The sequence below is a fragment of the Pseudoalteromonas sp. SG45-2 genome, assembly GCF_014164115.1.
GTDB lineage: Bacteria > Pseudomonadota > Gammaproteobacteria > Enterobacterales > Alteromonadaceae > Pseudoalteromonas > Pseudoalteromonas distincta.
The window spans coordinates 9,989-67,659 of the sequence record NZ_JACJEO010000008.1; the positions used below are offsets into that span (position 1 = coordinate 9,989).

General features: G+C 39.3%; 54 protein-coding genes and 1 tRNA gene (1 of these 55 cut by a window edge). 40 read left to right on the plus strand and 15 right to left on the minus strand.

Annotated elements, in window-relative coordinates:
- Positions 1–699 precede the first annotated feature (699 nt).
- Both H5116_RS07250 and H5116_RS07255 read left to right on the plus strand, forming a co-directional pair.
- Positions 700–1,314, plus strand: a complete 615-nt coding sequence (locus H5116_RS07250) for a trimeric intracellular cation channel family protein (protein ID WP_007587018.1) — start codon at positions 700–702, stop codon at positions 1,312–1,314.
- Positions 1,315–1,348: 34 nt separating this feature from the next.
- Complete coding sequence (locus tag H5116_RS07255; protein ID WP_182715841.1) at positions 1,349–2,860, plus strand: YifB family Mg chelatase-like AAA ATPase; 1,512 nt, start codon at positions 1,349–1,351, stop codon at positions 2,858–2,860.
- Here H5116_RS07255 and H5116_RS07260 read toward each other — a convergent pair.
- Positions 2,857–3,561 carry a response regulator transcription factor gene (locus tag H5116_RS07260; protein ID WP_002957913.1) on the minus strand — a complete coding sequence of 235 codons (705 nt, stop codon included), beginning with the start codon at positions 3,559–3,561 and terminating at the stop codon, positions 2,857–2,859. The two genes, H5116_RS07255 and H5116_RS07260, sit on opposite strands and share 4 nt — an antisense overlap.
- Before the next feature lie 216 nt (positions 3,562–3,777).
- On the minus strand, positions 3,778–6,273 hold the full coding sequence (locus tag H5116_RS07265) for a S9 family peptidase (protein ID WP_182715842.1): 2,496 nt from the start codon (positions 6,271–6,273) through the stop codon (positions 3,778–3,780).
- A gap of 84 nt (positions 6,274–6,357) precedes the next feature.
- On the opposite strand from H5116_RS07265, the gene H5116_RS07270 reads away from it, so the two are divergent.
- Positions 6,358–7,434, plus strand: a complete 1,077-nt coding sequence (locus tag H5116_RS07270; protein WP_182715843.1) for a hemolysin family protein — start codon at positions 6,358–6,360, stop codon at positions 7,432–7,434.
- A 32-nt stretch (positions 7,435–7,466) separates the two neighbouring features.
- Here the strand turns inward: H5116_RS07270 and H5116_RS07275 are convergent, their stop codons facing one another.
- On the minus strand, positions 7,467–8,678 hold the full coding sequence (locus tag H5116_RS07275; RefSeq protein ID WP_182715844.1) for an EAL domain-containing protein: 1,212 nt from the start codon (positions 8,676–8,678) through the stop codon (positions 7,467–7,469).
- Positions 8,679–8,844: 166 nt separating this feature from the next.
- Here H5116_RS07275 and H5116_RS07280 point away from each other — a divergent pair, with 166 nt between their 5' ends.
- The 5 genes from H5116_RS07280 to H5116_RS07300 all read left to right on the plus strand — a co-directional run bounded on the left by H5116_RS07280 (position 8,845) and on the right by H5116_RS07300 (position 14,551).
- Positions 8,845–9,861, plus strand: a complete 1,017-nt coding sequence (locus H5116_RS07280; RefSeq protein WP_182715845.1) for a metalloprotease — start codon at positions 8,845–8,847, stop codon at positions 9,859–9,861.
- Between the two features lie 131 nt (positions 9,862–9,992).
- Positions 9,993–11,234, plus strand: coding sequence for an HlyD family efflux transporter periplasmic adaptor subunit (locus H5116_RS07285; RefSeq protein ID WP_182715846.1), 1,242 nt, complete (start codon positions 9,993–9,995; stop codon positions 11,232–11,234).
- A 210-nt stretch (positions 11,235–11,444) separates the two neighbouring features.
- Positions 11,445–11,627 (plus strand): hypothetical protein, encoded by a 183-nt coding sequence (locus H5116_RS07290; protein ID WP_182715847.1) that lies wholly within the window; start codon positions 11,445–11,447, stop codon positions 11,625–11,627.
- Positions 11,628–11,692: 65 nt separating this feature from the next.
- Complete coding sequence (lepB, locus tag H5116_RS07295; RefSeq protein WP_182715848.1) at positions 11,693–12,400, plus strand: signal peptidase I; 708 nt, start codon at positions 11,693–11,695, stop codon at positions 12,398–12,400.
- 9 nt (positions 12,401–12,409) lie between these two features.
- Positions 12,410–14,551, plus strand: a complete 2,142-nt coding sequence (locus H5116_RS07300; protein ID WP_182715849.1) for a peptidase domain-containing ABC transporter — start codon at positions 12,410–12,412, stop codon at positions 14,549–14,551.
- Between the two features lie 46 nt (positions 14,552–14,597).
- Here the strand turns inward: H5116_RS07300 and H5116_RS07305 are convergent, their stop codons facing one another.
- A complete protein-coding gene (locus H5116_RS07305) occupies positions 14,598–15,908 on the minus strand; it encodes a short-chain fatty acid transporter (protein ID WP_182715850.1) in 1,311 nt (436 codons plus the stop codon).
- 169 nt (positions 15,909–16,077) lie between these two features.
- On the opposite strand from H5116_RS07305, the gene H5116_RS07310 reads away from it, so the two are divergent.
- On the plus strand, positions 16,078–17,145 hold the full coding sequence (locus tag H5116_RS07310; RefSeq protein WP_002957906.1) for a potassium channel family protein: 1,068 nt from the start codon (positions 16,078–16,080) through the stop codon (positions 17,143–17,145).
- A complete protein-coding gene (locus tag H5116_RS07315; RefSeq protein ID WP_149603303.1) occupies positions 17,145–17,342 on the plus strand; it encodes a PLDc N-terminal domain-containing protein in 198 nt (65 codons plus the stop codon). The genes H5116_RS07310 and H5116_RS07315 overlap by 1 nt, the downstream gene beginning before the upstream one ends.
- Positions 17,343–17,378: 36 nt before the next feature.
- Here the strand turns inward: H5116_RS07315 and H5116_RS07320 are convergent, their stop codons facing one another.
- Positions 17,379–18,413: a cytosolic protein gene (locus tag H5116_RS07320; protein WP_182715851.1), complete on the minus strand. Its 1,035-nt coding sequence runs from the start codon at positions 18,411–18,413 to the stop codon at positions 17,379–17,381.
- A 69-nt stretch (positions 18,414–18,482) separates the two neighbouring features.
- Positions 18,483–18,941, minus strand: a complete 459-nt coding sequence (locus H5116_RS07325) for an EVE domain-containing protein (RefSeq protein WP_182715852.1) — start codon at positions 18,939–18,941, stop codon at positions 18,483–18,485.
- A gap of 77 nt (positions 18,942–19,018) precedes the next feature.
- On the opposite strand from H5116_RS07325, the gene tesB reads away from it, so the two are divergent.
- Complete coding sequence (gene tesB, locus H5116_RS07330) at positions 19,019–19,876, plus strand: acyl-CoA thioesterase II (RefSeq protein ID WP_182715853.1); 858 nt, start codon at positions 19,019–19,021, stop codon at positions 19,874–19,876.
- 20 nt (positions 19,877–19,896) lie between these two features.
- Here the strand turns inward: tesB and plsB are convergent, their stop codons facing one another.
- Positions 19,897–22,335, minus strand: coding sequence for a glycerol-3-phosphate 1-O-acyltransferase PlsB (gene plsB, locus H5116_RS07335; protein ID WP_182715854.1), 2,439 nt, complete (start codon positions 22,333–22,335; stop codon positions 19,897–19,899).
- Positions 22,336–22,752: 417 nt separating this feature from the next.
- Between plsB and rpsJ the strand changes: the two genes are divergently transcribed.
- From rpsJ to H5116_RS07440, 21 genes are all read left to right on the plus strand, one after another.
- Entirely contained in the window at positions 22,753–23,064 is a 312-nt protein-coding gene (gene rpsJ / locus H5116_RS07340; protein WP_002957900.1) for a 30S ribosomal protein S10, read from the plus strand.
- A 27-nt stretch (positions 23,065–23,091) separates the two neighbouring features.
- Entirely contained in the window at positions 23,092–23,727 is a 636-nt protein-coding gene (rplC, locus tag H5116_RS07345; RefSeq protein ID WP_002957898.1) for a 50S ribosomal protein L3, read from the plus strand.
- 17 nt (positions 23,728–23,744) lie between these two features.
- Positions 23,745–24,350 (plus strand): 50S ribosomal protein L4, encoded by a 606-nt coding sequence (gene rplD / locus H5116_RS07350; protein WP_002957897.1) that lies wholly within the window; start codon positions 23,745–23,747, stop codon positions 24,348–24,350.
- Positions 24,347–24,649 (plus strand): 50S ribosomal protein L23, encoded by a 303-nt coding sequence (rplW, locus tag H5116_RS07355; protein ID WP_002957896.1) that lies wholly within the window; start codon positions 24,347–24,349, stop codon positions 24,647–24,649. Before rplD ends, rplW begins: the two co-directional genes overlap by 4 nt.
- 15 nt (positions 24,650–24,664) lie before the next feature.
- A complete protein-coding gene (gene rplB / locus H5116_RS07360; protein ID WP_002957895.1) occupies positions 24,665–25,489 on the plus strand; it encodes a 50S ribosomal protein L2 in 825 nt (274 codons plus the stop codon).
- 15 nt (positions 25,490–25,504) lie between these two features.
- The gene (gene rpsS, locus H5116_RS07365; protein ID WP_004588689.1) at positions 25,505–25,783 is read left to right on the plus strand and encodes a 30S ribosomal protein S19; all 279 of its coding nucleotides are present in this window, start codon (positions 25,505–25,507) and stop codon (positions 25,781–25,783) included.
- A 13-nt stretch (positions 25,784–25,796) separates the two neighbouring features.
- On the plus strand, positions 25,797–26,129 hold the full coding sequence (rplV, locus tag H5116_RS07370; protein ID WP_002957892.1) for a 50S ribosomal protein L22: 333 nt from the start codon (positions 25,797–25,799) through the stop codon (positions 26,127–26,129).
- Between the two features lie 11 nt (positions 26,130–26,140).
- Entirely contained in the window at positions 26,141–26,842 is a 702-nt protein-coding gene (gene rpsC / locus H5116_RS07375) for a 30S ribosomal protein S3 (RefSeq protein ID WP_002957891.1), read from the plus strand.
- A gap of 12 nt (positions 26,843–26,854) precedes the next feature.
- Positions 26,855–27,268, plus strand: coding sequence for a 50S ribosomal protein L16 (gene rplP, locus H5116_RS07380; RefSeq protein WP_002957890.1), 414 nt, complete (start codon positions 26,855–26,857; stop codon positions 27,266–27,268).
- Positions 27,268–27,459, plus strand: coding sequence for a 50S ribosomal protein L29 (gene rpmC / locus H5116_RS07385; RefSeq protein ID WP_002957889.1), 192 nt, complete (start codon positions 27,268–27,270; stop codon positions 27,457–27,459). Before rplP ends, rpmC begins: the two co-directional genes overlap by 1 nt.
- Positions 27,459–27,716 (plus strand): 30S ribosomal protein S17, encoded by a 258-nt coding sequence (rpsQ, locus tag H5116_RS07390; protein WP_002957888.1) that lies wholly within the window; start codon positions 27,459–27,461, stop codon positions 27,714–27,716. Before rpmC ends, rpsQ begins: the two co-directional genes overlap by 1 nt.
- Positions 27,717–28,338: 622 nt before the next feature.
- The gene (tsaE, locus tag H5116_RS07395; protein WP_182712012.1) at positions 28,339–28,806 is read left to right on the plus strand and encodes a tRNA (adenosine(37)-N6)-threonylcarbamoyltransferase complex ATPase subunit type 1 TsaE; all 468 of its coding nucleotides are present in this window, start codon (positions 28,339–28,341) and stop codon (positions 28,804–28,806) included.
- A gap of 27 nt (positions 28,807–28,833) precedes the next feature.
- Entirely contained in the window at positions 28,834–30,177 is a 1,344-nt protein-coding gene (locus H5116_RS07400) for an N-acetylmuramoyl-L-alanine amidase (RefSeq protein ID WP_182715855.1), read from the plus strand.
- A 36-nt stretch (positions 30,178–30,213) separates the two neighbouring features.
- Complete coding sequence (gene mutL / locus H5116_RS07405; RefSeq protein ID WP_182715856.1) at positions 30,214–32,061, plus strand: DNA mismatch repair endonuclease MutL; 1,848 nt, start codon at positions 30,214–30,216, stop codon at positions 32,059–32,061.
- A 10-nt stretch (positions 32,062–32,071) separates the two neighbouring features.
- Positions 32,072–32,989 (plus strand): tRNA (adenosine(37)-N6)-dimethylallyltransferase MiaA, encoded by a 918-nt coding sequence (gene miaA / locus H5116_RS07410; protein WP_182715857.1) that lies wholly within the window; start codon positions 32,072–32,074, stop codon positions 32,987–32,989.
- 78 nt (positions 32,990–33,067) lie between these two features.
- Positions 33,068–33,331 carry an RNA chaperone Hfq gene (gene hfq / locus H5116_RS07415; protein WP_024597268.1) on the plus strand — a complete coding sequence of 88 codons (264 nt, stop codon included), beginning with the start codon at positions 33,068–33,070 and terminating at the stop codon, positions 33,329–33,331.
- Positions 33,332–33,346: 15 nt separating this feature from the next.
- Positions 33,347–34,636: a ribosome rescue GTPase HflX gene (hflX, locus tag H5116_RS07420; protein ID WP_024597267.1), complete on the plus strand. Its 1,290-nt coding sequence runs from the start codon at positions 33,347–33,349 to the stop codon at positions 34,634–34,636.
- A gap of 100 nt (positions 34,637–34,736) precedes the next feature.
- Positions 34,737–35,906, plus strand: a complete 1,170-nt coding sequence (gene hflK, locus H5116_RS07425) for an FtsH protease activity modulator HflK (RefSeq protein ID WP_182715858.1) — start codon at positions 34,737–34,739, stop codon at positions 35,904–35,906.
- Positions 35,907–35,911: 5 nt separating this feature from the next.
- Entirely contained in the window at positions 35,912–36,790 is an 879-nt protein-coding gene (gene hflC, locus H5116_RS07430; protein WP_002957880.1) for a protease modulator HflC, read from the plus strand.
- Positions 36,791–37,004: 214 nt separating this feature from the next.
- Positions 37,005–38,318: an adenylosuccinate synthase gene (locus tag H5116_RS07435; RefSeq protein WP_024597266.1), complete on the plus strand. Its 1,314-nt coding sequence runs from the start codon at positions 37,005–37,007 to the stop codon at positions 38,316–38,318.
- 111 nt (positions 38,319–38,429) lie between these two features.
- Positions 38,430–39,068 (plus strand): tetratricopeptide repeat protein, encoded by a 639-nt coding sequence (locus tag H5116_RS07440; protein WP_039489024.1) that lies wholly within the window; start codon positions 38,430–38,432, stop codon positions 39,066–39,068.
- 69 nt (positions 39,069–39,137) lie between these two features.
- Here H5116_RS07440 and H5116_RS07445 read toward each other — a convergent pair whose 3' ends face one another.
- Complete coding sequence (locus H5116_RS07445; RefSeq protein ID WP_182712016.1) at positions 39,138–40,985, minus strand: sodium:proton antiporter; 1,848 nt, start codon at positions 40,983–40,985, stop codon at positions 39,138–39,140.
- Positions 40,986–41,855: 870 nt separating this feature from the next.
- Between H5116_RS07445 and proB the strand changes: the two genes are divergently transcribed.
- Positions 41,856–42,962: a glutamate 5-kinase gene (gene proB, locus H5116_RS07450; RefSeq protein WP_024600220.1), complete on the plus strand. Its 1,107-nt coding sequence runs from the start codon at positions 41,856–41,858 to the stop codon at positions 42,960–42,962.
- Positions 42,959–44,206 carry a glutamate-5-semialdehyde dehydrogenase gene (locus tag H5116_RS07455; RefSeq protein WP_182712017.1) on the plus strand — a complete coding sequence of 416 codons (1,248 nt, stop codon included), beginning with the start codon at positions 42,959–42,961 and terminating at the stop codon, positions 44,204–44,206. The genes proB and H5116_RS07455 overlap by 4 nt, the downstream gene beginning before the upstream one ends.
- Before the next feature lie 72 nt (positions 44,207–44,278).
- On the opposite strand, the gene H5116_RS07460 is transcribed toward H5116_RS07455, so the two are convergent.
- The 4 genes from H5116_RS07460 to H5116_RS07475 all read right to left on the minus strand — a co-directional run bounded on the left by H5116_RS07460 (position 44,279) and on the right by H5116_RS07475 (position 51,281).
- Positions 44,279–46,486 (minus strand): EAL domain-containing protein, encoded by a 2,208-nt coding sequence (locus H5116_RS07460; protein ID WP_182715859.1) that lies wholly within the window; start codon positions 46,484–46,486, stop codon positions 44,279–44,281.
- A gap of 59 nt (positions 46,487–46,545) precedes the next feature.
- Positions 46,546–49,764 (minus strand): response regulator, encoded by a 3,219-nt coding sequence (locus tag H5116_RS07465; protein WP_182715860.1) that lies wholly within the window; start codon positions 49,762–49,764, stop codon positions 46,546–46,548.
- Positions 49,764–51,026 (minus strand): PotD/PotF family extracellular solute-binding protein, encoded by a 1,263-nt coding sequence (locus H5116_RS07470; RefSeq protein WP_182715861.1) that lies wholly within the window; start codon positions 51,024–51,026, stop codon positions 49,764–49,766. The genes H5116_RS07465 and H5116_RS07470 overlap by 1 nt, the downstream gene beginning before the upstream one ends.
- Positions 51,027–51,205: 179 nt before the next feature.
- Positions 51,206–51,281, minus strand: a tRNA-Ala gene (locus H5116_RS07475).
- A gap of 166 nt (positions 51,282–51,447) precedes the next feature.
- Between H5116_RS07475 and H5116_RS07480 the strand changes: the two genes are divergently transcribed.
- Both H5116_RS07480 and H5116_RS07485 read left to right on the plus strand, forming a co-directional pair.
- Positions 51,448–51,843: a hypothetical protein gene (locus H5116_RS07480; protein ID WP_165743450.1), complete on the plus strand. Its 396-nt coding sequence runs from the start codon at positions 51,448–51,450 to the stop codon at positions 51,841–51,843.
- Between the two features lies 1 nt (position 51,844).
- Positions 51,845–52,345: a prolyl-tRNA synthetase associated domain-containing protein gene (locus H5116_RS07485; RefSeq protein ID WP_154903604.1), complete on the plus strand. Its 501-nt coding sequence runs from the start codon at positions 51,845–51,847 to the stop codon at positions 52,343–52,345.
- On the opposite strand, the gene H5116_RS07490 is transcribed toward H5116_RS07485, so the two are convergent.
- Entirely contained in the window at positions 52,312–53,460 is a 1,149-nt protein-coding gene (locus H5116_RS07490) for an MFS transporter (RefSeq protein WP_182715862.1), read from the minus strand. The genes H5116_RS07485 and H5116_RS07490 overlap by 34 nt on opposite strands.
- A 198-nt stretch (positions 53,461–53,658) precedes the next feature.
- Between H5116_RS07490 and H5116_RS07495 the strand changes: the two genes are divergently transcribed.
- The 4 genes from H5116_RS07495 to H5116_RS07510 all read left to right on the plus strand — a co-directional run bounded on the left by H5116_RS07495 (position 53,659) and on the right by H5116_RS07510 (position 56,840).
- Positions 53,659–54,198 carry a DUF2058 domain-containing protein gene (locus H5116_RS07495; RefSeq protein WP_182715863.1) on the plus strand — a complete coding sequence of 180 codons (540 nt, stop codon included), beginning with the start codon at positions 53,659–53,661 and terminating at the stop codon, positions 54,196–54,198.
- Between the two features lie 183 nt (positions 54,199–54,381).
- Complete coding sequence (locus H5116_RS07500; protein WP_182694165.1) at positions 54,382–54,705, plus strand: c-type cytochrome; 324 nt, start codon at positions 54,382–54,384, stop codon at positions 54,703–54,705.
- 165 nt (positions 54,706–54,870) lie between these two features.
- Positions 54,871–55,638 (plus strand): class II aldolase/adducin family protein, encoded by a 768-nt coding sequence (locus H5116_RS07505; protein ID WP_010554363.1) that lies wholly within the window; start codon positions 54,871–54,873, stop codon positions 55,636–55,638.
- A 26-nt stretch (positions 55,639–55,664) separates the two neighbouring features.
- On the plus strand, positions 55,665–56,840 hold the full coding sequence (locus tag H5116_RS07510) for a mandelate racemase/muconate lactonizing enzyme family protein (RefSeq protein WP_007375956.1): 1,176 nt from the start codon (positions 55,665–55,667) through the stop codon (positions 56,838–56,840).
- A 94-nt stretch (positions 56,841–56,934) separates the two neighbouring features.
- Here the strand turns inward: H5116_RS07510 and H5116_RS07515 are convergent, their stop codons facing one another.
- Positions 56,935–57,306: a hypothetical protein gene (locus H5116_RS07515; protein ID WP_024595815.1), complete on the minus strand. Its 372-nt coding sequence runs from the start codon at positions 57,304–57,306 to the stop codon at positions 56,935–56,937.
- Positions 57,307–57,355: 49 nt separating this feature from the next.
- Positions 57,356–57,671 carry the 3' portion of an amidohydrolase gene (locus H5116_RS07520; protein ID WP_182715864.1) on the minus strand. 524 nt of this gene lie beyond the right edge of the window, so 316 of the gene's 840 nt are visible here — the last part of the coding sequence; the start codon falls outside the window, past its right edge — the gene reads right to left on this strand; it ends in the stop codon at positions 57,356–57,358.

Below are 57,671 nucleotides of genomic sequence, written 5' to 3' on the forward strand. Positions count from 1 at the left end.
TCATAACCCGAAGGTCGTCGGTTCACCTTTTATAAGTTCAGGCTCCCGCAACCACTGAGATAAATAAGAATGAAACGGCACGCTTAAAGCGTGTTTTTTTATGTCTAAAATTTAGTGTGTATATTGTGGTTCATAACCCGAAGGTCGTCGGTTCACCTTTTATAAGTTCAGGCTCCCGCAACCACTGAAATAAATAAGAATGAAACGGCACGCTTAAAGCGTGTTTTTTTATGTCTAAAATTTGGTGTGTATATTGTGGCTCATAACCCGAAGGTCGTCGGTTCACCTTTTATAAGTTCAGGCTCCCGCAACCACTGAAATAAATAAGAATGAAATGACACGCTTAAAGCGTGTTTTTTTATGTCTAAAATTTAGTGTGTATATTGAGGCTCATAACCCGAAGGTCGTCGGTTCACCTTTTATAAGTTCAGGCTTCCGCACCACTGAAATAAATAAGAATGAAACGACACGCTTAAAGCGTGTTTTTTTATGTCTAAAATTTGATGAGTGTGGTGATTTAGCTTATAGGATAAAGATCATCTTCACTGCATGAGGCATTCACTTCTCATAAGCGCAAGCTCCCGCCCCCCCTGAGATACACTTTAAAATGTTATAAACTTCTTAAAATAAATCGTTATTACTTAAAACCTTGTTTGGTTTGTGTTAAAACGGCACAAATATTTTTAGGTTGTTACAAATATGACTGAACTTTACCACTGGTTTGATTTAATAGGCATTGCGGTGTTTGCTGTATCGGGCACTTTGCTAGCGTATGAGAAAAAAATGGATGGCTTTGGGGTCGTAGTTTTAGCGACAGTAACTGCTATTGGTGGTGGTACAGTGCGAGATCTAATTTTAGATGTTCCAGTGTTTTGGTTACACGATCAAAGTTACTTTTTTGCCATACTCGCTTCAGTATTTGTTACAACACGCCTTATAAATAAACAAAAGCCGATACCTCATTATATTTTACAAACAGCGGACGCGTTTGGGTTAGCTTTTTTTGCAGTAATGGGGGCGCAAAAAGCACAGCTTGTTGGTATGCCCGATATGACTGCGGTAATTATGGCTGTAATTACAGGCTGCTTTGGTGGATTAATTCGAGATGTGCTTGCACGCGAGATCCCTATGCTATTAAAAGGTGAGCTTTACGCTATTACCTGTATAGCGGGTGGCACTGTTTATACGCTTGGCATTAGTTTTTCGTTAGTAACCGAAATGGCGATGGTATTAGGCATGTTAATGACCTTATTACTTCGTTTAGCCGCTATAAAATGGCAAATCACATTACACGTTTTTAAATATCCTGACTAAACTGGTGTAATCACACCATTTACTAGGATAAGGAATGTCGTTAGCTCGTATATTTTCTCGTGCTCAAGTGGGTATAAATGCCCCTGAAGTTATTGTAGAAGTTCACCTAGGAAATGGTTTACCCGCTTTTCATATTGTAGGCCTGCCCGAAGCGTCTGTTAAAGAGTCGAAAGACAGGGTACGTAGCGCACTCGAAAACTCACAATTTGGTTTTCCCGATCAACGAATAACCGTAAATTTAGCCCCAGCCGACTTACCAAAAGATGGTGGGCGGTTTGATCTGGCTATTGCGGTGGGTATTTTAGTCGCCTCTGGGCAAATAGTGTGTCCTGATATTCATAAGTACGAGTTTTATGGTGAGCTTGCTCTTAATGGTGAAGTGCGTGGTGTAAACGCTATTTTACCTTCGGTACTTGCTGCTAAAGAAGAAGATCGCTGCTGCTTTTTACCTCTTGCAAACGACAGCCTAGCAAGCCTAGTTAATGGCGTTAAACGCAAAGCCGTAAGCTCTATTCAAGAAGTATGGGGCGACCTACTTAATCAACAACCCTTGCCATTAAATATAGAGTACCCCGACTGCACGCAAGCCCCTGACTTTTTGCTCGATTTAAGCGATGTTAAAGGTCAGCCCGGTGCAAAGCGAGTGCTCGAAATTGCTGCAGCTGGCGGGCATAATTTACTATTTTTAGGCCCTCCAGGTACTGGTAAATCAATGCTGGCCCAGCGAATGGCTACAATTATGCCTACTATGTCGGACGATGAAGCTATTTCAACAGCTGCGCTTTACTCTATTATTGGACAATCCATAGATTTAACTAATTGGCGACAGCGGCCATTTCGTAATCCGCATCATACGTGCTCAGCTGTTGCTTTGGTGGGGGGCTCTTCAAATCCCAAGCCTGGTGAAATTTCGCTGGCACACAACGGTGTGCTCTTCTTAGATGAGTTACCGGAATTCGAGCGTAAGGTGCTTGATTCACTGCGTGAACCAATGGAGACCGGCACAGTAACTATTTCACGTGCAGCTAGGCAAATGGAGTTCCCAGCGCAGTTTCAGCTTATTACAGCATTAAACCCAAGCCCAACGGGGAGCCATACTGATAAGCGGGCAACTCCCGATCAAGTTATGCGTTATTTATCGCGAGTATCAGGGCCTTTTATTGACCGTATTGATTTGCAAATAGAACTACCTCGTTTAACGAGTGTTGAGCTACAAAGTACCAAACCAGAGGAAACCAGTGCTGAGGTTAGAGCAAGAGTTGAGGCTGCTTATTATGTGCAGCTAAAACGCCAAGGTAAGGTTAATGCGAGACTTAATAATAAAGAAATGAGTGTGCACTGTGTACTTGCGCCTGCAGAGTTGCAATTTTTAGCTAGAGCAAGCGAGAAGTTGTCTTTATCGCCACGCTCTTACCATAGAGTAATTAAGGTGGCGCGGACTATTAGTGATTTAAAAGGCGCTGAAAACATTAGTTTAAATGAGCTTAAAGAAGCACTTAATTACCGCGCATTTGAGCGCCTTATTGCGCAATTAACTAAGTATTAAATAGAAAGCATATAGCCTTTACCGCGTACGGTAACGATGCGTTTTTGATCTTTTTCGTCATTTAATTTTTTACGTAAACGACCAATAAGCACATCAACAGTACGATCGTTTGGGCTCCAATCGGGCTGGCCTATTTCTTCTGATATTTTTTCACGGGATGTGGCTTTACCTGCATTACTAATTAAGCAAATAAGCACTTTATGTTCGGCTTCAGTTAAGCGTGACTCAACGCCCGCAGCAGTAATTAATGTGCGGTTATCAGGATGAAGCTTAAAGTCAGCATATTCTATAAACTCTTCGCTTTCGTCGTCTTCTAGGTTAACTGCAACACGCTTATAGAGCGCGCGCATGCGAAGTTCTAACTCAAGTAAATCGACGGGCTTACAAATATAGTCATCAGCACCTTGTGCAAGACCTGCAATACGATCGGCTTGGGAGTCACGACTCGATAATACAATAACGCCAATATCGGTCAGTGTGTTTAATTCTTTTGCGAGCTGAAGCCCGTCGCGCTTTGGTAAGACAATGTCAATTATGGCTAATGATATAGCACCGCGCAGGTTTACCCGCTGCCTTACAATGTTAAGTGCATCAGCGCCAGTGGGGTCTACCTCTATTGTAAATTCGGTATCTGCAAAGTGATTTTGGATGCGTTTAACGAGTAGTTCATCGTCTTCAACCAATAAAACATTAATAGCCATAGTACTTTATTTTGAATGCTTATAGCTCTGTATGGTAGCACCAATAGGTAAATGCTGAGAAGGGGGTTTATTAGTTTTAAGTAACTTAATATTTCAAAGGGGTATAAGACGTTATTAGAGGATGAGGTTAGCACCTTTAAACTAATTAAAAGGTGCTAAATAATTAATTCTACTACTAATAAATCTGTATTAAGTTGTTATTTTAAAGGTTCAGGCTCAGTCATTTTTATACATCGAGTCCCACCATTGAGGCTCGTTTTTTAGCTTTTTATCAAAGTATGCGAGCATGGTGTTCCACCAATCAAATCGTTTATCGCGTGCAAAAATTTGATGGTCGGCGCCTTTGTATTCGATTAACTCTACGTCCTTATTAAGCAGTTTAAGCGCAGTGTACATTGTTAAGCTTTCGCCAACAGGTACATTGGTATCGCTATCACCATGAAGAAGTAGCATAGGTGTTGTTACTTTGTCGGCATGAAATACAGGACTATGTTGGCTGTAAAGCTCAGGGTTATTCCACGGGAAGCTATTTTTTGATGCTTCGCCAGAATATAAGTAACCCCACCAACCTTCACCCCAATACGAGGTAATATTAGAAATACCCGCATGAGCTATTGAAGCACTAAATATATCGGTTTTAGTTGCTAATAACATGGTCATGAAGCCACCGTACGATGCCCCTAAATTCCCTATTTTTTTACTATCAACATAGTTGTATTTATTTAAAAAGGCTTGTGTGCCTTCGATAATATCGTCTGCGGTGTAGTCGCCCCAGGCATTAACATGCTGCGCTGAAAACTTTTGTCCAAACCCTGTTGCGCCAGTAGGTTGCACAACATAAACAATGTAGCCATTTTCTGCCCATAAGTTAAACGGGTACCGACCTGTAAAACCACGCGTAACTGGTGAAGTACCGCCGTAATAATACACGAGCGCTGGGTGCTTTTTAGTTTTATCTAAATTGCTCGGAATGTAAACACGGCCAGTTATTTCAACACCATGTTTATTTTTAAAATTAAAGTCTTCTAATGTAGGGAGTCGTGTATTTGCATAGCTACTTGGTTTTGAATCCCATATTAAATCTGTTTTATTTTTACTTACGTTCAGGCGCTTTAGTTGTTGTGGCGCTAAAGCGTTAGTGCCACTTAGTAAAATTTCGGTATTACGGTCGTGCGAGTAACTAAATTTTTCAACAATATCCAATCCCGTATTTAATTTTTTAAAGCGCTGTTTACTTAAATCAAATAGATAAAGTGGTTGAGTGTCTTGCTCTGTTACTTTAATAAGCGCATCGCCGTTTTCTAAAACGTGCAGTTGGCCAATAGCGGGGTCGAATTGTTTACTGAGTGTTTTTACGTTTTTACCGCTTTCAGTAAGTAGGTAAAGTTGCCCGTCGTAGTTATTAGCAAGCATTGCTTTTGGTAGTGCTCTGCCTGCGCCATTTTTAAAGTCCGGGCCTGCAACTACATAAATATCTTTATTTGCGTATTTGGCTAAATTAAACGTTTTGAATTTACCAAGCGATGAAAGCTTGTTTGATTTTAAATCGAGTTCAACAAGCTCTGTTTCAGGGTGGGTTGATGCCTGCATTGCCATTACTGGGAGGCTCATTAATACTTTGCCACGGTTACTATTTGAATCTTCAAGGCTGTAAGAAAGAGGACCTTGGCTAAGTGCTTTTGTTAAACCACTTTTAGTATCAAGCATATAAATTTGGCTGATGGAACGTGCATACGACCAGCGATCTTGCAGACCTTTATAGTGCTTGGTTAAGCTGTTAGTGCTCTCAGGTGATTTAGACCAGCTAAACAAAAGACTGGTGTCGTTATAAAAGGTAAAGCCATTAGCTCCTTCTAAATCGTTTGCTAATGTTTTTATTGAGAGGTTTTTACGGTTAAGTTGTTTAAGCTCACCATTTAACAAATACACTAAATATTGGTTATCTGGACTCCAAATAATGTTACTTGGTTGGCCTGCTTCAAAGCGATAAAGCGTTTGATTGTCTGAATCTTTAAGTACAGTAACTGTATTTGCTTGATTTTGTGTTTTATCGCTATAAGTGCGAGTGGTAGTAACGTACTGCTTGGCATTAGGTGCGAGTGATAATTGGCTAATGGTAGGAGCATCAAACAGTTGTTTTGCAGATAAACGTTTTGTTTGTGAAGTGCTGAGCGTAATTTTATCAATGTCGCTCTTTGGAGCAAAATCAAGCGTTACATCGTGCCAATTAGCTACTTGCTGGGCTACTATTAAAACAGTGTGAGTACTGTTATTTAAAGTTAACCTATAGCTATTTTTATCGCCTGTTTGTAGTTCGCCATTAATAAATAACTGCCCTTGCTCAATCCCTTTTAAGGTAAGCGTACCTTGCGTAAAGCGGGTTGTTTCAATATTAAATTTTAGTGCCTGTAACCCACCTAAAGTGAGCGCATTGATTTTATTAAACGGTTGCCAGTTTTGTTTTTTCCCAAATACAGAAAAACTATCTGTGTCTGCTTGTAGTTGTGGCAATAGGTTGTTAATAATCGCACTGCCATGAGGTGTCTGAAAAGGCTTTAACTGCATATCTTCGGCAAGTGGGCCGATAAACTGAATTTTTGATTTATCCAATGGTGCCGCTATTGCAGCAAAGCTTAAGCTGCTAAGCGTTAAAAGAGCTGCTGCGTACTTAAATAGCTTATTTTGATGACACCATGGTGCGCTAAATTTCATTATTATGCCTATTATTATTGGAAGTTTGGCCAAATATAGCATGTATTGTTACCATGCTCACATATCCAATATAGAGGAGAGAAAGTGACTTTACTGATAGTTTATATGGTAGTGGCGATTGTTATTTCGTTTTTATGTTCTGTGATGGAGGCTGTGTTATTAAGTATTTCGCCCAGCTATGTTGCATCACTTAGAAAAAAACACCCTGAGCTTGCTAAACAGCTCGAAAAGCTTAAAAACAATATAGATCAGCCTTTAGCTGCTATTTTAACTTTAAATACAGTTGCCCATACTGCAGGTGCAGCGGGAGTTGGTGCACAAGCGGCTGTCGTTTTTTCCGATGCGGCTGTAGGTATTGCATCAGCCATCATGACATTTCTTGTATTAATTCTTTCTGAAATTATACCTAAAACCTTGGGGGCTAATTACTGGCGAGCTTTAACCCCAAGTGTTACCTACGCTTTGCGGTTTTTAGTTATATCGCTAAAGCCTTTTGTATGGTTTGCACAAAAGCTAACAAATTTAATGGGTCCAAAGCACGATGAGGCTTACTATATTCGTCAAGAGATAGAGGCAATGGCAGATATAGGCACGGAGTCGGGAGCATTACATCAAGATGAATCTGATATTATCCGTAATTTGTTGCATTTTAAGCATGCAAAATTATGTGATTTAATGACGCCGCGAACTGTTATTTTCAAAATCCATAAAGATTTAACAGTTAATCAGTATTTAAATGAACATGGGTCGTCATCGTTTTCTAGAGTGTTGGTATTTGATAAAGATGCCGATGATATCGTTGGGTTTGTGCATAAAAACGATATTATGCTGGCATTTCACCGTTTAGGTACCGATTACAAAATCAGCAAATTGATTAAGCCTATTTATACGGTGCCGAGTTCTCAAAATGTATCGTCGTTACTGCAAACTCTTTTAACAAAGCGCACGCATATATGCCTAGTTGTAGATGAGTACGGTGACGTGCAAGGTATTGTAACGCTAGAGGATATGATTGAAGCTTTAATGGGGCTAGAGATTGTAGATGAGCGTGACCAATCTACTAATATGCGCGCAGTAGCAAGGCAGCGTTGGCACAAACGTTTAGCAAGCAGTGCGCATATAGTCAGTGAAGAAGATAAACACACTCGGGGTGATAATTAGTTAACCAGCCCCGATTAAATATTAATACCGCTTTAAGCGGGGCTGCCATCAGTCTTCAGCCAATCTTTAGCCCAAGATATAAATTCGTCTTGTGGTTTAGGGCGGCTAAATAAAAAACCTTGTATGGCTAGTTTTCTTCTATAATGCCTTAAATAAACGAGCTCTTCTGGTCGTTCAACACCTTCTGCTACTAAGTCTAAATTATCTTTACTCGTAATATTAAATAACGAACTTACGACCACTTGAGAAAATAAATCTGTTTCTATATGGCTAATAAGTGAACGGTCTATTTTAATTTCAGTAAAAGGAAGATTTCGAAGCTGATTCATATTAGTAAAACCAACACCAAAATCGTCTAGCGATATACCAAAGCCATGCATTCTTAATCTGTTTAGTGTTTCTAATTGCATGAGGCTTGAGAGTGCATGTTGTTCTGTTATTTCTATAATTATATTACTAGGTGTGAGTTGGTTTAGTTCTAAAATGAGCAGTAATTTATTAGGGCAGTTTAAGTCGTCGAGCTGAGTTGGCGATAAGTTAAATGCCATTTTAAAATCATGACCTAGTTGCGCTTTCATATTTTTGAATTCGCTGGTGGCCTTTTCAAAAAGAGAAAATGTAATTTGATTAATTAAGTTGTGTTGTTCGGCAGTGTTTATAAAACGGTTAGGTAAAATAATATTGCCGTCTTTACTTGATAAAATACGTGCTAAGACTTCAACGCTTTCAATTTTATTGTTATCAGCGTTTATTTTTGGTTGGTAAAAAGGCGTTATTTCATCGTTTTTTAATGCATCAATAAGCTCATCTTTTGAAATGGCTGACTCTTTTAATAAAGTGTGGCTGTTTAATTGCGCCACTTTAGTAAGTAACCTACTAACCTGAGACAGTTGCACTGGCTTTGAAATATTACCAATGAGGTGCGCGTTGTGTTGTTTCGCGAGATTGGCAGCTAAGCTAATAACTTTATGGTCCATTTCAGAAACAATTATTATACCGCCTTGATAATGTAACTCTCCTAAGTGGCGGATTAATTCCATGCCGTCCATTTCGGGCATATTGAGATCAGTAAAAATAGCATCAAAGTAGTTGATATCCTCTTTAACTTTTTCAAGCGCTTCTTTTGCATTCAGGCACGTAGTTATAGTGTTGGACATACCCAATTCGTTAAGTATAGCTTCCATAACGATCAAAATTGCTTTTGAATCGTCAACAACTAAAATATTAGGCACTATTTTGTCCACTGTTATCCCTTTCAATGTATCGCTTGGAGTTACTATAAAAGTAGTAGTGTTTTTTTATTTTGTCAGTATCAAATACTTTTATTTTGAAAATAGTTACCTAGCACCTTCACTCGTGTTTTTAAGCTGATTAGGTATACTAGCGCCATTATTTTAAACGGTCTTAATTATGATAAGAATAGATCTTACTTTAGCCGAGCAACCATTTTCGCTTATGGTGTCTGGGAAAAAAATTGTGCAGGTATTTCACGCGCAACAAGCCATTACATTTGATAACCCTCGTGAAAACTATTTTCAATTTACTTACGACAACAAAGTAATAGGTATTGATACAGCGGCAGTGGAAGAGCAAAGCATTTCGCTCTTTGTAGATGATCAATTTGCAACACAACTTGCGTTACCAGCACCTACAAATGGGTCACCTAAAAAAGGCTTTTTAGGGCTAGCTGCATTAGGCTTTAAGCTTTTTAAAAGCGCTAAGGTAATTAAAGTAGTGCTTGCAGGGGCTTCTGTTGCAGGCTATGCGTGGCTATTTAGCATCGAATTTGCGCTGATGCTTATTGCGTGTTTAGTAGTACATGAATATGGGCACGTAAGAGCCATGAAATACTTTGGCATAAAAACCAAAGGTATTTATTTAATCCCGTTTGTTGGTGGGCTTGCTGTAAGTGACGATAAAATAACAACCCGTTGGCAAGATGTAGTTATATCATTAATGGGGCCTGCATTTGGTTTAATTACCTCGGTACTGGGTGTCGTTTTATATTACGCCACCGAGATGGAAATATTTGCAGGTGTTGCGGTGCTTAGTGCGTTATTAAATTTATTTAACTTGTTACCTATTTTGCCGCTTGATGGCGGGCATGTATTAAAAAGTATTAGCTTTTCAATGCGTTCATGGATTGGTTTAAGCGTATGCTTATTAGGCGTACTATTTGGCTTATGGCTGAGCTACACCTTTGGCTTAATGTTACTGGTATTCTTTTTGTTTGTTGGTGCGCTGGAAATTGTATTTGAATGGCGAGGCCGTCACTATTCACACTTAATGCCGCTAGATAAATATGGCCAAGGCTTTTCAGCGGTAATGTATGCAGTTGTAGTAGCTGGGCATGTAGCTGTAATGATGCACTTTGCCGATTCAGAAAATCCAATATTGAGCCTGCCGATGACTATTTTATCGAGCTAGTATTTTTATTTTGCCTAACTAAATAAGTTAGTTTTTTACATTAATGTTTTATTTTTAGACTTTTATGTTTGTTTATTGTTAATTGAGTTCTAGTGTAATATAAATTAGAACAATCTTAGCGGATCAACTGGATGTTATTTAGAAAGGAAGCTGTCGCTCAGCAAAGAGAGCGTTTAACAGGAGTGATTACGCTCGCACAACCACTATCAATAAAACTTACCGTATTTATTTTGGTATGTATTTCGATTGTAATGATAGCCTTTTTATTTACAGCAGAATATTCACGCAAGGAAACAGTTCGGGGGTTTTTAATACCCAATAAAGGGGTAATTCAAAGCTTTGCTAATCAAGGTGGTATGATTGAGCAGCTATTTGTACAAGAGGGTGATGCCGTTACTAAAGGTCAGCCGCTGGCGACCATTATTGTGCAGCAAAATAACAGCCAAGGCATAGCTTTGAGTACCGAGCTTGTTGAGCAGCTAAGTATGCAAATACAATTGCTTAATGACGAAATAACACAAAGCTATACCCTACAAGAACAAGAATCCCTTAACTTGCAAGCGCAAAAACGTGCGCTAACTAATGAGCAAGTGGCATTAAAAAACCAGCTTACACTGACCGATGAAAAACTCGCACTACTTAACCGCCAACAAAGTAATATCAACCAGCTTAATAAAAATGGCTTTTTATCAAATATTGAGCGTGAGCAACAACAGCAAGCTTTGTTAGATGCTAAGCAAGAAAAACAAAACCTAGCACGCTTGCTGATGCAGCAAGAAAACCAATTAAGTCAACTTAGCTTTAATATTGCCAACGTGCCCCAGCAGTATACGTTGCGTATAAATAGTCTTAAACGTCAACAAGCGGATATTCAAAACCAGCTCACACAAATTAAAAGTAACTATCAATATACCATAACAGCCAGTAACAGCGGTGTTGTTACTGGCATTCAAGTGGTTGAGGGTGAAACACTCACTCAAGCAAAACCGCTACTGCATATTATTCCCGAAGGTTCAGAGCTAGTGGCGGAATTGCTGCTACCTACACGTTCAGCAGGCTTTATACAACTAGGTAACGATACGCGCCTGCGTTTTGATGCTTTCCCTTATCAACGCTTTGGTTTTATTAACAGCAAAATTATCCGCATCGACAAAGCACTCATTACCCCAAATGAAATACGTTTGCCCATTGCACTGCAAGAGCCTGTGTACCGTTTGCGAGCAACACTCAGCCAACAGCAAATGCAGGTCTATGGTAAAGCGTTCGAGCTAAAAAGCGGCATGTTGTTTGAAGCGGATATTATGTTAGAGCAGCGCACATTAATTGAATGGTTACTCGAGCCACTATACAGCCTAAAGGGGCGAGTGAGTTAATAGTTCATTGTAGGTCGGAATTTATTCCGATAACAAACAAAAATTCATCTGTTTAATTTGCTGCAATAAGCAATATTAAGCAGGGAATAGAGTGGCTGACTTTAGTCAAACTTTAGCGAGAACAACTAAAGCCAGCCTACTAACCATTAGCTCAAACAGTTGAGTTAACACATTAGCAACCCGATGACTTAACTAAAAAGCATCGGATTTATGGAGTATAACAAAATGCGTGAATTAAACGTAAAAGAAATTGAACAAGTGAATGGTGGCTGGGGTTGGTTGAGATATTTAAGGCCAACAAAGATGGGTAATGGTGAAATGCCAAGTTATTGGGACACAGGTGATTCTTGCTCCATAGTCCCTGTGGAAGGCGCCACGCCTGTTTACCCATAAAAACTTTTGAAATTTAGGTATGGCGTTTATGCGCTATACCTTTAATACGGGAGTAGTTTGAAGCAATGAAAAACATTTTATGTAAGATTTTAATTGTTTTTATTTACTTATATTTCATTAGGTTATGTGAGCTTGGCTCTAATTTATACTCATTTGAATATATGTTTTATGGTTTTTTAATATTGTTTGTAACCTTTTTTATAGCAGATTTAATGCAGAAAAAAAAACGAAATGCTTTACTATCGTCGGTGGGTGTTAGTGTTATTACCATGTTTATGCTTTCAATAAATTTACCCTTTGTTACAGGTTATTCTTTTGACCAAAACGAAACAAAGTCAAACTTGCCTACTATTTCTTCAAATGATTATATAGTCTCCAAACATTTTGATTTTAGTCTTGATGAAGGTGCTATGTATGCTTTCATAAATGAACAAGGTGACTTGCATAGAAAGCGACTGATTGCTGGTCCACATGATAAAGTGCAAGTCTGCGGTGATTTAGTATATGTGAATGGTTTTACACGTAATATTACAACAAACTGGAAAGCAGAAGAATTAAAGTCGGATAAAAACTGCAGTAATGGCTCGGCTTTTAAGCTTAGCGAAGAAGAGTATTTTCTTGTTGGTGATAATTTTTCCAATAGTCTCGACTCTAGGCACTATGGACCTGTAAAACGAAAAAATATTGTTGCTCATTCTCTTTATAAGTTTCAACTTAATCAAAGCGGTTCAATTTCTAAAGAACAGACTAGTCTATCTGTTATTTTTGAGTAATGACTGCAAATGAATAGCGAGCTAAATTTTTCAAGCTTTAAACAAGCTCCTCTAATCCTTCAATCCGAAATAGCCGAATGCGGTCTCGCTTCTATGGCTATGGTGGCGTGTTATCACGGCCATCAGTTGGATATGCCTGCCATGCGCAAGCGCTTTTCGGCTAATTTAAAGGGGATGAACTTACAACAGCTGATTGAGTTGGGTGATAACTTGGGGCTCGCCAGTCGTGCATTGCAATGCCCACTTGATGAAGTGCATAAACTACAAACGCCGTGTATTTTACATTGGGATATGAATCACTTTGTGGTATTGACCAAAGTCTCTGGTAAAGGATCTTCAGGTAAGTTTGCAATTAATGACCCTGCTGTGGGTAAACGCAGTTTAAATAGTGAAGAATTTAGCAAGCACTTTACCGGTATTTGTTTAGAGCTCACGCCAACGAGTAAGTTTGAAGCTAAACAAGAAAAAGCGCAGATGAAGTTTACCCAACTTTGGAGCACCATGAAGGGCTTAAAAGCAGGGTTACTAAAACTGATTGCGTTGTCACTGGTATTGCAGCTATTTGCCTTGATGACCCCTTATTATATGCAGTGGGTGGTGGATGAAGTACTCATTAGTTTTGATGAATCGTTATTAACGGTACTCGCTATGGGGTTTGCGCTGATTGCGATTATTTCGGTGGTGACTAATGCGGTGCGAAGCTGGTTAATTTTACGGCTTTCCAGCCTTTTGAATATGCAAATGGGTGTGAACTTACTCCGGCACTTATTGCGGCTACCGATGAATTATTTTGAGTCACGCCATGTTGGCGATATTGTATCGCGCTTTGGCTCCTTGGCACAAATACGTGAACGCATAACTACAGGGTTTGTCGAAACACTGGTCGATGGCGTAATGGGCATTACCGTATTGATTATGATGCTAATTTATTCGCTAAAACTCACTGCAATAGTTGTCGGCGCAATTGTGCTTTACACCTTAGTACGTTTAGCGCTGTATAGGCCGCTGCACCAAGCTACCGAAGAAATGATTCAATCATCTGCCAAAGAGCAGTCGAACTTTTTAGAAAATATTCGCGGTATGCAAACTATAAAGCTGTTTGGCAATGAATCGCAGCGCCAAGGTATTTGGCAAAACCGTTATGCTGAAGTCATTAATAGTGAAATCCGTTTAGGGCGTTTAAACATTAGCTTTGATTCATTTAATAAACTGTTATTTGGCCTTGAAAATGTATTGGTGATTTACTTTGCTGCATTGCTAGTTATGAGCAATAGCTTGTCTGTTGGTATGGTACTGGCGTTTATTGCTTATAAAAACCAGTTAACCAGCCGCTTTGCCAACTTAATTGAGCAAATTATTCAATTCAAAATGATGCGCTTACACTTAGACCGTATTGCAGATATAGCACTCACGAAACAAGAAGCTAATCGTGACGGTGAAATGGCATATACCGGTGATGACGAAGGTAAAGCAAAAGGTCAGCTTACCCTTGAGAATATTTGCTTTAGTTACAGTGAAGAGCAAGCGCCCATTTTAAATAATGTTAATTTAACGCTGAATACGGGTGACTCGATTGCGATTACAGGGCCTTCTGGTGCAGGTAAAACTACGCTAATGAAAATTATGCTGGGGTTATTACAGCCGACCTCGGGTAAAGTGCTGCTGGATGGTAAAGATATCACCCAGTTTGGTCTTAAAAACTACCGTAAACAAATAGCTGCAGTGATGCAGGATGACACATTGTTAGCTGGCTCAATCGCCGATAACATCAGCTTTTTTGACCCACAGCCCAATTACTTAAAAATAGAGCAATGTGCCCGACATGCAGCTATTCATGATGATATTACCAAAATGACTATGGGTTATAACTCATTAGTAGGTGATATGGGATCAAACTTATCGGGCGGGCAGGTGCAGCGGCTATTATTAGCGCGAGCGTTGTATCAATCGCCCTGCGTGTTGTTTATGGATGAAGCGACTAGTCATTTAGACAAAGGCAACGAAGCCAAAATAAGTGAACAAATTCAGCACTTACCCATCACACGGATTATGATTGCTCATCGCCAAGAAACCATTAACATGGCCAGCAAAGTCTATCAACTGAAAGAGGGTAGGTTGGTGGAGCTACAACAGCAGAGCGAGAGTGCATAAAACAATCAAGGCGTGTGTATTACACGCCTTTTTATTATGTTTACAGTTAATAAAAGCTCAATACCAGCGATATAAAAACCCCAGTTACAAACAACTGCACAACACAAAACCCCATAATATCTTTTGCTTTTAAGCCTGCGATAGCAAGGACGGGTAATGCCCAAAAAGGTTGAATTAGGTTAGTCCACGCATCACCCCACGCAACAGCCATTGCAACGCGAGATATATCGGCACCTAGCTCTTGTGCTGCGGGTATAACAATAGGCGCTTGTACTGCCCATTGGCCGCCGCCAGAGGGTACAAACATATTAACGAGTCCTGCACTTATAAAACTAAAAAATGGCAAGCTATCAGCATCTGCAACGGCAATAAAGCCACGTGATATCTGTTGTGCTAATCCACTATCAACCATTACCGCCATGATGCCGGCATAAAAAGGAAATTGAATAACAATGCCAGCCCCGCTTGGAATTGCTTGTTGCAGACTGTTAAGTAAATTATGGGGTGTTTGATGCAGCGTAATAGCTAAAAACAAAAATACGGCAATAACGCTATTAAGGTTTAAGTTTCCGCCAGCAATAAAAAAGTAATAACCTAAATATGCCAAACCTAATAAGCCAATTGTCATACCGAGTAGTTTGCTTTGTTCCAAATGTTGGGCAGGTCTGGTTATTGTTGTGGGCTTAGGTGTTGTCTCTTGTAAAAGAGCTGGGTCGATATATACGCTTTCTTGCTCGCTTGGCAGCATATAGCGATTAACGAGCGGCATAATAATGAATAAACCAACTAATATGGCTATATTAAAGCCCGCAAATAAAGTGTGCTCTGTACTAATAATACCAATGCTGGCCTCTGAAAAGTGACCATCGGTTGCGATGGTTAAAGGAATCGAACCCGCTAATCCGCCATGCCATACAACAAAACCTGAGTAAGCGCTGGCTACTAATAATCGATAATCAACACGAGTATGTTTAGCAATTGCTTTGGCAAAAAGGGCACCAATAACTAAGCCAAATCCCCAATTTATCCAGCTCGCTAAAAGCGAAATAAGCGTTACCAATATAATTGCTTTAGGTGCTGTATTTGCGAGTGTTGCTAGTTTTTCTAATAACTTACTTATAGGTGGCGTACTTGCCAACATATAGCCTGTAATTAACACTAGTAGCATTTGCATCGCAAAACTTAATAAGTTCCAAAACCCACCTCCCCACGCTTGTAATACTTCAATGTTAGTTGCGGTTGTAAATAAGCTCGCACTGACAAGGGTAATTATTGTAAGTAAAATTACAAATATAAAAGGGTCGGGAAGATAGCGCTCTACAATTTTAGTAAAAGGGCGGGCTATTTTATTAAGCATAAGCACAACTGTTTTGGTTATTATTTTAACGCTAATTAATCATGAAAAATCACCATTGGCAAACAGCATTTAGTCTAATATTTGCGGTTAAAAGCTTAAACATTGCTTAAAAGCATCGCTTACAGTAACGTACTGTTTATAGATAATTTACTAACGAAGACTTTGTATTATGCCGGTGATATTTAAAAGGCTAGCGTTACTTGTTCGCGCTCATATAGATCAGTTGAGTTGGCAAGCAGTGGCATTAGCTATTTTGACTCATATGCTATTAACATGGAGCTTGCTATTTATAGCGAATGAGAAAGCGTTAACTTCGCTTACTACCTTTTTTTACTATTACACAGTAACAACATCAACAGTGGGATATGGTGACTTTAGTCCAACTACTGATCTTGGTCGTTGGGTGGTTGCATTAATACAAATTCCATTTGGTTTAGCTTTATTTGGTGTCTTGCTAGGAAAAGCAGGACAGACAGTTACTTACTTAATTAGGCGCGCTATGACTGGTGATAAAAACTTTGCCCACAGTAACCACCATATTATTATTTTTGGTTGGCACGACACTCGTACAAAAAAGATGATTGATTACATTTTGGCAGATACGAAGCGAACCGATCGTCGTATTTTACTCGCGGTAACCGAGCAAATGGATCATCCTTTTTTAGCTAACGAAAGCGTTGATTTTGCACGTTTAACGAGCTTTACTAATTTAGCTGAGCTAGAGCGGGTTGCTATTCGTAGTGCTGATAAGGTGATTATTGATGGTCAAGATGACGATCAGACATTTACAACAGCCCTGCGCATAAGTCGCTTAGTAAAAGATGATTGTCATATAAGTGCTCACTTTTTGGATGAAACCAAAGTTGAGATGATGTTAGAGCATTGCCAAAATGTAGAGTGTAGTAGTGCAAAATCAGCTGAGATACTCGTACGCTCAATGCAAGATCCAGGTTCGAGCCGTGTGCAAGAGGAGCTGCTATCTACTTTGCACGGCGATACACAATTTAGTTTGAAAATACCAGGCGGCTGCAAAGATATGGAGTTTGGTACTTTGTTTCATCATTTTAAGCTTGAGCATGATGCAATACTGTTGGGTGTTGCTCATAATTTAAGTGCACAAAATATGGATTTAAATCCACCATTAGATTACAAAGTAAGTGAAGGCGATATTCTGCACTATATATCGGTAGATCGAGTATTAAGTAGTGAAGTAGACTGGTCGAGCCTAGAAAAATAATGAATGAAGTTGTATTTTTAATTGTTGTTTTAAGTGCTTATATATTACCTGTCGTTATTGTACTCAACAGTAGGCGTACACAGGGTCATGAAAAGAATGGCTGGCTAATGGGAATAATTATATTTTCTTGGTTAGGGTTAATGATGTACTTTGCCATTGTGCCCAAGTATGGGCACAAAAAGAAAAAGGCCAAATAGAGTAGTTGGCCTTTACAGCCGCTTTTACTGGCGTAACTACTCTTCTAGTTGCTTAATTTTATGCTCAATTAAAGGATCGTCAGGTACAAGTTGTTGAGCAACTTCTAATAACTGAATGGCATCATTAGGATGCTCATCTTGATGCTTAAGGGCAACATCTATTAATGGCTGAATATCAATTTTTGCCTGATGTTCCAGTACGTGAACTTCTTTTTCATCAATCAAAATATTATGAGCTTTGCTTAATAGTGTTTGACGGTGAGCTGAGTTTACATTCGCTTTATTAAGGCTTTTGTAATAATCCTCTTTAAAACGTAAGGTTTTAGTTTGCAGACGAAACTGCGCAATATCAATTTGCTGATGCTGGATAAAATCGACGGCTACTTGCTTATAAAATCCAAACTTATTCAAATATGTGGCATGTGTGCCATGCCCCATACCAAATACTCGTAAGTGAGTTAACTGCTTATAGCGCTTAGCGTGCATTCGGTCTATACGATTAGTAGGATCGTAAATAATATAGCCTTGGGCATCTCCTAAATCTAGATCGTGATAATCTTGCTGCCAATCAAACTGCTGAGCTATATCGGTACTAGAGCGGTCATCCCACGGTACTAATTCTTTATTTTTAGTACTTACTGGATGAAAGAACAACACCTGATTTAGCTTTAATAGTTTAGCAAAAGCGCCAACAGCAAATCCGCCACGACTTAAACCATAGCCAAGTCGACAATTAAACGGCGTAAGTAATGTTGATAATTGCTCGAGAAAAAAGATTAAATTACGATTACGAAACCAATTACTTTTACCTAAATGCTGAAAAGCGATTACGTTTACGTTTTGTTTTTGAGCTAAGTGATAACCCCATGGTGCAAAATCAGGATGAAGATCTTGCTCTTGCACGTTAGTGCCAGCAGGGGAAAAGGTAAAAAGCAGGGGTTTATTAACGTCAACAAAATCATACTTAACAAATACATCGCCGAGTAAATCACTACCCGTCATGGGTAATCGAGTTTGTTGCTCATTGCGCGGGAGAGTTAACCATTCATCTAACCAATACAGTAATTTCATTAATCCTCCAGCTATAAGTCAGCATAGATCATATCAAACTCAATGAAATTAGGTCAAACCGATAGGGTATTACTGCGCCATTTTGATTATTTCATCCCAGTCATTTTTAGTAACAGGCATTATTGATAGACGTCCGCCCTTTTTAAGTGCGATTTCAGTAATATTGTCATTGGCTTTAATATCTTTAAGGCTAATTAATTTTTTTAAATGGCTTTGATAAGTAACCTCAACAACAACCCAACGTGGTTTGTCGCTGGTGGCTTTTGCATCGTAATAGTCGCTGCTTAAATCAAATTGAGTGGGGTCTGGGTAGGCTTCTTTAGTAACCTCGGCAATGCCCGCTACGCCCACGTGTTTACAGCTTGAATGATAAATCATGACTGAATCACCGACTTTGACGCCGTCACGCATAAAATTTCGAGCTTGGTAATTACGCACGCCTTCCCAAAGAGTCGTTTGTTTTGGTGCATTTTTTAAGTCATCTAATGAAAACGCATCGGGTTCAGTTTTAAATAGCCAGTAAGCCATAACAGTATTCCTAACAAATATTTACTTCCCACTATTGTATAGTATCATTTGGACACTAGGGTAATGAGGAAGAAATAATGAGCCAAGTATTAGATGATTTATTGTCGTTGTTAACACTTGAAGAAATTGAGCAAGGTTTATATCGAGGACAAAGCCAAGATTTAGGTTTTGGTGCTGTATTTGGTGGTCAAGTAATGGGGCAGGCGCTTTCTGCTGCCAAAAAAACTCTACCTGAAGGGCGAATAGTTCATTCATTACATTCTTACTTTTTACGCCCAGGCGATCCGGCTAAACCCATTGTTTATGACGTTGAAACTATTCGTGATGGAAAGAGCTTTAGTACGCGCCGAGTCAAAGCAATTCAGTACGGTAAACCTATTTTTTATATGACCGCGTCATTTCAGGGTGAAGAAAATGGGTTATCGCATCAAGCGACAATGCCTGATGTTCCCGCACCGGAAGAATTACGTTCATCGCTTGAGTTTTACCAAGATAATGCTTCGCATATCCCAGAGGTTATCCGTAATAAGTTTACCCGTGAAATGCCAATTGAAATGCGACCGGTTACTTTTCATAACCCGTTTAAACCAGAGGTTATGGAGCCGGTAAAGCATATTTGGTTTAAAGCTAATGGTGAAATGCCGGACGATCAGCGTATCCATAATTACTTATTAGCGTATGCGTCTGATTTTGAGTTTTTACCAACTGCATTACAACCTCATGGTGTATCGTTTATGCAGCCAAATATGCAAGTAGCTACGATTGATCATGCAATGTGGTTTCATCGTCCATTTAGAATGGATGATTGGATTTTGTATTCAATTGATAGTCCAAGTGCGAGTAATGGGTGTGGTTTGGTACGCGGGCAGTTTTTTGACCGCCAAGGCAACTTGGTTGCCTCAACAATGCAAGAAGGGGTTATGCGTCAACGCTAACCCCTTCTGTAAATGCATTGCTAGTTACACTGATCTTGTACTATATCGCTGATTGACTGCCAGACGCGTGCTGGCAGTAATGTTTTAAGGTGTGCGTAGGTTTCACATAGTTGTGTGCTACCTACTAAGCCCTTATCACCCTCTGTTATTAACGACTCGCCACGTAAGTTTTCGATAAAACTAACAAGTACTTTTTTGTCAAAAAACTCAGGTGTTTTAATACCATGCAGTGTACCTAAACGTTGTGCGAGTACTTGGCTTTCTCTTTCAAGCTCGGCTTTTTCAATGCCATCACTTGTTTGAATAAAACCAATCACAATAGCGTAACGTTGTAGGGTAAAGCTAAGTGCTCGTCCAAGCATTTCTAGCTTAGCTAAGCAGTCGTTACTGTTCGTTATATGAATGTTATCGCCATCAAACTCAATTAAATTTTGATCGGCAAAATTAGCTAAAATACGCGTTATGTAGTTTTCATCAAGAGGTTGTAAATACCATTCTTTAGCAAATAGCGGATAAAATGTTTTTACAAGTTGCTGGCATTGCTCAATAGTTGTGCTGTGTTGTTTAAATAGATGTAGTGCAATTAAGCTTGGTACTGCAAACAAGTGCAAAATGTTGTTTCGGTAGTAATTAAACAGTACTTTTTCTTTATCGCTAATAGTAATAATTTCGCCAAATTCATCACTGATAACTTCAAACTTATTCAGCTTTAATGCATGCGTTAGTAATTGCTCTGGTGTTTCGTCTGGCGCGGTTACTTTATCGCTATAGCTTGCATCGCGCTGTAAGCGCAGATAAAAATCAAGTTGTGCTAATAGCTTTGGTTTACTCAATGCTTGTTTATCGTTAACCAGCAATATCATCGCTAGTAAGTTAACAGCATTAAGCGCCGCCGCATTATTAATTTTAACCATTACTTGGTCGGCAAGTTTAGTTACTTGTGGCGCTAACCATTGTGGCTTTTGCACGTCGGTTGGGTGTATTGAATCACGCCAATCAGGTTGGTTATCGTTTAAGTATTGGTTAATCGAGATTGGATCACCAAAGTTTAAATTACCACGACCGTAGTTTTTAAGGTTTTTGATTGCCTTAAAAATACCAAATATAGATTCGCCTTTTTTATCTTTTCCATCTAGCTCTTTAAGGTAGGTGTTAATTTCCATTACGTGCTCGTAGCCAATGTACACAGGAACGATAGATATTGGTCTGTCTATTCCGCGCAGCATTGCTTGTAATGTCATAGATAGCATACCTGTTTTAGGTGGAAGTAAGCGCCCAGTTCGGCTTCGACCGCCTTCCGTGTAAAACTTAACAGAGTAACCTTTAATAAACAGTTGGCTTAAATACTCTTTGAATATGGCAGAATAAAGTTTATTGCCTGCAAACGAGCGACGAATAAAGAATGCCCCAGAGCGTCTAAATATGCCACCGGCAGGGAAAAAGTTAAGATTTATACCTGCAGCTATATGCGGAGGTACTAAACCTAAATGATAAATAGAGTAAGTAAGCAGTAAGTAATCCATATGACTGCGATGACAAGGCATATAGATTATTTCATGGCCTTTATCTGTTAGTTCATGAATTTGTTCTGCGTGTTTAATATCAATACCGTTATAGAGCTTATTCCATAACCAAGTTAAAAATCGCTCGGCCACACGTATCATTGCTTCAGAGTAATTAGCAGCTATCTCATCAAGTAGCTTAAGTGCATTTTGGCGGGCTTCTGTTTGGCTAATGTTTTTAGCTTTAGCTTCATCTTGAATTGCTTTTTTTATTGTAGGTGACGCTAATAATGAATTAAATAATTGTTCACGAGATGGCATTTTAGGGCCTGTAGCAGCTAGCTTTTGGCGCTTAAAGTGAACACGTGCTACACGTAATAATTTATGTGGTAACTCGCTTACATCGGCTTTTTCATTGACTAAAAGTGATAAGTCGAGTGGTTGGCTAAAGCGAATAAAGTTATCGCGCCCTGAAAATAACACCACAAAAAACTTTCTAAACCAGCTTGGAGTAAGAGAGTGTGTAATTAAAGTACGTAGTCCTGGCTTTTCTTTACCTGGGTCGCGCCCCCATAAAATAGTAACAGGCACCACTTGTACGTTTTGCTGACCGCTTTTTATTAAGTACTCAATAATTTGCTTGCCTTGGGCTAAAGCATTGGTTGGTTTTGCTTCATCACCAAACAGTGGTGGTGGATTTTTAATACCAATAAAACGGTCTAAATTCTGAGTCCCTAGCACTTGCTCTTCTGTTGGGCTTGGAAGGCCATTCTTTTTACAAACATGCGCCAGCGCGGCTAAATCAAAACGTGAATTTAAACGCACTATGTAAAATGTAGGGTACTCAGGGTTTAGATCATACTGTTTAATAGGATTTTTTGGCAGCACTTTGCTTTTCACAAATAAGCGGCTAAATCCAGCAGACATAACATTTAAACAATAATTAAAAATACGCATCGACTCACCATATTGAGAGTATTAAGGGCAAAATTAGCGCAACAGGATACCATAATATCTAAAAATCCCTTAGTTTGCGCAATTAAGATGTTTAGTTGTTTGTTGACTAGCATCAAAAGCATTAGTTCAAGTATAGCTATTGAACATGTATGGACGCATATTTAATCAAATTAGTATTCATTACATTGTTTCTAAATAGTTGTTGCATTTATCACCAATACCTCTATAATACGCAGGCTTTCAAAATTCCTCTGGGAACTAGAAAGGATAAATTAAGCTTGGATTTCAAGCTAATAAACAGGAGTTCCGATTTGGAACTCAACGTAGATATAATCAAACAGCCGACATCTTAAGTTTTAAGATTGTTTCGGTCGTTTTTTTATGCTCTTTTATATGCTCTTTATATTGAGGTTAAGAATGTCAAATCAACGCATTCGTATTCGCCTAAAAGCTTTTGACCACCGTTTGATTGACCAATCAACGGCAGAAATCGTGGAAACTGCGAAACGCACTGGCGCACAAGTACGTGGTCCAATCCCACTACCTACACGCTTTGAACGTTTTACTGTACTAACTTCACCGCACGTTAATAAAGATGCGCGTGATCAGTACGAGATCCGCACCCATAAACGTCTGATAGACATCGTAGAACCAACTGACAAGACTGTAGACGCGCTTATGCGTTTAGATCTTGCTGCTGGTGTTGATGTTCAAATCAGCCTGGGTTAATCGAAAGATTAGAGAGGTTTTAGGAAAATGGCATTAGGTCTAGTCGGTCGTAAAGTGGGTATGACACGAATCTTCACTGAAGATGGTGTATCTATCCCTGTGACAGTTATTGAAGCGACACCTAACCGCATTGCTCAGATCAAATCTGACGCAACAGACGGTTATAACGCGCTTCAAGTAACCGCAGGCACTAAAAAAGCAAGTCGTGTAAACAAAGCTAAAGCGGGTCATTTCGCTAAAGCTGGTGTTGAAGCGGGTCGCGGTCTGTGGGAATTCCGCCTTAACGGTGGTGAAGGCGATTTTGAAGTAGGCGCTGAGCTTACTGTTGAATTATTCAACGAAATCAACAAGGTTGACGTAACCGGTACTTCTAAAGGTAAAGGTTTCCAAGGTGGTGTTAAGCGCTGGAATTTCAGCATGCAAGACGCTACACATGGTAACTCTCTATCTCACCGTGCTCCTGGTTCAATCGGTCAAAACCAATCACCTGGTAAGGTGTTTAAAGGTAAGAAAATGGCCGGTCATATGGGTGCTGAGCGTGTAACGACTCAAAACTTAGAACTAGTTCGCGTTGACGCTGAGCGTAATTTGCTTTTAGTTAAGGGTGCAGTACCTGGAGCTATTGGCGGTGACGTTATCGTTAAACCAGCTGTTAAAGCATAAGTCCTGGAGATTTAGTGATGGAATTAGCAATTAAAGACGCTTCTGGCGGTCTTGAAGTTTCTGAAGCTACTTTTGGACGTGAGTTTAACGAAGCATTAGTACACCAAGTAGTTGTTGCATACGCAGCAGGTGCTCGTCAAGGTACTCGTGCTCAGAAGACACGTTCTGAAGTAAGCGGTGGTGGTAAAAAACCATGGGCTCAAAAAGGTACTGGCCGTGCACGTGCCGGTACAATCCGTAGCCCAATTTGGCGTTCAGGTGGCGTTAGCTTTGCAGCTAAACCACAAGACCACAGCCAAAAAGTAAACCGTAAAATGTACCGTGGTGCGATTAAAAGCATCTTATCTGAATTAGTTCGTCAAGAGCGTTTAATCGTTGTTGAAAGTTTTGCTCTAGCAGCACCAAAAACTAAAGAACTAGTTGCTAAGCTTAAAGAACTTGAGCTTAAAGATGTTCTTATCGTGACTGAAGAAGTAGATGAAAATCTTTTCTTATCGGCACGTAACCTTTATAAGGTTGACACACGTGATGTAGCTGGTATCGATCCTGTAAGCTTAATTGCTTTCGATAAGGTACTTATTACAGCCGCTGCTGTTAAGCAACTTGAGGAGGCGCTAGCATGATTCGCGAAGAACGTCTTTTAAAAGTGATCCTTGCTCCACATATCTCTGAAAAAAGCACAATTGCTGCTGAAGAAAACAATACTATTGTTTTTAAAGTAGTAAATGACGCAACTAAAGCTGAAATTAAAGTAGCAGTTGAGAAGCTTTTTGAAGTAGAAGTAACGGGTGTTCGCACACTTAACGTTAAGGGTAAAACAAAACGTACTGGCGCACGTTTCGGTCGTCGTAGCGACTGGAAAAAAGCTTACGTTACTCTTAAAGAAGGCAGCGAGCTAGACTTTGTCGGCGGCGCCGAGTAATAAGGGGATAGAATTATGGCACTTCAAAAGTGTAAGCCTACTTCTGCGGGCCGTCGTCACCTAGTTAAAGTGGTTAACTCTGATCTACATAAGGGTAAGCCATACGCACCACTTTTAGAGAAAAACTCTAAATCAGGTGGTCGTAATAACAATGGTCGTATTACGGTTCGTCATATCGGTGGTGGTCATAAACAACATTACCGTTTAATCGATTTTAAACGTACTAAAGATGGCATTCCAGCCACTGTTGAACGTTTAGAATACGATCCAAATCGTAGCGCAAACATCGCTCTTGTATTATATGCAGACGGTGAGCGTCGTTACATTATCGCACCAAAAGGCTTAAAAGCTGGCGATGCAATCCAGTCTGGTGTTGATGCACCAATCAAACCTGGTAATGCATTACCAATGCGTAATATGCCTGTAGGTTCGACTGTTCACAACGTAGAATTAAAACCAGGTAAAGGTGCTCAAATCGCACGTTCTGCTGGTGCATACGTTCAAATCCTTGCTCGTGATGGTCAGTATGTAACATTACGTCTTCGTTCAGGCGAAGTTCGTAAAGTTGAATCTGATTGTCGTGCGACTCTAGGTGAAGTAGGCAATGCTGAGCATATGCTTCGTTCACTTGGTAAAGCAGGTGCAAATCGCTGGCGTGGTATTCGTCCGACAGTTCGTGGTGTTGCCATGAACCCGGTAGATCACCCACACGGTGGTGGTGAAGGTCGTACATCTGGTGGTCGTCATCCTGTGTCTCCATGGGGTAAGCCGACTAAAGGTGCGAAGACGCGTAAGAACAAGCGTACGGATAAATTTATAGTACGTCGTCGTACTAAGTAATATTGAGGAATAGCCATGCCACGCTCTCTCAAGAAGGGTCCTTTTATAGACCTACACTTGCTGAAGAAGGTAGAGAAAGCTTTGGAAAGCGGTGAGAAAAAGCCAATTAAAACTTGGAGCCGTCGTTCAATGATCATACCTAACATGATCGGATTGACCATTGCTGTCCATAATGGTCGCCAGCACGTACCAGTTTTCGTTTCTGACGAAATGATCGGTCACAAACTAGGTGAATTTGCACCAACTCGCACTTACCGTGGCCATGCTGCGGATAAGAAAGCGAAGAAACGATAAGAGGGGAAGATAAATGCAAGCATTAGCTAAACATAAATTCGCCTCTGGTTCGGCGCAAAAAGCACGTCTAGTTGCAGATCAGATCCGCGGGTTACCTGTAGATCGCGCACTAGAAATCCTGGCGTACAGCCCTAAGAAAGCGGCTGTATTAGTTAAGAAAGTACTTGAGTCTGCTATTGCTAACGCAGAGCATAACGAAGGTGCTGACATTGATGAGCTTCGTATAACAACGATCTTTGTGGACGATGGTCCTACAATGAAACGTATTATGCCTCGTGCTAAAGGACGCGCAGATCGCATCCTTAAGCGTACAAGCCATATCACTGTTATGGTTTCAGATAGCTAGGAGTATAAGTAATGGGACAAAAAGTTCATCCTACTGGTATTCGCCTAGGTATATCTAAACCTTGGGTTTCTACCTGGTACGCGAGTTCAAAAGATTTCTCTGCACAGCTTTTTGGCGATCACAAAGTTCGTACATTCCTTACTAAGGAATTAAAAACGGCTTCTGTGTCTAAAATCGTTATTGAGCGTCCAGCAAAATCAATCCGAGTAACAATTCACACGGCTCGTCCGGGTGTTGTTATCGGTAAAAAAGGCGAAGACGTAGAAAAATTACGTCAAGCGGTAACTAAAATCGCTGGTGTACCTGCTCAGATTAATATCTCTGAAGTACGTAAACCAGAACTAGATGCACAACTAGTAGCAGACGGCATTGCCTCTCAACTAGAACGTCGTGTTATGTTCCGTCGCGCTATGAAGCGTTCGGTACAAAATGCAATGCGCATCGGTTCTAAAGGGATTAAAGTTGAAGTTAGCGGTCGTCTTGGCGGCGCTGAAATCGCACGTTCAGAATGGTATCGTGAAGGTCGTGTACCTCTACATACTCTTCGTGCTGATATCGATTACGCAACTTCTGAAGCCTTAACCACTTATGGTATCATTGGTGTTAAAGTTTGGATCTTCAAAGGCGAAGTTATTGGTGGTTTACCACTAGTACAAGAGCAAGAGAAGCCAGCTAAACGCGCACCAAAGAAAGCCAAGAAAAGTGCTAAGTAGAGGTAGCGAGTAATGTTACAGCCAAAACGTACAAAATTCCGTAAAATGCACAAAGGCCGCAACCGCGGTTTAGCGCAAAACGGTAACAAAGTAAGCTTCGGTACTTTCGGATTGAAAGCAACTGGCCGTGGCCGTATGACTGCTCGTCAAATCGAAGCAGCTCGTCGTGCTATGACGCGTCACGTGAAACGTCAAGGTAAAATCTGGATTCGTGTCTTCCCTGACAAACCGATTACAGAAAAGCCTCTTGAAGTTCGTATGGGTAAAGGTAAAGGTTCTGTTGAATATTGGGTTGCTGAAATTCAGCCTGGTAAAGTACTTTACGAAATGGAAGGTGTTTCAGAAGAGCTTGCTCGTGAAGCGTTTGACCTTGCTGCTCGTAAACTGCCATTCAAAACAACTTTCGTAACTCGGACGGTAATGTGATGAAAGCTAGCGAACTAAAAGATAAAAGCGTAGAAGAGCTTAATGCTGAACTTCTAGGACTACTTCGTGAGCAATTTAATATGCGCATGCAAGCTAGCACTGGTCAGTTAGCTCAGACACACACGCTAAGAACAGTACGCCGCGATATCGCGCGTGTAAAAACAGTTATTAACCAGAAGGCAGGTCAATAATGAGCGATAAAATTCGTACTCTTCAAGGCCGTGTAATCAGCGACAAGATGGAAAAATCTTTCACTATCGCTATCGCACGTTATGTGAAGCACCCAATCTATGGGAAATTCATTAAACGTACGACTAAGTTACACGTACATGACGAAAATAACACAGCAAAAGCGGGTGACGTAGTTACTATCCGTGAATGCGCACCAATTTCTAAGAATAAATCTTGGACTTTAGTAGACGTTATTTCTAGTCCAAAACAAGCTTGATTTTTAATTAAGTTAGTTTTGTAAAAAAGCCCTGGCATTAGCCGGGGCTTTTTGTTTTCTGGAACTGCCTTGTCTTGAAACGTGTTTACACATTTAGGACTTATACCAATCCGCAATAATACTTAATCATTTTGTGGGGCTAAACGTGTCGCTACCTGCTTTAAAAAATGCTCATTTAGAACAACTAAATAGCGAATTTCTGCCTAGCTATCAACACGTTTTTCCAGCCTCAAAATAGATCACTTAATTAAGCGAATTGGTATTATCTTTTTATCAGAAATACAAAAGCATGCAGGGTAGTTTTCTGGTTTGTGTCATCAACTCCGTTGTTGCTATATATTTTTTAGTATCAGAACTAGTGGCTGAATCATAAAAGTTTGATTATAAGCTTACATATCTCAGTAACTTTAATACTTGCTATAGGCATATAAGCCGTAGCGTTACTTTTCTCTTACTTTATTTCAATGTTACAGTTTTAAGGTATCGAAAATAGATATTCAAATATAACTTAATCATTCGCTTGTCTGGTTTTTTTATGCCTAAAACCTCAATTTATCGCCTTAAATGAATATTCTGGTATGATTAGCAAATATGCGCTTTTGAATGAATTTTTGAGGTAATAATGACGCGTAGTTTTGAATTTCATTTAACTGATGAGATTGCCACGGTTACAATGGGTAATCGCGTTGCTGATATTATAGAGCAAGGTGCGGTTATTTATTTACATGGTGATTTAGGTGCTGGTAAAACAACGTTTACACGAGGTGTAGTGCAAGGCTTTGGCCATACAGGTAAGGTTAAAAGCCCGACCTATACACTAGTAGAACCTTATGAGCTTGAGCGTGCAAATGTTTATCATTTTGACTTATACCGCTTAGGTGATCCTGAAGAACTCGAATACATGGGAATACGCGATTATTTCTCAGCAGACGCAATTTGTGTTGTTGAATGGCCTGAAAAGGGTGGTGAATTTATTCCTGTGCCTGATTTAGATATTACTCTAAGCTATGTGGGTAACGAACGTAAAATTGTTATAAATAGTGCGAGTGAGCGCGGTATAGCAATTGTCGAAAAACTAAATAATCAATAATAATATAGTTAAGGCAGTAATTATCCAATGAGCCGAGGTGTAGTTAAACTTTTTATTTATCTTATGGTTATCACCATAAGCTTGCCGCTATGGGCTAAAAACACAATCAATAGTGTGCGTGTATGGCCGTCTCCAGATAGCACGCGCGTGGTATTTGATTTAAATGATAAGCCCGACTTTAGCTATTTCATGCTTAAAAACCCTAGCCGCCTAGTGATTGATTTAGAAAATACTAGCGAGTTAAAAACATTGCCAGGTGTGCCCCCGAAACATCAAATAGTAAGCAAATTACGTTACTCAAAACCTAAAAATAAACAAAGCGTACGTTTAGTATTTGAATTAAGTGCGCCAATAAAGCCAGTGGTATTTGCCCTCGCACCTACAGGCCCTTATAAAAATAGACTCGTTGTTGATTTATACAATAAAAGCCAAGCTACTACAGTTGTTTCTCCTGCTCAAACAGCCGCTAAAAACCGTCAACTAAGCCAAGAGCGCGACATTGTTATTGCAATTGATGCGGGGCATGGCGGCGAAGATCCTGGTTCAATTGGGCCATCAGGCACCTACGAAAAAACAGTTACACTGCAAATTGCGAAACGTTTAGAGCGCATGATTGATGGCGAACGTGGCATGATTTCGCGCATGGTACGAAGCGGTGACTATTTTGTAAAATTAAATACCCGTACTAATCGAGCCCGTGAAAAAAAGGCAGATTTTTTTGTTTCTATTCATGCTGATGCATTTACAAGCCCTGGGCCAAATGGTGCCTCTGTGTGGGTTTTGTCATTAAGACGTGCTAATTCAGAAATAGGTAAATGGATAGAAGATAAAGAAAAACACTCCGAGCTTTTAGGTGGCGCTGCTGATGTAATGAAAGATGCCGCCAATGAAAAATATCTAGCACAAGCGTTGCTTGATATGTCGATGGACCACTCTATGAAAACTGGCTTAAATGTAGCTGATGAAGTGGTTAAAGAGCTTAGTAAGGTTGCCAAACTGCATAAAAAAGATCCCCAGCATGCGAGCCTTGCAGTACTAAAATCACCAGATATTCCATCTATTTTGGTAGAAACAGGGTTTATATCTAACCCGCGAGAAGAAAAGCTACTTAAAAGTCCTAATCATCAAGAGCGTTTAGCTAAAGCTATATTTACTTCAATTAAAAATTATTATTTGAAAAACCCGCCGGATGATTCTTTATTTGCTAAATTAAAGTCGCAATATCCAACAAAGCATAAAGTACGCCCCGGTGAATCTTTAAGTATGTTAGCGAGTCGCTATGGCGTTACAGTCAATAAATTAAAACAAGTTAATAAGCTTAGTTCTAATACCTTATTTATTGGGCAAGAGCTCGATATACCTCAAAGTTAGTCATTATTATTAGCGCAATGTTTGCTAGGAAGTCTCATGAATATTGAAATATTACCCGCGCGTTTAGCCAACCAAATTGCCGCAGGCGAAGTGGTTGAGCGCCCAGCGTCGGTAGTAAAAGAGCTTGTTGAAAATAGCTTAGATGCTGGCGCAACGCGTATTCAAATTGATATTGAGCGCGGCGGCCACAAACTTATTCGTATTCGTGATAATGGCGCAGGGATAAGTAAAGATGAGCTAACGCTCGCACTTTCTCGCCACGCGACAAGTAAATTAAAATCACTTGATGACCTTGAAAACATTTGCTCACTTGGCTTTAGAGGGGAAGCACTTGCGTCAATTAGTTCTGTGTCGCGTTTAACGCTGAGCTCAAAACCAAAAGAGCAAGAAGCAGCTTGGCAAGCTTTTGCAGAAGGCCGCGACATGGCCGTTCAAGTAAAACCTGTAGCGCATCCCGATGGCACAACCATTGAAGTAAAAGATTTATTTTTTAATACTCCAGCACGTCGTAAATTTTTACGCACCGAAAAAACTGAATTTAGCCATATTGATGAGTTGATAAAGCGTATTGCGCTTAGTCGCTTTGATGTCTCTATTACACTAACTCACAACGAAAAAGTAGTAAGGCAGTATCGTGCCAAAACTGATCCCTCTCAGGCTATAACACGCGTAGCACAAGTTGCAGGTAAGGCCTTTGCTGAGCAAGGTTTGCATATTCAATCAGGAGAGGGCGGCCTACAGCTGCATGGTTGGGTGCTACCTGTAGGCTCAGCGAATACGACTCAGTACACTTATGTGAATAATCGCATGATGCGCGATAAGCTTATTTTGCATGCTATACGCCAGGCATTTGAAGAAGTAAGTGGAACACAAGAATTACCCGGTTTTGTCATTTATATTGATATTGACCCACGACAGGTTGATGTCAATGTTCACCCTGCTAAGCATGAAGTGCGTTTTCATCAAGGGCGGTTAATTCATGATTTTATATTGCAAGCTATTAAGCAGGTAGTAGTGCCATTGCAAGGCGAATTCACTAACGAATCAGCGAGCATAGAAGCAGAATTCACGCCAGCGTTCATTGAGTCAACGCATAGCAGTGCTAATAATATAGAAAGCGAAGGAGTGTTTGATTACCCTAAATCGCAATTACAGCCCTCTTACTCTGGAAGTGCTGGTTGCTCAAGTTCGTCCTCTGGTACTAGAAGTGTTGGCGGTGCATACCGTGCTGCACCAAGTACGAGCCATCATGACGTAAATGCGTTTTATCAAGGAGTGAGTGAGCAACACGCCGCGCATTTTGATAATGCAGCCAATATATCTGCTGCACCACACCAGTCCATATCTGTGGATAATGTCTTAAAAGCTGTTTCTATTATAAGTGTTAGTGAAGGAGTGTGTGTCTTTAGTGAAGAGCAGCAATTGTATTGCTCACATTTTAAATATGCATTAGTTGATGATTGGCATAATCAAATTAAAGAGTTCGGAAGTTTAGAAGGGAAAGCCCTTTTGTTACCAGTGCGAGTAAACTTAGAAAAAGAAGATTGCTTACTTATAGAATCCCAGCAATCGTGGTTTACCTTACTTGGTTTTGAACTTGTAATAGAAAAACAATTTGTAATGGTTAAAAAATTGCCAGCGTGTTTATATTTACTTGACGTAAGTGCAGCGGTAGGTGAGCTACTTGATGCGTGTAAAGCAAAACTTGAAAATATAGAGAATTGGTTAGAATGGCAAATGAAATGCGTGCCGACCCGATTTTATTTAAGCAATGTATTTTTAGCGCAACAAATGCGCTTACAAAATAATCCACAAACTATTGAACGCTTGCGTAAAAAAGCAGTTAAAATAGAGCTAAATCACTATTTAACGCAATTAGATTAAGGTATCAGTGTTGAGTAATTTACCAGTTATATTTTTAATGGGTCCAACTGCAGCAGGTAAAACAGCATTGGCAATCTCGCTGTGCGAGCATTTAAATACAGAAATAATCAGCGTAGATTCAGCGCTAGTGTATAAAGGTATGGACATTGGTACAGCAAAACCTGATGCCGAAGAATTAGCCAAAGCTCCGCATCATTTAATTGATCTACTTGACCCGAGTGAAACGTATTCAGTTGCAGATTTTAGGCGCGATGCAGTGCAAAAAATTGACGAATTTCACAGACAAGGTAAAGTACCTGTATTGGTTGGAGGTACAATGCTGTACTTCAAATCTTTAATTGATGGTTTATCGCCTTTACCTGAAGCAGATACAGAGATAAGAGCAGAGCTAGAAGCGCAAGCTAAAGAATTTGGCTGGCCTCATTTATATAAAGAATTAGTTAAAGTTGACCCAAAAGCAGCCGAAAAAATAAGTGAAAATGATTCACAAAGAATTAATCGAGCTTTAGAGGTTTACAGGTTAACTGGTAAGACCATGACTGAGTTGCAAATGCAAAAACAGCCGGCTTTACCTTATACTTTTCATCAATTTGCAATTGCACCGCAAGAACGCAGTGAATTACACCGCCGAATTGAAGAAAGGTTTAAAATAATGATTGATCAGGGGTTTGAAAATGAAGTTTCGACCCTATATCTACGTGAGGATTTACACCCCAATATGCCTTCTATTCGTTGTGTTGGTTATAGACAAATGTGGGATTACCTTGCGGGTGAAACAAACCATGATGAAATGGTTTTTCGTGGCATCGCAGCAACACGTCAGCTGGCAAAACGGCAGTTAACGTGGCTTCGTAGTTGGCCTGATGTTACTTGGTTAACAACAGGCGACGAAGAAAACTTGCATCGTGTAGTAAGTTCGCTAAGCTAGTAGTAGTTGAATATTGTTTTTTATCAAATAAGTTCAGCCACTTAATTATAATAACACCTAGAACGAAGGAACAATAACATGGCAAAAGGCCAATCGTTACAAGACCCATTTTTGAATGCACTACGACGTGAGCGCATTCCAGTATCAATCTTTTTGGTAAATGGCATAAAATTACAAGGCAAAATTCAGTCATTTGACCAATTTGTTATTTTACTAGAGAACACCGTAAATCAAATGGTTTATAAGCATGCAATTTCTACAGTTGTCCCTGCTCGCGCAGTTAACTTCCAAGCAGTTCAAGGGAGTGAAGACACTGAAGAGGCAGAAGCTGGAAACTTTTAATTAGGAGCATAATGTTTGTTTGACCGCTATGAATCCGGCGAACAGGCAATTTTAGTTCATATCGACTTGCCTAAAGAAGGAGATCGTGAAGATCTTCACGAATTAGAAATGTTGGTATCTTCTGCTGGTGTTAGTAGTTTGGCGGTTGTGCAAGGCAGCCGTCAAGCACCACATCCGAAACTATTCGTCGGTACCGGTAAAGCAGAAGAAATAGCTGAGATTGTCAAAATCCACAAAGCAGATGTCGTAATTTTTAATCATCAACTCAGGCCATCACAAGAGCGTAATTTAGAGCGCGTTTGTCAATGTCGTGTGCTTGATAGAACGACGCTAATTCTTGATATTTTTGCCCAACGCGCACGTACCCACGAGGGTAAGCTGCAAGTTGAATTGGCTCAACTTCGCCATATGTCGACTCGATTAATTCGAGGCTGGACTCACCTTGAACGTCAAAAAGGCGGGATTGGTTTACGTGGTCCTGGTGAAACTCAACTTGAAACTGACAGAAGATTACTTCGTGCCCGTATTCAAAATATTCGTGCACGTTTAGCTAAAGTTGCAGTGCAACGTGAACAAGGTAGGCGAGCTCGTACTCGCAACGAAATACCTACAGTTTCATTAGTTGGTTATACCAATGCGGGTAAATCTACATTATTTAATCGAATTACAAATTCAGATGTATACGCGGCCGATCAGTTGTTTGCCACGCTTGACCCGACTCTACGTAAGCTTGAGTTAGGTGATGTTGGCCCTGTTATCTTAGCTGATACAGTGGGCTTTATTCGTCACCTACCACATGACTTAGTTGCTGCTTTTAAAGCAACGCTTACTGAAACTCGCGAAGCTGATTTGCAGTTACATGTAATTGATGCCGCAGACTCACGTCTGCAAGAAAATATTGAACAAGTACAATCGGTGCTTAAAGAAATTGAGGCCGATGAAGTACCACAGCTATTAATTTATAATAAAATTGATGCGCTGGATAACGTAAGCCCACGTATTGATCGAGATGACGAAGGTCAACCTATAAGAGTATGGCTTAGCGCTCAGACTGGTGAAGGGTGTGAATTACTTAGCGAGGCTATCAGTGAGTTACTAGCTAAGAAGATGTTTAACGAAACATTATTTCTTACGCCATTGTATGGTCGCTTAAGAGCTGCATTGTTCAGTTTAAATGCAGTGCATGAAGAGCAATTTGATGAGCAAGGTAATTGGCTGTTAGATGTTAGAATGCCAATGGTTGAGTGGAATCGTTTAATTAAAGAATTTGGTCCTGAAATTGCTGGTTTTATCAACCGTAATTAAAAATTGACGTTTTAATGTCGGTTTTTGTATGAGAAACGCGGTAGATTTGTTAGATTTAACACAATTTCCTAATTTATTTAGATAACAATGGAGTATAGCTATGGCCTGGAATGAACCGGGTAATAATGGCAATGACAAAGATCCGTGGAATAATAAAGGCGGACGTGATCAAGGCCCACCTGATTTAGACGAGGTGTTCCGCAAGTTTAGTAACAAGTTCAGCGGCTTATTTGGCGGGAAAAAATCCGGCAATGATAGCGGCGGTGGACTTGGCGGAGCCGGTATTTCATTCATACTTATTATCGCCGTTATTGTATGGGCGTTAAGTGGTATTTATACGGTTAAAGAAGCCGAGCGTGGTGTGGTTCTACAATTTGGTAAATATGACAGAATTGCTGATCCTGGTTTGCGCTGGAAAATGACTTTCATCGAAACGGTAATCCCAGTAGATATTGAAGCTGTTCGTTCATTATCGGCTTCTGGTTTTATGCTTACTGAAGACGAAAACGTAGTGAGCGTTGAGTTTCAGGTGCAATACCGTGTTATTGACCCATACCTTTATGAATTTAGCGTAACTAACGCTGATAGTAGCTTAGAAGAAGCGCTAGACAGTGCACTGCGTTATGTCGTGGGCCATGCAAAAATGGACCAAGTATTAACTAATGGCCGTGAGGTTGTTCGTCAAAATACATGGGATGAGCTTAATAAGATTATCGAACCATATAACTTAGGTTTAATTGTTACTGACGTGAACTTTAAAGACTCTCGTCCACCAACTGAAGTTAAAGATGCATTTGATGATGCAATTGCTGCACAAGAAGATGAAGAACGTTTCATCCGTGAAGCAGAAGCATATGCTCGTGAAATTGAACCGCGTGCTCGTGGTCAAGTAACGCGTATGACTCAAGAAGCGGAAGGTTATCAAGAGCGCATTACATTGGAAGCACAAGGTGAGGTAGCTCGCTTTGAAAAGCTTTTACCTGAATATCAAGCAGCTAAAGAAGTTACTCGTGAGCGCTTATACATTGATGCAATGGAAGAAGTGTTAGGGAGTAGTTCTAAAATATTGGTTGATGTTAAAGGCGGCAATAACATGATGTATTTACCTCTTGATAAAATCATGGACAAGCAAGGAACCGCAACACGAGTTGCACTTCCAAGTTCAAGTGATATTCAAGACTTACGTAATAAAGTTAATACGTCGCGCAATAGCTCTGTTAATAGTGGCAATGACCGCTTTAACAACGACCGCTTCAATGATGGGAGATAATCATAATGAAAAACTTTAGTTTAGTAATACTATTAGCTGCCATTGTTATGTCTTTCTCATCGGTATTTGTTGTACCTGAAGGGCAAAAAGCAATTGTAATGTTATTCAGTAAAGTACAAAAAGATAGCGACGATAAAGCGATTGTATATGGCCCAGGCCTACAATTTAAAGTACCATTTTTTAGCCAAGTACGTCGTATTGATGCACGTATTCAAACGCTAGATGGTGCGCCAGATCGCTTTGTTACTAGCGAGAAAAAAGACTTAATTGTTGATTCGTTTGTAAAATGGCGCGTTAATGACTTTAGTGCCTTTTACTTACGTGCTCGTGGCGATAAGCAATATGCTGAAACGCTACTTAAGCAAAAAGTAAACAATGGTCTTCGTACAAACTTTGGTACACGTACAATTCGCGAAATTGTATCAGGTGAGCGTAGCGAGTTGATGGAAGAAGCGTTAGTACAAGCTTCTGAAAGTGCACGTGAGCTAGGTATTGAAGTACTAGACGTACGTGTTAAGCAAATCAACTTACCACAAGAAGTGAGTAGCTCTATTTACCAACGTATGCGCGCTGAGCGTACTGCGGTTGCAAAAGAGCACCGTTCTGAAGGTCAGGAAAAAGCAGAGACTATTCGTGCGGGAGTTGACCGTCGAGTAACTGTAATGCTTGCTGATGCTGAGCGTAATGCACGTTCTGTTCGTGGTCAAGGCGATGCTGATGCTGCAGGCATTTATGCTAATGCGTATAACAAAGACCCTGAGTTCTTTAGTTTTGTACGTTCGCTGGAAGCTTACAAAAAGACTTTTAAAGATAAGCAAGATGTTATGGTGCTTTCACCAGATAGCGACTTCTTCCAATATATGAAAGGCGCTAAAGCTCAATAGACTTTACGTTAATTATTTAAAAGTTAAAAAGCCTCGCATTTGCGGGGCTTTTTGTTAAATACAAACTAGTGCGTTAAATCACTGTTATTTATGTGGTTATTGGTCAATATTTGGATATAACAATTGCCCGCAGAAAAAATAAGCTGAACAGGGGTGATCTTTACTTTAGTTTTCTGGTAAAATCTCGTCCTAATTTTCTCTAAGTGAATTTACGATGGGTAAAAACGTTGTTGTATTAGGCACCCAATGGGGTGACGAAGGAAAGGGTAAGGTAGTTGATCTCCTTACAGACAAAGCATCTTTAGTAGTTCGTTATCAAGGTGGCCACAATGCGGGTCATACTTTAGTTATCGAAGGTGAAAAGACGGTTCTACACCTTATTCCATCGGGTGTATTACGTGACAATGTTAAATGTGTGATTGGTAATGGTGTAGTTTTATCACCAGAAGCGCTAATGAGAGAAATTGGCATGCTTGAAGAGCGCGGCGTACCAGTACGCGAGCGTCTTTTAATAAGTGAAGCATGTCCGCTAATCTTGCCTTTCCATGTTGCATTAGATGTAGCCCGTGAAACAGCTCGTGGCGATAAGCCTATTGGTACAACTGGCCGTGGAATCGGTCCTGCGTACGAAGATAAAGTAGCACGTCGTGGTTTACGCGTAGGCGATTTATTTAATCCTGAAGTATTTGCAGCTAAATTAAAAGAAGTGCTTGAGTACCACAACTTCACTTTAGTTAACTACTACAAAGTAGATGCTGTAGATTTCCAAAAAACGTTTGATGATGCAATGGCTGTTGCTGATATCTTAAAAGCAATGGTTGTAGATGTAACTGAGCTTTTAGATCAAACGCGTTTAGCAGGCGAAAACATTTTATTTGAAGGTGCACAAGGTACGTTACTTGATATAGATCACGGTACTTACCCTTATGTAACATCTTCAAACACTACCGCTGGTGGCGTTGCGACTGGTGCAGGTTTTGGTCCATTAAACCTTGATTACGTTTTAGGTATTATTAAAGCGTACACTACACGTGTTGGTTCAGGTCCTTTCCCTACAGAGCTTTACGACGGTCTTGATAAACAAGATCCAGTTGGTAAGCACCTAGGTGATAAAGGCCATGAGTTTGGCGCTACAACAGGTCGACTTCGTCGTACTGGTTGGTTAGATGCAGTAGCTATGCGCCGTGCAGTTCAAATCAACAGTATTTCAGGTTTTTGTTTAACTAAGCTTGATGTTTTAGATGGCTTAGAAACACTTAAAATCTGTACTGGTTACAAGCTTGAAGATGGCACAGTTACTAACGTAACACCATTAGCGGCTGAAGGTTACGATAAAGTAACACCAGTATACGAAGAAATGCCAGGTTGGTCAGAAAACACTGTTGGTGTAACTAGTCTTGACGGTTTACCAAAAGCTGCGATTGACTACATCAAACGTATTGAAGAAATTACGGGTGTTCCAATTGATATTATTTCTACAGGTCCTGACCGTGTAGAAACTATGGTGCTTCGCAATCCGTTTGCGTAATTACCATTAGATTAAAAAAAGCTGCTTCGTGCAGCTTTTTTTGTGTCTAAAATTCACCTTGGAACGATCTTTGTATATTATTTAATAAGTTTATTTATATAAGTGGTGAACATGCGTTTATTTAATCGTAATTGCGTACTAAGGCTTTCGTTAATACCGCTGTCTTTATTTATAGCAACCAACAGCTTAGCTACAGAAAGCCCTGCTGCTGTGCCGCTATATACAGAATCAGAGCTAATTGCGTTAATAAATAAAAATACGCATTTAGCGCGCGTAAAGGCAGATGATTGCCAGTTGGTGCAAGATATAGAAGCACGAGCCAATAAAATGGCATTGCCGTCTTATCAATTTTTATACGGCGATATGCTGGCTTATAACGTGTGCGTTGATCGCAATGTAGAGTTAGGTGTGTATTACATGCGAAAAGCAGCTGAGCAAGGCTTAGCGGCAGCGCTAGAGCAATTGGGACGATACTACGACACTGGTCGCTTAGTTCAGCAAGATAAAGCAATGGCAATTACCTATTTGCGTGAAGCCTCGTCGCAAGGCAATTTAAAAGCACAACTACGTTTAGTTAAATTATTTAATGATGGTTATGGCAGCCCGCGTGATTTTGAAGATGCCTATCGTTGGCTATTTAATTCTATGGTGGCAGATAAAGCGACTCATAGAAAAATTGAGCGAGCGCTGACTAAGTTAGCGCAAAAAATGCCAGATAGTGTGGTTGCTCGAGCTCGCCTTCCTATTTAATGGCTGTTAAAAACAAAACCCTAACTTTTTAAGTTAGGGTTTTTTAGTTTTTACAGACTGTAAAAGTATTTAACTGTCTTCTTTAGTCTTTGTTTGCGGGTCTTTTAAAACTGACATTTTAGGCGGCTGTAAAGCAACAACGCGTTCGCCTTCTTGCGGCGGTTTTTCCATGTTGATTGTAAACGGTCTTAGCTTAATTGGTGTATCGTCATCACTGTCTTTATCACCTTTGAGAATAAATAAAGGGATAGCCTCAGGGTTCATTTCTAAGTATTGTTCCCAGCTAAACTCATCCGAGATACGTGTTGAACTAACCTTACCGCCTTTAGCTATAATACTGCTTAAACGTGCATACGAGCCTTCGTCTCCAAACAGTATTTGTCTAGATAAAAACGTTGCGCTGTCTTTATTTGCTTTTGCATGCGACGTTGATGAGCGTAGCGAAAATACATTTTTCTCATTAAGTAAATGCGAAAAGTATTGAACACCTAACGCATTATGATGACGATTTGGCGATAATGCTAATACACTACGAATCGTTGTTAGAGGTAAGTAGCGTTCAGCATGCTCTGATTGCGGGTTACCATAATAACAAGCTAAACCATCCATACGTGCCATTCTGCAGTTTTCCCATGCAGGATCTGACAGGTGAACCGGAATGTTTTGCTCTTGTAAGCCTCGGCCGATTGCACGCGATACATGGTTTGCACCAATAATTAATATTGTATTTGGCGATGGCTGGCGTACACCTAATAGCTTGGCGACAGGAATGGCGGTTAAGCTCTGTAGTACAACGGTAATTATAATTACTGTAAATATAAGAGGTACCATTTTTTCAGCATCCGCAACACCAGACTCCATCATGCTAAGCGCAAATACTGACCCAACGGCTGCGGCGACTATACCGCGTGGAGCTATCCAGGCAAGTACCAAACGAGACTTCATTGGTAAGTCAGTACCAAAGGTCGAAATAGCAATACACAGTGGCCGAGCAACAAAAAGCACGATAGCTAAAAATATAAATACATCGCTGTCGAGCATCATTAAATCAGAGAGCTGTAAGCGTGCTGCAAGTAAAATAAACAGCGTTGATATTAATATCATCGACAAGTCTTCTTTGAACTCAAGTACAGAATCTATTTCTAAATCGTCTTGGTTAGCAAGCCAAATACCAAATACAGTCACTGCTAATAGGCCTGATTCATGGCTTAAATAGTTTGATACAGAAAAACTAATGAGTACTAATGCCAATATACCAAACTTATGTAATTCAAATGGTAGCCACTCGCGGCGCATTAATAGTGTTGTTAACCAACCAGCAGCAACACCAATACTTAATCCAACACCTAGGGTTTTAACTAAAGCAATAATAGTGTGGCTAAATACTTCGCCTTGGCCTACCAGCATTACGGCTTCAAATACTAATACAGCGAATAATGCGCCGATCGGGTCTATTACAATACCTTCCCATCGAAGTATGCGGTCAATGTCTTGTGTTGGGCGCATTGAGTTTAATAGCGGTGCTATAACAGTAGGGCCTGTTACAACTAGCACTGCACCTAATACCGCAGCTACACGCCAATTAAGTTCAAGCAACCAATAGGCGCTGAGGCTAATAATAATACAGGTAGTAAGCATGCCGATGGAGCAAAGGTTTCTTACAACTTTTCCGATTCCTTTTAGCTCTCTGAAATGCAGAGTTAAGGATCCTTCAAATAAAATGATGGCAACACTTAGTGATACAACTGGAAACAGTAAATCACCTAACAATGCATCAGGGTCTAAAACACCACTAAATGGCCCAAGTAAAAGACCAGTAAGCAATAAGAAAAGAATAGCGGGCACTCTAAAAGCCCACGCGACCCATTGGGCAAGCACAGAGCAAAGTGCGATACCGGCTATGTAAATTGCTGACATAGATTAAGAATTCCTTATTTATGACGGTTTGTTTAGAAAGTATAACTTTTGTTAATTATTAATACAGGGGTATACACGGGAAATTCAAATATTACTAATCAATTTTAGCTGCTTATAGAAGATTAGTAGGCTTAAATTATTTTGCGCGTGTTAAGCCGCCTTATTTTAGGCTGTATTAATTGTTTAATTGGTTGAATTTTAATAACAATCTAACACCACAAACGAGGAGGAATTAGCTTCGCTCGAATTTTAACCTTGATTTTTAAGGGGTATTTAGTGTAATATGCTTCGTGTTCTAATGATTAGTTATCTAATGAAGTTTATTGGAAGTAAAAGTGGTTTGTTAATCTTAACGTCATTTTTAACCTTTATAATCATGCATTAGTGGTGTTACTAGTATTCGAACACTATATAATTTCATTTGCCGAACTCTTGGTATGGTTTTGCTAAACAAGTTTATTTAATTATTTAAGTAAATAAAGGTTTGAGTTGAACTATTACTTTCAATGTTTAACCCCCATCGTGGCGGTTAAATCTCGGTCCTTTGGTCTTCACCCTATCTGTTGGTGTATCAGACTTTAGAGGCTCTATGTATGTTGTTAATAAAAAAGCCACACACAGCTTTTTACAGCGATGCATAAACAACACTTTTAAATTTTTTGATTAGTGCTGCTCAATATTATTGGGTTGTTGCTACTTTATACTTAACCTTAAATCTAAGCTTCTTGTTTTAGATGTGGTTTTTGCGTGTGTGTAAAAAAGTGTTGCCTAAATGAAAAGCAAAATTCGAAGCTATGTTTTAAACCTAGCTACTTAGTTTTAGCTCGTCTAATTAAGATGAGCGCAGATAAAATGGAAAGTTGAGCATTTATGCAAAAGTTAAATTGGCGACGTATCGTACTTAAAGTAGGTAGTGCATTAATTGCACCAGATCAAGATGGCTGCCGTTCGCGTTACATATTAACCATCGCACAGTTCATTGTTCGTTGTCGTGCCCGTGGAATTGAGGTGATTTTAGTATCATCGGGTTCTGTAGCGGCTGGAGCGCATTTATTCCCTTCAGACAAACCTCGTTCTGTGGTGATGAAAAAAGCAATGGCAGCAGCAGGTCAAACAGAAATGATCGCCATGTGGGACCGCTTTTTTGACTTTCCATCTGCGCAGCTATTATTAACGCACGGTGATTTACGTGATCGAGAGCGTTACCAAAGTATTCGTGAAACAGTGTTTACTTTACTTGAGCATGGTGTTCTTCCTATCATTAATGAAAATGATGCTGTAACTACCGACGACTTAAGAGTGGGTGATAACGATAACTTATCAGCAATGGTTGCAGCAGCTGCCGACGCTGATGCTTTATTAATATTCTCAGATGTTGACGGGCTATATGATAAAAACCCTAACTTACATGATGATGCGGTGTTACTGCCTGAAATAAAATCAATTGATGAATCTATTTATGCTATGGCAGGATGTGCTACAAGTGCCGTTGGTACTGGTGGTATGAAAACTAAAATAGAAGCGGCAGAAAAAGCAACGTCACATGGTATAGCAACTTATATTATAAACGGCTTTAAAGAAGAAACATTTACGAAATTGCTAGCTGGGGAAAATCCTGGTAGCGTATTTTTACCGTACGAAAAACCGATGCAGGATTCTGTGCATTGGATGACACACACAGCAAACGAGCAAGGTGAAGTTGTTGTTGATGGATCATTTGATGAATCCCTGGAAGGGGAAAGCGGCTGTATTCGTGGTGACGAAATCATGGAAGTCCATGGTGAATTTGCTGTTGGTGATACTATTTTAGTACGTAGTGAAGACGGTACGCGTTTAGCTAAAGCGACCGCAAATTATAGTAGCTGTTTGTTAAACTTTATTGCAGACAACGAACAGAGTGAATTCAGCGAAAAAATGCAGGATTCAATTGGACCAGTTATATCTGAAAAACATATCGCATTATTGGAGAAGTCATGAGCTTAATTACGGACATTTCACGCCAGACAGCTAAAGCTGCCCATACACTTGCTTTACTCGACACCGAGACTAAAAATCAAGTACTAGTTGAAATGGCAGCGGCACTAAGAGAGCAAAAAGCATTTATAATCAAAGAAAACGAGAGTGACCTAAGCGCAGCACGCGACAATAACTTAGCAGCCTCAATGATAGACCGCTTAACGCTAAACGATGAGCGCATTGAAGCAATGGCAGAAGGCATTGAAGTAATAGTAAGCCTAGATGATCCTGTTGGTCAGCTACGTGATATTACTGAGCGCCCAAATGGTATTAAAATTCGCAAAATGCGAGTACCTCTTGGTGTTGTATGTATGATTTACGAAGCACGCCCGAATGTGACAGCAGACGCTGGTGCATTATGTTTTAAATCAGGTAATGGCGTAATTTTACGTGGCGGCAAAGAAGCACTTAAAAGTTCACAAGCTATCGCAAGTGTAATGCACAGCGTACTTGAGAAGCACAACTTACCGGTATCACTTATTTCAGTGATTCCAGATCCAGACCGTGCGCTGTTAATGGAACTGATGCAGCAACGCGAAAGCATTGATTTAATCATTCCACGCGGCGGCGAGGGTTTAATTAACTTTGTTACTGAAAACAGTACGATCCCAGTAATTCAGCATTACAAAGGCGTTTGTCATCTATATGTAGATAAAGATGCCGACCTAGAAATTGCGCTTAACTTACTGCTTAACGGTAAAACCCAGCGTACCGGTGTTTGTAATGCACTAGAAGGTTTAGTTGTGCATCAAGATGTGGCAGATGAGTTTTTAAATTTGTGTGCAGTTGTATTACGCCAAGAAGGTGTAAAAATAAATGCTGACAGCTTTGCAGCTAAATACTTTGATAACGCAACAGTCCTAGCTGATAACGAATTTGGTGAAGAATATCTAGACCTAGAAATCGCTATTCGCGTTGTACCAAACTTTACGGCAGCGGTTGAACACATTGCACAGTTTGGATCAAACCATACAGAAGTAATTTGTACTAAAAATGAAGCTGCTGCAGAGTTATTCCAACGTAGTGTTGATGCTTCTGTAGTAATGGTTAACGCATCGTCTCGTTTTTCTGATGGCTCACAATTGGGCCTAGGTGCAGAGATTGGAATAGCTACTTCCAAGCTACATGCATACGGTCCTATGGGCCTCGAATCACTAACGACAGAAAAGTATTTAGTTAATGGAGTTGGCCAAGTTCGCGAGTAACTGCAAAAATTAAGTCCATAAAAAGCCGAGCATATTCATGCTCGGCTTTTTAGTTTGTAAATTACGCAACGGTTATTTTAATTTATCAAGCCAATCGCTTGCAGGTTCAGGTCTATGTAAATAGTAGCCTTGAAGAATAACTTCTGGATATTCCTGCAATAAATCAAAATGGGATTGGTTCTCTACGCCTTCAGCTACAATCTCTAACTCGAATAAACGGCCTAAGCTTACAATCATATCAATAATTAACTTATCGTTATTATCAGTCGGTGCTTCCAATACAAAAGAGCGGTCAATTTTTAGTTCTTGTATAGGTAATTGTTTTAGATAAGTTAAACTCGAATACCCAGTACCAAAGTCATCAATAGATACCCTAATACCTAGTTTCTTGAGACAGTGAACAGCCTCAATAGCCGCTTCCATATGATTAAGCAATGTCCCTTCAATTATCTCAATAGTGAGTTGCTGAGGATTAATGCTATGTTGCTTTATTTGTTGGCTAATAAAGCTTAAAAAACGCGCTTCATGAAAGTGCCTACCACTTACATTAATTGATAGGTTTAACTCAGGGTGAGTTTTACTAAGTTGCGTTAATATTTCTAGCGCATTTGTAGTCACCCAGCAATCTAAGTCATAAATTATATCTGACTCTTCAGCTATAGATATAAACTCACCAGGGCTAATAAAGCCTTTTTGGGGATGCTCCCATCTTAATAAAACCTCAGCACCTTTAAGTTCTTGATTGCGATCAAATTGCGATTGCAAATACAGAGACAACTCATTTTGTGCAATTGCTTTGCGTAAATCTTGCTCTATTTCGAAGCGGCGCTTTGCTTGCTCGCCAAATGAAGTATCGAAAAAGGTGATTCTGTTACCGCCTTTTTCTTTTGCTTTGTAGCAGGCCGCTTCACAATTTCTAATTGTTTCTATAGCACTTTCCCATTGATCCTCACGCGGAAAAATATACGTGCCAATACTTACCGTTAAGCTTACTTCTTGATCATTAAATATAAATGGGTGATTTATTGCTATGAGTAACTCTTGAGCTTTTCGTTCTGCAATTATTTGTGCTCTAGCACGACCAACTCCTTTATCTACAATGCACAGTGTTGCAAATTCATCGCTCCCTAAACGGGCAATAACATCTTTTTTATCAATATGAGTATGAATACGTTTAGTAAGATCTTTAAGTATATTATCTCCTGCAAGGAGCCCTAAACCATCATTTATTGAGTGAAAGCTATCAATATCAATAATATAAATATAAGCGTAGGTTTTATCCGTATTGCAGGTTTGAAGCTGTTGCTCTAATTGCTTTAAAAAGCCATTTCGATTAGGTAAACCTGTTAGCTCATCATGCCATGTTAAATAATCAATACGCTCTTGAGTTATTTTAACACTCGATATATCACTAAATACACCAATGTAGTGTACGTTAGTATCTTGCTCACCTTTAACCATTGTTAGTGTTAAAAGCTCTGGATATAGTTCGCCATTTTTTCGTCTTGTAACAAGTTCGCCACTCCAGTAACCGGCTTTGTTAGCATGCTCCCACACCTGATCAAAACTAATACTAGGATGATTGTTTTTCTTTATATCGTGCAATTGCATTTTTAAAGAGTCAGCTTCACAGTATCCTGTAATTCGACAAAAAGAAGGGTTAACGGCAATTATTTTACCATCGCTATCAGTTATTACTACACCGTCAGCAGTGCCTGTTAAAGCTTGATAAAACAACTGTTGCTTAGAGGAAAGTAGCTTTAATTCTTCTTCTCGTTGGGTTAGTTCTTGTGCTAGAGATTCTATTTCGAGAAGCTTATCGTGTAGGTCAAAGTTTTTTTCTATAAGCCTATCTAGCATGCCTTGAGCGGTAATATGAGTGCGAATGCGTGCTCTAACGAGCGCTAGTTTGTAAGGTTTGTGTATGTAGTCAATTGCGCCCATCGCGAAGCCTTTTTCTTCAGACTCTTCCTCGGTAAGCGCTGTTACAAATATGACAGGGATCCCTTTGGTATTTTGTTTCGCTTTGAGTATATTACATACTTCGTAGCCGTCCATGCCAGGCATCATTATGTCTAATAAAATCAAATCAGGGCGAGTTGACTCAACAAATACTAATGCTTGTTCACCACTAGTCGAAATACGTACATCGTAGTCCGTTAAAAGCCCTTCAACTAATACGTGTAAATTACTAGGTTCGTCATCAACAATAAGAATTAAAGGTTTATGCTTTTTCTCTGTGGTTAATCCATTACTGTTTGCGAGATAATTTGAATGCACTATCTATCCTTCTTTGCGTTCTTTGCAATATTAAATCTAGTTCAGGTTAGTGGTTATGCCTAATTTTTATTATCGTTTCTATACTTATCAATAAGCTCAATCACTAACGCGTAGTTAAAATGATCAATTGCTTCTTTGAGCTTAAATAAAGAGTGTCCTCTATCATATTGATCCATTTCTAGCTGTCTAATCAAACTGCTAGGTACAGGGCGAGCCGTTAATGCTAATGAGTATATATTATCAATAACCGAGTCTTCGTTTTCTAACTGATTTAGTTGCTTATGCTCTTTTTTAAAGCCCTCAGCTATCAAAAATTGTTTTACAGCAAAAAGTGTAAGAGTTAATTGCTCATTAAAGCTAGATAAGTTAATACTCTTCTCATCTATTAAGTTTTTCTCAATACTTTGCGTGCTTTGTTGCAGTAGCTCCAAGCCTAGTGTTCCGGCCAATCCTTTAAGTGTATGTACTAGTCGAATTAAGCTTTCTAACTCTCTATTTTTGATTAATATATCAGCTTTAGTTGAAAAGTCATTGTAATCGTTGACAAACTGAGTAAATAATTTAGCTAACAATTCATCATTGTTTTCTACGTTTTCTTTTGCCAGCTGCAGATTAATTGTATTTAATGGTTTGTTACTTTGTAGGTGTTTTTCTATACTTTCGAAAAGAGCATCAAAAATAATGGGTTTTACTAAAAAGTCATCCATACCCGCTCTAAACGCTGCTTTTTTATCATTAGGATCTGCGGCTGCTGTAATTGCAATTATGGGAGTTTTGTAGCCCCGCTCTCTTAATATACTTGTTGCCTCTAAGCCGTCCATAACTGGCATTTGAACATCCATAAAAATAATATCAATGTCATTTGTCTCTACTTTACCTAATGCATCATGTCCATTATCAGCAATGATCACGGTCATATCTAACCTTGCTAAAAGGGCAGAAGCTATTTCTTGGTTAATCTTATTATCGTCAACCACCAATGCATTGAAACCCGAGAATTTAGGATGAGGCCGTAATTGCTTTTCTTTAAAGTTATCAGGTGAAAGCTTCCTTAAAATTTCTACTTCACTATTCTTATTACCAATAATTGTAATGTCTATATTTTCATTTTTTGCAATTGGTTCTGGAGACTCTTCATCGGTAATTAATAAAATAAGTTTCAATTTTTCATTAACGTTTTTATTTTGAGCGTACAGTTGTTGTAAAATAAAGTTATCGTTGAGCTCTTTTTCTTTTATCGACATTATTACAATACTAAATGGGCTATTAGGTTGAGCCATTTTCGCAATGGCTCTTAATGGTTCTTGTGTGGTTTCTGTTGTTATATTTATATCACTTAGTAAGTCCATTAATTTTTTAATTTGCTCATTATCAGGGCTAATTAATAAGGCGTGTTTTTTAAGCTTTTGTTGCTCAGATAAAGTAAAGGGTAGAGTAAAGAAAAACTCGCTACCTTGATTAATCGTGCTCCTTACTTGTATATCTCCGCCCAGCAATTTAGTTAATTGTTTGCTTATAGTGAGTCCTAAACCGGTCCCACCATACTTTCTTGTTGTGCTTGAATCACCTTGCGAGAAAGACTGGAATATAATTTTTGATTGCTCTTGCGTCATCCCAATACCCGTGTCTTTTATACTAAAGCGAAGGTTTATTGTTTTTTCGTGTTGAGATGTCGCTTCTATAATTAATGATATTTCACCATGCTCAGTAAACTTAATTGCGTTACCTACACAGTTATTTATTATTTGGCTTAAGTGCATTGGGTCGCCAATAAGTTCAAGCCCTGCATCAACGTGTAAAGTAAAGTTTAATAACAAACCTTTTTGCTTGGCATTTGTTGAGAATAAATTTTGAACGTTAGAAACTATAGTATGTAAGGTAAAAGGGATTTGCTCTAACTGAACTTTTTCCGATTCTAGCTTAGAAAAATCCAGAATATTGTTTAAAATCTGCAATAAATTTTGAGCACTTGAAAAAGCTTTATCTGCGTAGTGTTTTTGCCTTGAGGGAAGCTCGCTGCTTTGTAAAAGTTGCAACATACCTAATATGCCATTCATTGGGGTGCGAAGTTCATGACTCATATTGGCTACAAAATCTATTTTTGTTTTATTGGCTTTATCGGTTTGCTCCATGGCACTCGTCAGGTCGGCATTCATTGCTTCCATTTGGGAATTTAATACGCGGGTTTCATTGAGTAGCTCTTTGGTTTGCTTATTTTTTAAATATAAAGCGTTAGCTGCTTTTATTACCGATGCTATTTCAGTTTGATTTTGGCTGTTATTTGAAATAGTTACTGGCTTTTCGCTATTCATATCTTTAAGTAATAAAGTGAGCTGAGTAATTGGTTTTATAACCGATCTAAAAATAAAATAGCTTAAAAATAAAATGATTAACATAATTAAAACGGCAAATATATTTGCCTGTTCTGTATTTTTTGTTAAGTGGCTACTTAGTAGCTCTTCTGTTTTGATTAGTTTATTTTTTTCTATATTTTTAATTTCATTAGTTAAATACAGCAATTCGTTTTCTATGCCTGTAAGCACTACATTTACAGAAAAAGTGTAGCTACGGGTGAGTAATACAAGTTGGTTATAAGCTTGTTTTAAGCTTGTTGTTTTATTGGAGAGGGATTCATTTATTACAGAGGTGCTCGTTAGTTTTTTATGTAAGTGATTTAAGTTTTGTTTTACATTTTGTGCTTCATCAAAATTAGGTTTATAGAGGTAGCTTATAATTGCATGTTTTAAATTACTTATTGTGAGTAAAACATCGTTAAAAATAACTTTATTATCATTGTTTGAAGACCCTTCTAAATCACTAATTGTTACTTGTAAGTCATCAATAGGTTGTTTGAACTGAGTAATGTAAAGGTGTTCGCGTTTTTGTCTGTTTACGACAACTTGGCCAAATGTATCTTGGTAATTATTTAAATACTCGCCAAGGCGTATTAGTGAGTTTTGATACTCAGGGGTCTGGTTTTGAGTGTTTGTTTTTAGCTGCTCGAGATTTAGATTTGCCTTATTTAAGTAAAAATTAAATTTGGTAATCGTATTTTCATTTGCATTGTCAATAAATGAAACTGCATGCCCTTGCAGGGAAATAATATCGTTTTCTAAGTTAGTTACAGCTTCACTTTGAATAAGCGCGTTATGTTGCGATTTTTGCAAGTTAAGTAAAGACGTTTGCGAATAGTTAAACAAATAGCTCTGTAAAAGAAGTAATCCAATCAGCGAACACAGAGCTAATATTATTTTTGATTTAATTGAGTTTATTATCATTATCGGCTAATCAACTCATACCATTTTTGCAGGCTGTAGTCGTAGGTTGGCATAACTGTATTCCACACTGCTACATTACTAAAGCGTTTATGGTAACTACCGCCATTACGTTGCCCACCTGCTTTTACTGCTACGTCGCCATTGGTATTTAATAAATCTATGTTTGTTGCTTTTCCACCGTACCAGTAATCCCATTCAGACTGAGATAGGAGTAGTTTAGAGCGCTGCGGGTTACTAATGTAATAACCTTGGCGAGCAATAAATGCACCAGGCCAGCCTGAAAGCCACCAATTCATATAATCGTACGCAGCATCTTTTGCGCTACTTTGTATTTGTGACGATAAACACATAACACCATGCCAGCCTCGGTAGCCTTCTTTTGGCGCGGCAAATCGTACATTAATATTTTGGCTGTTTAATGCAGACACGGCAGGCGAAAACATACTTTCTATGTGGGCTCGTTTACTTTTCATAAATTCAATCGACTCAGGAACCGAGTTCCAATAGCCACTAAAGTGACCTTGGCGTTTAAAATCGAGTAATATACTAAACAATCTATCAAGTTCGGAGCGGGTCATTGCACCTATATCGTTAAACTTTATAAGCCCTTTACTTTGTGCTGCTAGGGCTAGGTCAAATAATCCAATGGTAGGCGCATTTACAATAGCTACTTTACCTCTGTTCTCGTCATTAAGCAGCCAACTCCAGCTTTCTGTTTCGTATGCTATACCGGGCTTAATAAAGTCGGTGTTGTAACCAAAAGAGTCAACATTATGCACATAAGGTAAAAAGCTAAGATGATCGCTTTCTTGTGCGCTTAATGTGCCATCGGGTTGAACATTTAATAATTTATAGGGGGCATCACCTGCACCAATACTTGCAGTTTCGGTTAGTTTTCCCGTTTTAGTAAGTGGATTTATCTCGTTAAAGTAGGTGAGTCGTTTTTTTTCTATTGGCTGAATGGAACCTGCATCCCAAAGCACATTAATGCTGTCTGACCATTGTTCGTATAAATCAAAGGAGTTAGGGTCCATTGATGCCTTTTGCAAAACAGCAGCGCTGCCTGCGGGAGTAAATTCTATATTAATACCCAAGTCACTCATCGCTTGCTTGCGGATAGCCTCTTGGAGTGTTACATGCGTACCAAGCACTCTTAATGTGACTTTTTTTCGGGCAAAAACATAAGGCGCATGTGTTATTGCACCAGCTGTTAAACCTATTGCAGCTAGCTTTTTTAGCGTTGAACGCTTAGGGTTGTCCATGTTAAGCCTAAAGTACTAATGTGTGACATTATGTATAGCTAAGAACTTGTAAAGACACAAGTTGAATGGATAAATTTAAAATTATATAGAATGAAAAATTAGAATTTTAGGGTGTCAAAAAATAATAAAAACAGTGGAAAAATAGAAGAGTAGAACGAATTTGAAAAGGAGTAGGAAAGTGGTGGAGCTAAGCAGGATCGAACTGCTGACCTCCTGCGTGCAAGGCAGGCGCTCTCCCAGCTGAGCTATAGCCCCACATTCCTAAGTTACATATAATGTAACTGCTTGACTGCTGAGTTCCAAGCGGGACGAACTTTAAGTTTTTTTATAAATTTGGTCAAGTATTTTTTCGTAAATTTTCACTGTTTACGTCAATTTTTGTTAGACTCGGCTTAATTCAAAACTAAAACGATAAAAAACAATGAAAAAATGTGTTCTAGCGCTTATGGTTTTACTCGCTGGCTGTGCTTCAAATGATGAGCCGCCTTTTGAAATAAATAATAAACAGTTTCACGAAAAGCAAGATGAGCAAGGCAATAAGCTTTTTGCTTATGTTGTTTCGGTAAAAGCTAAGCATCGTGAAAACTTTAACCTTGACCGTGGTCCTAATAAGAGACCAAGTCGTGGTGAGGTTAAGCAGTATATAGAGAAAGAGCATTTTGAAGAATCGAGCATTCTGAAGTTACAGCTAGAAGACCAAGCAGTTGAATTATTAAATCAAGAGCTAAAAGATCGTAAGTATTGCGGCAACAAGCATGAAGTTAATGATGTTTTATGGCGAGATTTGAGTGTACAACTAAGAGGGCGTTGTTTGTAATATGCTGGCTGATAAAACTAAGTTAGCAGAGCTTTTGGCGCACCTAGATATTAACTATGATGTAATAGAGCATCCGCCGCTACATACTAGCTTAGCGGCAGATGAGTTTATGATTGAGCGCCCAGGTACTCGCCTTAAAAACCTATTTTTACGCGATAACGAAGGCAAGCGACACTTTTTAGTTATTACAGCGCACAATAAGCAACTCGACTTAAAGGCACTATCAAAGCAACAAGGGCTTTCACGCTTAGGGTTCGCATCGAGTGAGCGGCTAGCTAAATATTTAAAAGTGGCTCCTGGGTGTGTATCTATGTTGGCTCTTTTAAATGATAAGCAAAACGAAGTGAGCTTATGGGTTGACCAAGATATTTGGCACGGTGATTTGTTTCATTGTCATCCGTTTGAAAACACCCAAACATGGTTGCTTAGTAAAGCTGATTTAGAAACATTTTTTAATTACACAAAGCATCAACCGCGCGTTGTATTTTTACCCTCAAAATAAGCCCACATAATTAACGATAAACCACATAAGCAAACCGCAAGCAGTGTAAACATAAACGGTGTTTGCCCATGATGTTGGTATACCACACCGGGTAATAACGACCCCAATGCGCCACCACTGTAATAAAACGATACATATCCGCCATTGGTTACACTTGGTGGGGCTTTACTGATTTTATTAACGAGCGGTGCGGCAGTTGAATGAATCACAAACATAGCACCACAAAACAAAGTAAATGCGATTAAAAATAAGCTAAGCTGATGGCTCATTAATAAAATAATACTCACACTATAAAAACTAAATACCGCAGTTAATAAATGCCAAGGCGAAGGGACTTTTTTAAGTAACCAAGGTGCAGCAATAGAGGCGAGGGCACCAATTAAATAACCACTGTAAACTAAACCTATGTCACGAGTATTGGTAATTAAAAATGTGTTTTGTAATATAAACGGTAAGTAATTAAGTAGTGCAGCGAAACAAAAGAACATACAAAAAACGGCGCCGTAAACTTTAAGTACAGCGCCTTCTTTAAGTTGTTTAATGTAATCGAGTGGGGAGAGCTGCGACTGTTTAGCTGGGTTTGTAAAGCGAGAATGCTTAACTGTCAAAGCTAAGCAAATAAGCATAAAAGCAATTACGTAATAAAAGCTCTGCCAATTCCATAAGTCGCTAAACAAAGCGGCAAGCACACGTCCAAAGTAACCACCAACTATACTGCTACCAATATATAGGGTCATATTTTTTTGAAGTGTATCAGCGCTATAACTCATGCCTATATAGCTAGTCATTGCTGTTAAAGCTGCGGGGAGCGTTAAACCTTGTAAAAATCTGACTAATAATAAAAGCTCAAAGCTAGGTACATAAATAAAAAGTAAGCAGCTAAGGCCTAAAAGCACCATTGCAATACGTAATATAAGTAGTGGATTTATTTTTGCTAAAAATAAACCATAAACGAGCGGGGCAATGGCTAAGGGCAGCATAGTTGCAGTCATTAAGCTGCCAGCTACCGCAGGTGCTACATTAAATTCGCTCGCAAAAAGGCTAAGTAGGGGTTGCGGTGCATAAAGCACAAAAAATATAAATACCGAGCAAACGAGTAGATGAGGTAAACGCATTATATGGCTTGTGCATTTGCTGATTGGTTGCGTGGTATTGTATTAAAAATTGCTTTTAATTCATAATTAAAACCATAGTCATTGCGCTATATCATGGTTTGTTTTAACTAGTTTGCTAGATTAATGTCGATAGCGCTGTTATTTGAACTCGTTGGTGATTAAAATAGCGATAATATTAGTTTTTAGTGGAACAAAGTCATGGGTTCATTACAAGACCAATTGCTTCAAGCAGGATTAACAACATCGCATAATGCTAAAGTTGCTAAATCAGAAAAGCGTAAGCAACAAAAAAAGCAAAAGAAAGGGGCGACTAGCAACCCAAGTGATCTGCAAAAGCATATTCAACAAACCAAGCTAGAGCAGCAAAAAAAAGCTGAAGAGCTTAACCAAACACGCCAAGTGAGCTTAAAGCAGCGCGAACAAGAAGCGCGTGTTAAACAAATTTTAGAGCACCACAACCAAGACGCTATTCGTGGTGAGCGCACATTTAATTTTACTTATCAAAATAAAGTAAAAAATATCGACGTGAACGAGAAAACGCAAAAAGCGTTATCGGGCGGTCGTTTAGCTATTTGTGTACTAGAAGGGCAATTTTACGTACTAGACGACGAACCAGCACGCAAAGTGGCTGAAGTTGACGAAAAGTATATTGTTTTTCATGTAGAGCCAGAAAGCAAACCAAAAGATGAAGATGACCCATACGCAGACTTTGAAGTACCAGATGATATAGTGTGGTAATAAGTTATTAAGGGTAAGCTCATTTTTATTTGCTAAAGTATATAAAAGTGAGATAGAAACGAGTTAGCGGTTTTTGGTTAAGTTGATCGTCTAGCGTCGTTTCGTACGTATGCTTTTTATTTGATTGTTTACTACAATCAATAGAACAGTTTTTCTAACCGTCAAAAAAGAAGAGTAAATACAATGAGCAAGATGAAAACACTACTATTAGGCGCGGGTATTACTTTAGCCGCAAGCTTCTCGTTTAATGCAACAGCTGCCGATGGCGCTGCACTTTATACCGCTAAGAATTGTCAAACTTGTCATGGCGCTGAAGGTAAAGCACCAATTATGGGTATGTACCCTAAACTAAACGGTCAAAACAAAGACTATTTAGTAGCGCAAATGAAAGATATTAAGTCAGGTGCACGTAATAACGGTATGACCATGGCTATGAAAGCAATGGTTGCAACGGTAACTGATGAAGAGTTTGAAGCAATTGCAGATTACCTAGCTAACGTAAAATAATTTACGCAGTTATACCATTTTAATGCAATTGGTATTTTAGTTTTATAAACAGCCACACAATAGTGTGGCTGTTTTGCTTGGTGTTTGCTATAAAATAGAGACTGCTTTAGACTTCTAAACATCTGTTCGTACAGGTTAATAATGTACGTTTTTAAAAGGCTCATTATGTTTGATTTACCCCAACTCGATTTAAAAAATAAAGTATCAGCACAAGAGTGGCAACTTCGTGTTGATTTAGCCGCGTGTTATAGACTGGTAGAGCACTTTCGTTGGGGGGATTTAATCTATACGCATTTATCAGCACGTTTGCCTGGCACCGACCACTACTTAGTGAATGCGTTTGGTTTAACCTTTGATGAAGTAACTGCCTCTAATTTAGTAAAGGTCGACTTAGACGGTAACATTATTGATGATACGCCATTTAGTATTAATCCAGCTGGTTTTACTATTCACAGTGCGATTCATGAGGTACGCGAAGACGCTCATTGTGTTATTCACCTTCATACTAAAGAAACAATCGCAGTCGCTACACAAAAAAATGGTTTATTACCGCTTAGCCAGTATTCAATGTTTTCACTGCCATCGCTTTCTTATCATGGCTACGAAGGGCTTGCGGTAAACGACGACGAGCGAAAAGTGCTGCAAGATGATTTAGGCAGCACTAACCATATGTTATTGGTAAATCATGGTGGCTTAACGGTAGGTCCAACGGTAGGCGATGCGTTTATGCGCTTTTATGATTTACAGCGAGCGTGTGAAATTCAATTAGCGCTACAATCAAGCTCGCAAGAGGTTATTGAAGTACCGCAACCTATAATCGACAATATTTATAATCAAGCAAACGTAGTACACAGTGGCAGCACTGGCGGGCAACTTGCGTGGCCTGCGATGTTACGTAAAGCGTATCGACTTGACCCTAGTTTTGCAAAATAACCCATAGCGGTTAATAAGGAATTTTAATGAAAGTAAATCGCGTTGAAGTATTTGATATTCACTGTCCAGATAGACCTTCTTGGACACCTGTGTTTGTACGTATTCATACTGACGAAGGTATTAGTGGTGTTGGCGAAGCGGGCCTTGCATACGATTTAGGTCACAGTGCTGCAGCGGCTATGATTAAGGAAATGGCAGATGCCTTTTTAATCGGCCACGACCCATTTCAAACAGAAAAACTATGGTCTCGTATGTTACGTGAGAGCTTTTGGGGCTTAGGTGGCGGACCTGTTGTATATGCTGCAATGAGCGCAATTGATACCGCGCTTTGGGATATAAAAGGTAAAGCGCTTGGTTTACCTGTATATCAATTGTTAGGCGGTAAAGTTAACGACAAACTACGTACGTACGCATCGCAATTACAGTTTGACTGGGATAGCGAATTTAAAGCCCTAGTACAACCGCAAGAATATGCAGAAGCGGCTTTAAAGGCGATGGCCGAAGGTTACGATGCAGTAAAAGTAGATCCAATTCAGTACGATAAAGACGGCAATACTTATTACGATCGTACAAAAATAATTTCACGTACTGAAATGAAGCTATACCGTGCGCGCATGCAAGCTATTCGCGAAGCAGTAGGCGACGAAGTGGATATTATTTTTGAATGCCACAGTTTACCAGGTGTTACAACAGCTATTCAGCTAGGTGAAATTGCAGAAGAATTTGACTGTATGTACTTTGAAGAGCCAGTTAACTATTTAAACCATTCATTACATGCAAAAGTAGCAGATAAAGTTAATGTGCCAATTGCTGGTGGTGAACGTTTGTATAATCGCTGGGGTGTGCGCCCGTACTTAGAAGATCAAAGTATTGATGTTCTACAACCTGATATTGGTTTATGTGGTGGTTTTACCGAAACCAAAAAAGTGTGTGATTACGCTGATATTTTTGATGTGCGTATTCAAGCTCACGTATGTGGCGGGCCTGTTGCAACAGCAGCATCACTGCACTTAGAAACGGCTATCCCTAACTTTTTGATTCATGAGCACCACACTTATGCGATTAAAAAGTGGAACCGCGAGTTATGTTTACAAGACCCACAACCTAAAAATGGTTTCTTTGAAGTGTCAGAAGAGCCAGGGTTGGGTATTGAATTAAATGATGAGATTGTTATGCGTTCTCAACGCGTAGAAATAAAATAATAGTCTTTTAACCTAACTTTAGGTCATGCATTAAAAAGCCGGTAAGTGATTAGTCACTTACCGGCTTTTACTTGTTTGGTAAAGTTTTAGCTTGTTATAACTCGTTAATTCTACATTCTACGTCTTTAAGCTCAATAGTGGCTTTACTATCAAGGTGGCGTATATAGCATTGCTTGCCTTTAATCATCAATTCAAACTGATCGGGTGTATTGCGACTTTGCGTGTCGATAATATTATTACCATCCACATTGCTAAGGGTTACTGTGCTGCTGGTAGTAAATACATTCTCAGCTAATTGAGTTTCTTGTATATGTACAAGTGTTTTAATTGCTTTGCTAACGGCTGTTTTATTTGGCTTTGCCAGTAGAGCATGTTGCAGCTTAGGTGTAGGGTCTGGATTTTGAGATATGCAGCCATTGAGAAAAAACGCAGAAAATACAACGATTAGTAAAAAGTACATTTTCATAAATTGGCCGTATTATTATAAAAAGAGAGTTTAATATAACTAGTTTTACTTAAACTTGATAGTAGTGCTTAGCGTTTGCATAGCTAAGGTCATGCCATGTCTTATCGTTTGAGCATAACGCCTTATGGCAGTGCCATAGGTTGTTGTAGCTTGTATTTATTTGGCACACAGGGAAGTTGCTAGCAAACATAATACGCTGCTGGCCAAAGTGATTAAAAAGAAAATTAAAACACGCGGCTTGTTGCTCACTGGTGAGCCTAAGTAATTCAAAACCAGAGAATTTAATTGCTATGTTGTCGTGCTGAGCAAGTAACTCAGCACCTTGTTGCCAGTCATTTAAATTACTTGGCAGTCCTGCATGATTA

Bases quoted from the DNA above. Each gene is read 5' to 3' on its own strand.
- H5116_RS07250 (WP_007587018.1), top strand. From the start codon at position 700: ATGACTGAACTTTACCACTGGTTTGATTTAATAGGCATTGCGGTGTTT.
- H5116_RS07255 (WP_182715841.1), top strand. From the start codon at position 1,349: ATGTCGTTAGCTCGTATATTTTCTCGTGCTCAAGTGGGTATAAATGCC.
- H5116_RS07260 (WP_002957913.1), bottom strand. From the start codon at position 3,561: ATGGCTATTAATGTTTTATTGGTTGAAGACGATGAACTACTCGTTAAA.
- H5116_RS07265 (WP_182715842.1), bottom strand. From the start codon at position 6,273: ATGAAATTTAGCGCACCATGGTGTCATCAAAATAAGCTATTTAAGTAC.
- H5116_RS07280 (WP_182715845.1), top strand. From the start codon at position 8,845: ATGATAAGAATAGATCTTACTTTAGCCGAGCAACCATTTTCGCTTATG.
- H5116_RS07285 (WP_182715846.1), top strand. From the start codon at position 9,993: ATGTTATTTAGAAAGGAAGCTGTCGCTCAGCAAAGAGAGCGTTTAACA.
- H5116_RS07290 (WP_182715847.1), top strand. From the start codon at position 11,445: ATGGAGTATAACAAAATGCGTGAATTAAACGTAAAAGAAATTGAACAA.
- lepB (WP_182715848.1), top strand. From the start codon at position 11,693: ATGAAAAACATTTTATGTAAGATTTTAATTGTTTTTATTTACTTATAT.
- H5116_RS07300 (WP_182715849.1), top strand. From the start codon at position 12,410: ATGAATAGCGAGCTAAATTTTTCAAGCTTTAAACAAGCTCCTCTAATC.
- H5116_RS07305 (WP_182715850.1), bottom strand. From the start codon at position 15,908: ATGCTTAATAAAATAGCCCGCCCTTTTACTAAAATTGTAGAGCGCTAT.
- H5116_RS07310 (WP_002957906.1), top strand. From the start codon at position 16,078: ATGCCGGTGATATTTAAAAGGCTAGCGTTACTTGTTCGCGCTCATATA.
- H5116_RS07315 (WP_149603303.1), top strand. From the start codon at position 17,145: ATGAATGAAGTTGTATTTTTAATTGTTGTTTTAAGTGCTTATATATTA.
- H5116_RS07320 (WP_182715851.1), bottom strand. From the start codon at position 18,413: ATGAAATTACTGTATTGGTTAGATGAATGGTTAACTCTCCCGCGCAAT.
- H5116_RS07325 (WP_182715852.1), bottom strand. From the start codon at position 18,941: ATGGCTTACTGGCTATTTAAAACTGAACCCGATGCGTTTTCATTAGAT.
- tesB (WP_182715853.1), top strand. From the start codon at position 19,019: ATGAGCCAAGTATTAGATGATTTATTGTCGTTGTTAACACTTGAAGAA.
- plsB (WP_182715854.1), bottom strand. From the start codon at position 22,335: ATGCGTATTTTTAATTATTGTTTAAATGTTATGTCTGCTGGATTTAGC.
- rpsJ (WP_002957900.1), top strand. From the start codon at position 22,753: ATGTCAAATCAACGCATTCGTATTCGCCTAAAAGCTTTTGACCACCGT.
- rplC (WP_002957898.1), top strand. From the start codon at position 23,092: ATGGCATTAGGTCTAGTCGGTCGTAAAGTGGGTATGACACGAATCTTC.
- rplD (WP_002957897.1), top strand. From the start codon at position 23,745: ATGGAATTAGCAATTAAAGACGCTTCTGGCGGTCTTGAAGTTTCTGAA.
- rplW (WP_002957896.1), top strand. From the start codon at position 24,347: ATGATTCGCGAAGAACGTCTTTTAAAAGTGATCCTTGCTCCACATATC.
- rplB (WP_002957895.1), top strand. From the start codon at position 24,665: ATGGCACTTCAAAAGTGTAAGCCTACTTCTGCGGGCCGTCGTCACCTA.
- rpsS (WP_004588689.1), top strand. From the start codon at position 25,505: ATGCCACGCTCTCTCAAGAAGGGTCCTTTTATAGACCTACACTTGCTG.
- rplV (WP_002957892.1), top strand. From the start codon at position 25,797: ATGCAAGCATTAGCTAAACATAAATTCGCCTCTGGTTCGGCGCAAAAA.
- rpsC (WP_002957891.1), top strand. From the start codon at position 26,141: ATGGGACAAAAAGTTCATCCTACTGGTATTCGCCTAGGTATATCTAAA.
- rplP (WP_002957890.1), top strand. From the start codon at position 26,855: ATGTTACAGCCAAAACGTACAAAATTCCGTAAAATGCACAAAGGCCGC.
- rpmC (WP_002957889.1), top strand. From the start codon at position 27,268: ATGAAAGCTAGCGAACTAAAAGATAAAAGCGTAGAAGAGCTTAATGCT.
- rpsQ (WP_002957888.1), top strand. From the start codon at position 27,459: ATGAGCGATAAAATTCGTACTCTTCAAGGCCGTGTAATCAGCGACAAG.
- tsaE (WP_182712012.1), top strand. From the start codon at position 28,339: ATGACGCGTAGTTTTGAATTTCATTTAACTGATGAGATTGCCACGGTT.
- H5116_RS07400 (WP_182715855.1), top strand. From the start codon at position 28,834: ATGAGCCGAGGTGTAGTTAAACTTTTTATTTATCTTATGGTTATCACC.
- mutL (WP_182715856.1), top strand. From the start codon at position 30,214: ATGAATATTGAAATATTACCCGCGCGTTTAGCCAACCAAATTGCCGCA.
- hfq (WP_024597268.1), top strand. From the start codon at position 33,068: ATGGCAAAAGGCCAATCGTTACAAGACCCATTTTTGAATGCACTACGA.
- hflK (WP_182715858.1), top strand. From the start codon at position 34,737: ATGGCCTGGAATGAACCGGGTAATAATGGCAATGACAAAGATCCGTGG.
- hflC (WP_002957880.1), top strand. From the start codon at position 35,912: ATGAAAAACTTTAGTTTAGTAATACTATTAGCTGCCATTGTTATGTCT.
- H5116_RS07435 (WP_024597266.1), top strand. From the start codon at position 37,005: ATGGGTAAAAACGTTGTTGTATTAGGCACCCAATGGGGTGACGAAGGA.
- H5116_RS07440 (WP_039489024.1), top strand. From the start codon at position 38,430: ATGCGTTTATTTAATCGTAATTGCGTACTAAGGCTTTCGTTAATACCG.
- H5116_RS07445 (WP_182712016.1), bottom strand. From the start codon at position 40,985: ATGTCAGCAATTTACATAGCCGGTATCGCACTTTGCTCTGTGCTTGCC.
- proB (WP_024600220.1), top strand. From the start codon at position 41,856: ATGCAAAAGTTAAATTGGCGACGTATCGTACTTAAAGTAGGTAGTGCA.
- H5116_RS07455 (WP_182712017.1), top strand. From the start codon at position 42,959: ATGAGCTTAATTACGGACATTTCACGCCAGACAGCTAAAGCTGCCCAT.
- H5116_RS07465 (WP_182715860.1), bottom strand. From the start codon at position 49,764: ATGATAATAAACTCAATTAAATCAAAAATAATATTAGCTCTGTGTTCG.
- H5116_RS07470 (WP_182715861.1), bottom strand. From the start codon at position 51,026: ATGGACAACCCTAAGCGTTCAACGCTAAAAAAGCTAGCTGCAATAGGT.
- H5116_RS07480 (WP_165743450.1), top strand. From the start codon at position 51,448: ATGAAAAAATGTGTTCTAGCGCTTATGGTTTTACTCGCTGGCTGTGCT.
- H5116_RS07485 (WP_154903604.1), top strand. From the start codon at position 51,845: ATGCTGGCTGATAAAACTAAGTTAGCAGAGCTTTTGGCGCACCTAGAT.
- H5116_RS07490 (WP_182715862.1), bottom strand. From the start codon at position 53,460: ATGCGTTTACCTCATCTACTCGTTTGCTCGGTATTTATATTTTTTGTG.
- H5116_RS07495 (WP_182715863.1), top strand. From the start codon at position 53,659: ATGGGTTCATTACAAGACCAATTGCTTCAAGCAGGATTAACAACATCG.
- H5116_RS07500 (WP_182694165.1), top strand. From the start codon at position 54,382: ATGAGCAAGATGAAAACACTACTATTAGGCGCGGGTATTACTTTAGCC.
- H5116_RS07505 (WP_010554363.1), top strand. From the start codon at position 54,871: ATGTTTGATTTACCCCAACTCGATTTAAAAAATAAAGTATCAGCACAA.
- H5116_RS07510 (WP_007375956.1), top strand. From the start codon at position 55,665: ATGAAAGTAAATCGCGTTGAAGTATTTGATATTCACTGTCCAGATAGA.
- H5116_RS07515 (WP_024595815.1), bottom strand. From the start codon at position 57,306: ATGAAAATGTACTTTTTACTAATCGTTGTATTTTCTGCGTTTTTTCTC.